The organism is Paracoccus zeaxanthinifaciens ATCC 21588, from assembly GCF_000420145.1.
GTDB lineage: Bacteria > Pseudomonadota > Alphaproteobacteria > Rhodobacterales > Rhodobacteraceae > Paracoccus > Paracoccus zeaxanthinifaciens.
Genome location: NZ_ATUJ01000009.1, coordinates 57248 through 112889, shown reverse-complemented (window position 1 = coordinate 112889; position 55642 = coordinate 57248). Strand labels below are relative to the sequence as shown.

Annotated in this window: 57 protein-coding genes and 2 tRNA genes (2 of these 59 cut by a window edge); 28 read left to right on the top strand and 31 right to left on the bottom strand. The window is 66.5% G+C overall.

The window, feature by feature from the left end; all coding sequences use genetic code 11:
- Positions 1–575: the 3' portion of an efflux RND transporter permease subunit gene (locus F804_RS0110310; RefSeq protein ID WP_022707671.1), read on the top strand. The gene continues 2548 nt to the left of window position 1, outside the view; only the last 575 of its 3123 coding nucleotides appear in the window; the start codon falls outside the window, past its left edge; its stop codon occupies positions 573–575.
- A 3-nt stretch (positions 576–578) separates the two neighbouring features.
- On the opposite strand, the gene F804_RS0110305 is transcribed toward F804_RS0110310, so the two are convergent.
- The 6 genes from F804_RS0110305 to aptA form a co-directional block, all read right to left on the bottom strand.
- Entirely contained in the window at positions 579–1562 is a 984-nt protein-coding gene (locus tag F804_RS0110305) for an ABC transporter substrate-binding protein (RefSeq protein ID WP_028725858.1), read from the bottom strand.
- Positions 1563–1590: 28 nt separating this feature from the next.
- Positions 1591–2433, bottom strand: a complete 843-nt coding sequence (locus F804_RS0110300) for an ABC transporter permease (RefSeq protein WP_022707669.1) — start codon at positions 2431–2433, stop codon at positions 1591–1593.
- Positions 2430–3323 carry an ABC transporter permease gene (locus F804_RS0110295; protein WP_051142359.1) on the bottom strand — a complete coding sequence of 298 codons (894 nt, stop codon included), beginning with the start codon at positions 3321–3323 and terminating at the stop codon, positions 2430–2432. Before F804_RS0110295 ends, F804_RS0110300 begins: the two co-directional genes overlap by 4 nt.
- A 13-nt stretch (positions 3324–3336) precedes the next feature.
- The gene (locus F804_RS0110290; RefSeq protein WP_022707667.1) at positions 3337–4110 is read right to left on the bottom strand and encodes an ATP-binding cassette domain-containing protein; all 774 of its coding nucleotides are present in this window, start codon (positions 4108–4110) and stop codon (positions 3337–3339) included.
- A gap of 93 nt (positions 4111–4203) precedes the next feature.
- Positions 4204–5469: a Zn-dependent hydrolase gene (locus tag F804_RS0110285; protein ID WP_022707666.1), complete on the bottom strand. Its 1266-nt coding sequence runs from the start codon at positions 5467–5469 to the stop codon at positions 4204–4206.
- A gap of 81 nt (positions 5470–5550) precedes the next feature.
- The gene (gene aptA / locus F804_RS0110280; protein WP_022707665.1) at positions 5551–6870 is read right to left on the bottom strand and encodes an omega-aminotransferase AptA; all 1320 of its coding nucleotides are present in this window, start codon (positions 6868–6870) and stop codon (positions 5551–5553) included.
- Between the two features lie 165 nt (positions 6871–7035).
- Between aptA and F804_RS0110275 the strand changes: the two genes are divergently transcribed.
- The gene (locus tag F804_RS0110275; RefSeq protein WP_022707664.1) at positions 7036–7629 is read left to right on the top strand and encodes a TetR family transcriptional regulator C-terminal domain-containing protein; all 594 of its coding nucleotides are present in this window, start codon (positions 7036–7038) and stop codon (positions 7627–7629) included.
- Here F804_RS0110275 and F804_RS16970 read toward each other — a convergent pair.
- Both F804_RS16970 and mepK read right to left on the bottom strand, forming a co-directional pair.
- Positions 7626–8219, bottom strand: coding sequence for a TetR/AcrR family transcriptional regulator (locus F804_RS16970; RefSeq protein ID WP_022707663.1), 594 nt, complete (start codon positions 8217–8219; stop codon positions 7626–7628). The genes F804_RS0110275 and F804_RS16970 overlap by 4 nt on opposite strands.
- Positions 8220–8366: 147 nt before the next feature.
- Complete coding sequence (mepK, locus tag F804_RS0110265) at positions 8367–8927, bottom strand: peptidoglycan L,D-endopeptidase MepK (protein WP_028725853.1); 561 nt, start codon at positions 8925–8927, stop codon at positions 8367–8369.
- 362 nt (positions 8928–9289) lie between these two features.
- Between mepK and F804_RS0110260 the strand changes: the two genes are divergently transcribed.
- The 4 genes from F804_RS0110260 to F804_RS0110245 all read left to right on the top strand — a co-directional run bounded on the left by F804_RS0110260 (position 9290) and on the right by F804_RS0110245 (position 13617).
- Positions 9290–10843, top strand: a complete 1554-nt coding sequence (locus tag F804_RS0110260; protein ID WP_245540345.1) for a L,D-transpeptidase family protein — start codon at positions 9290–9292, stop codon at positions 10841–10843.
- A 76-nt stretch (positions 10844–10919) separates the two neighbouring features.
- A complete protein-coding gene (locus F804_RS0110255; RefSeq protein ID WP_022707660.1) occupies positions 10920–12020 on the top strand; it encodes a UDP-3-O-(3-hydroxymyristoyl)glucosamine N-acyltransferase in 1101 nt (366 codons plus the stop codon).
- An 11-nt stretch (positions 12021–12031) separates the two neighbouring features.
- Positions 12032–12298, top strand: coding sequence for an acyl carrier protein (locus F804_RS0110250; protein WP_022707659.1), 267 nt, complete (start codon positions 12032–12034; stop codon positions 12296–12298).
- A gap of 110 nt (positions 12299–12408) precedes the next feature.
- Entirely contained in the window at positions 12409–13617 is a 1209-nt protein-coding gene (locus tag F804_RS0110245; RefSeq protein ID WP_028725851.1) for a beta-ketoacyl-[acyl-carrier-protein] synthase family protein, read from the top strand.
- 67 nt (positions 13618–13684) lie between these two features.
- Here the strand turns inward: F804_RS0110245 and F804_RS16230 are convergent, their stop codons facing one another.
- Complete coding sequence (locus tag F804_RS16230) at positions 13685–14455, bottom strand: invasion associated locus B family protein (RefSeq protein ID WP_051142354.1); 771 nt, start codon at positions 14453–14455, stop codon at positions 13685–13687.
- 413 nt (positions 14456–14868) lie between these two features.
- On the opposite strand from F804_RS16230, the gene F804_RS0110235 reads away from it, so the two are divergent.
- The 7 genes from F804_RS0110235 (at position 14869) to F804_RS0110205 (ending at position 20860) form a co-directional block, all read left to right on the top strand.
- On the top strand, positions 14869–16437 hold the full coding sequence (locus tag F804_RS0110235) for a helicase HerA-like domain-containing protein (protein WP_022707656.1): 1569 nt from the start codon (positions 14869–14871) through the stop codon (positions 16435–16437).
- Between the two features lie 379 nt (positions 16438–16816).
- Positions 16817–17527 (top strand): DUF6456 domain-containing protein, encoded by a 711-nt coding sequence (locus F804_RS16225; protein ID WP_051142353.1) that lies wholly within the window; start codon positions 16817–16819, stop codon positions 17525–17527.
- Positions 17528–17643: 116 nt separating this feature from the next.
- Positions 17644–18546 carry a LysR substrate-binding domain-containing protein gene (locus F804_RS0110225; RefSeq protein WP_022707654.1) on the top strand — a complete coding sequence of 301 codons (903 nt, stop codon included), beginning with the start codon at positions 17644–17646 and terminating at the stop codon, positions 18544–18546.
- A 39-nt stretch (positions 18547–18585) separates the two neighbouring features.
- Positions 18586–19566, top strand: coding sequence for a lipoyl synthase (gene lipA / locus F804_RS0110220; protein ID WP_425413871.1), 981 nt, complete (start codon positions 18586–18588; stop codon positions 19564–19566).
- A gap of 87 nt (positions 19567–19653) precedes the next feature.
- A tRNA-Leu gene (locus F804_RS0110215) sits at positions 19654–19737 on the top strand.
- 114 nt (positions 19738–19851) lie between these two features.
- Positions 19852–20283 (top strand): ElaB/YgaM/YqjD family protein, encoded by a 432-nt coding sequence (locus tag F804_RS0110210; protein WP_022707652.1) that lies wholly within the window; start codon positions 19852–19854, stop codon positions 20281–20283.
- 7 nt (positions 20284–20290) lie between these two features.
- Complete coding sequence (locus tag F804_RS0110205) at positions 20291–20860, top strand: phage holin family protein (RefSeq protein ID WP_022707651.1); 570 nt, start codon at positions 20291–20293, stop codon at positions 20858–20860.
- A gap of 33 nt (positions 20861–20893) precedes the next feature.
- Here the strand turns inward: F804_RS0110205 and grxD are convergent, their stop codons facing one another.
- The 3 genes from grxD to F804_RS17520 form a co-directional block, all read right to left on the bottom strand.
- The gene (gene grxD, locus F804_RS0110200; protein ID WP_022707650.1) at positions 20894–21256 is read right to left on the bottom strand and encodes a Grx4 family monothiol glutaredoxin; all 363 of its coding nucleotides are present in this window, start codon (positions 21254–21256) and stop codon (positions 20894–20896) included.
- Between the two features lie 70 nt (positions 21257–21326).
- Positions 21327–21569 (bottom strand): BolA/IbaG family iron-sulfur metabolism protein, encoded by a 243-nt coding sequence (locus tag F804_RS0110195; RefSeq protein WP_022707649.1) that lies wholly within the window; start codon positions 21567–21569, stop codon positions 21327–21329.
- Between the two features lie 99 nt (positions 21570–21668).
- Positions 21669–21839 carry a hypothetical protein gene (locus F804_RS17520; protein WP_169447690.1) on the bottom strand — a complete coding sequence of 57 codons (171 nt, stop codon included), beginning with the start codon at positions 21837–21839 and terminating at the stop codon, positions 21669–21671.
- A gap of 173 nt (positions 21840–22012) precedes the next feature.
- Between F804_RS17520 and gph the strand changes: the two genes are divergently transcribed.
- Together gph and F804_RS0110185 are read left to right on the top strand one after the other, a co-directional pair.
- The gene (gene gph, locus F804_RS0110190) at positions 22013–22711 is read left to right on the top strand and encodes a phosphoglycolate phosphatase (protein WP_245540344.1); all 699 of its coding nucleotides are present in this window, start codon (positions 22013–22015) and stop codon (positions 22709–22711) included.
- A 73-nt stretch (positions 22712–22784) separates the two neighbouring features.
- The gene (locus tag F804_RS0110185; RefSeq protein ID WP_022707647.1) at positions 22785–23213 is read left to right on the top strand and encodes a protein tyrosine phosphatase family protein; all 429 of its coding nucleotides are present in this window, start codon (positions 22785–22787) and stop codon (positions 23211–23213) included.
- A gap of 41 nt (positions 23214–23254) precedes the next feature.
- On the opposite strand, the gene F804_RS0110180 is transcribed toward F804_RS0110185, so the two are convergent.
- The 4 genes from F804_RS0110180 to F804_RS16220 form a co-directional block, all read right to left on the bottom strand.
- The gene (locus tag F804_RS0110180; RefSeq protein WP_425413870.1) at positions 23255–23581 is read right to left on the bottom strand and encodes an arsenate reductase family protein; all 327 of its coding nucleotides are present in this window, start codon (positions 23579–23581) and stop codon (positions 23255–23257) included.
- A 216-nt stretch (positions 23582–23797) separates the two neighbouring features.
- Complete coding sequence (locus tag F804_RS0110175) at positions 23798–25240, bottom strand: NAD(P)(+) transhydrogenase (Re/Si-specific) subunit beta (protein WP_022707645.1); 1443 nt, start codon at positions 25238–25240, stop codon at positions 23798–23800.
- 10 nt (positions 25241–25250) lie between these two features.
- Positions 25251–26825, bottom strand: coding sequence for a Re/Si-specific NAD(P)(+) transhydrogenase subunit alpha (locus F804_RS0110170; protein ID WP_022707644.1), 1575 nt, complete (start codon positions 26823–26825; stop codon positions 25251–25253).
- A gap of 190 nt (positions 26826–27015) precedes the next feature.
- Positions 27016–27792 (bottom strand): hypothetical protein, encoded by a 777-nt coding sequence (locus tag F804_RS16220; RefSeq protein WP_022707643.1) that lies wholly within the window; start codon positions 27790–27792, stop codon positions 27016–27018.
- Positions 27793–27974: 182 nt separating this feature from the next.
- On the opposite strand from F804_RS16220, the gene pepN reads away from it, so the two are divergent.
- Together pepN and F804_RS16215 are read left to right on the top strand one after the other, a co-directional pair.
- Positions 27975–30548 carry an aminopeptidase N gene (gene pepN, locus F804_RS0110160; protein WP_022707642.1) on the top strand — a complete coding sequence of 858 codons (2574 nt, stop codon included), beginning with the start codon at positions 27975–27977 and terminating at the stop codon, positions 30546–30548.
- 25 nt (positions 30549–30573) lie between these two features.
- On the top strand, positions 30574–31503 hold the full coding sequence (locus F804_RS16215) for a lysophospholipid acyltransferase family protein (protein ID WP_022707641.1): 930 nt from the start codon (positions 30574–30576) through the stop codon (positions 31501–31503).
- 45 nt (positions 31504–31548) lie between these two features.
- On the opposite strand, the gene proB is transcribed toward F804_RS16215, so the two are convergent.
- Positions 31549–32661 carry a glutamate 5-kinase gene (proB, locus tag F804_RS0110150; protein WP_022707640.1) on the bottom strand — a complete coding sequence of 371 codons (1113 nt, stop codon included), beginning with the start codon at positions 32659–32661 and terminating at the stop codon, positions 31549–31551.
- Positions 32649–33686: a GTPase ObgE gene (obgE, locus tag F804_RS0110145; protein WP_022707639.1), complete on the bottom strand. Its 1038-nt coding sequence runs from the start codon at positions 33684–33686 to the stop codon at positions 32649–32651. Before obgE ends, proB begins: the two co-directional genes overlap by 13 nt.
- 112 nt (positions 33687–33798) lie before the next feature.
- Here obgE and F804_RS0110140 point away from each other — a divergent pair, with 112 nt between their 5' ends.
- From F804_RS0110140 to eno, 3 genes are all read left to right on the top strand, one after another.
- Positions 33799–35196 carry a protein adenylyltransferase SelO gene (locus F804_RS0110140; RefSeq protein WP_084686586.1) on the top strand — a complete coding sequence of 466 codons (1398 nt, stop codon included), beginning with the start codon at positions 33799–33801 and terminating at the stop codon, positions 35194–35196.
- Positions 35197–35273: 77 nt separating this feature from the next.
- The gene (locus F804_RS0110135; RefSeq protein WP_022707637.1) at positions 35274–35954 is read left to right on the top strand and encodes an endonuclease/exonuclease/phosphatase family protein; all 681 of its coding nucleotides are present in this window, start codon (positions 35274–35276) and stop codon (positions 35952–35954) included.
- Between the two features lie 68 nt (positions 35955–36022).
- Positions 36023–37297, top strand: a complete 1275-nt coding sequence (gene eno / locus F804_RS0110130; protein WP_022707636.1) for a phosphopyruvate hydratase — start codon at positions 36023–36025, stop codon at positions 37295–37297.
- A gap of 30 nt (positions 37298–37327) precedes the next feature.
- On the opposite strand, the gene F804_RS0110125 is transcribed toward eno, so the two are convergent.
- Entirely contained in the window at positions 37328–38743 is a 1416-nt protein-coding gene (locus F804_RS0110125) for an aminotransferase-like domain-containing protein (RefSeq protein WP_022707635.1), read from the bottom strand.
- A gap of 245 nt (positions 38744–38988) precedes the next feature.
- Between F804_RS0110125 and F804_RS0110120 the strand changes: the two genes are divergently transcribed.
- A complete protein-coding gene (locus tag F804_RS0110120; RefSeq protein WP_028725847.1) occupies positions 38989–40107 on the top strand; it encodes a TRAP transporter substrate-binding protein in 1119 nt (372 codons plus the stop codon).
- A 60-nt stretch (positions 40108–40167) separates the two neighbouring features.
- Here F804_RS0110120 and F804_RS0110115 read toward each other — a convergent pair whose 3' ends face one another.
- The 5 genes from F804_RS0110115 to cobU form a co-directional block, all read right to left on the bottom strand.
- The gene (locus F804_RS0110115) at positions 40168–41964 is read right to left on the bottom strand and encodes a TRAP transporter large permease (protein ID WP_022707633.1); all 1797 of its coding nucleotides are present in this window, start codon (positions 41962–41964) and stop codon (positions 40168–40170) included.
- Positions 41961–42563, bottom strand: coding sequence for a TRAP transporter small permease subunit (locus F804_RS0110110; RefSeq protein ID WP_022707632.1), 603 nt, complete (start codon positions 42561–42563; stop codon positions 41961–41963). Before F804_RS0110110 ends, F804_RS0110115 begins: the two co-directional genes overlap by 4 nt.
- A gap of 117 nt (positions 42564–42680) precedes the next feature.
- On the bottom strand, positions 42681–43397 hold the full coding sequence (gene cobS, locus F804_RS0110105; RefSeq protein WP_022707631.1) for an adenosylcobinamide-GDP ribazoletransferase: 717 nt from the start codon (positions 43395–43397) through the stop codon (positions 42681–42683).
- The gene (gene cobT / locus F804_RS0110100; RefSeq protein ID WP_022707630.1) at positions 43390–44343 is read right to left on the bottom strand and encodes a nicotinate-nucleotide--dimethylbenzimidazole phosphoribosyltransferase; all 954 of its coding nucleotides are present in this window, start codon (positions 44341–44343) and stop codon (positions 43390–43392) included. Before cobT ends, cobS begins: the two co-directional genes overlap by 8 nt.
- Entirely contained in the window at positions 44330–44860 is a 531-nt protein-coding gene (gene cobU / locus F804_RS0110095; RefSeq protein ID WP_022707629.1) for a bifunctional adenosylcobinamide kinase/adenosylcobinamide-phosphate guanylyltransferase, read from the bottom strand. The genes cobT and cobU overlap by 14 nt, the downstream gene beginning before the upstream one ends.
- Before the next feature lie 128 nt (positions 44861–44988).
- Here cobU and F804_RS0110090 point away from each other — a divergent pair, with 128 nt between their 5' ends.
- From F804_RS0110090 to F804_RS0110070, 5 genes are all read left to right on the top strand, one after another.
- Positions 44989–46590, top strand: a complete 1602-nt coding sequence (locus tag F804_RS0110090; RefSeq protein ID WP_022707628.1) for a peptide ABC transporter substrate-binding protein — start codon at positions 44989–44991, stop codon at positions 46588–46590.
- Between the two features lie 90 nt (positions 46591–46680).
- Positions 46681–47604: an oligopeptide ABC transporter permease OppB gene (gene oppB / locus F804_RS0110085; protein ID WP_022707627.1), complete on the top strand. Its 924-nt coding sequence runs from the start codon at positions 46681–46683 to the stop codon at positions 47602–47604.
- Between the two features lie 4 nt (positions 47605–47608).
- Complete coding sequence (locus F804_RS0110080) at positions 47609–48535, top strand: ABC transporter permease subunit (RefSeq protein ID WP_022707626.1); 927 nt, start codon at positions 47609–47611, stop codon at positions 48533–48535.
- Between the two features lies 1 nt (position 48536).
- Positions 48537–49547 (top strand): oligopeptide/dipeptide ABC transporter ATP-binding protein, encoded by a 1011-nt coding sequence (locus F804_RS16210; protein ID WP_022707625.1) that lies wholly within the window; start codon positions 48537–48539, stop codon positions 49545–49547.
- Positions 49544–50563: an oligopeptide/dipeptide ABC transporter ATP-binding protein gene (locus F804_RS0110070; RefSeq protein WP_022707624.1), complete on the top strand. Its 1020-nt coding sequence runs from the start codon at positions 49544–49546 to the stop codon at positions 50561–50563. The genes F804_RS16210 and F804_RS0110070 overlap by 4 nt, the downstream gene beginning before the upstream one ends.
- Positions 50564–50641: 78 nt before the next feature.
- On the opposite strand, the gene F804_RS0110065 is transcribed toward F804_RS0110070, so the two are convergent.
- A tRNA-His gene (locus tag F804_RS0110065) sits at positions 50642–50718 on the bottom strand.
- 102 nt (positions 50719–50820) lie between these two features.
- On the opposite strand from F804_RS0110065, the gene F804_RS0110060 reads away from it, so the two are divergent.
- Complete coding sequence (locus F804_RS0110060) at positions 50821–51033, top strand: DUF6324 family protein (RefSeq protein ID WP_022707623.1); 213 nt, start codon at positions 50821–50823, stop codon at positions 51031–51033.
- Here the strand turns inward: F804_RS0110060 and F804_RS0110055 are convergent.
- A complete protein-coding gene (locus tag F804_RS0110055; protein WP_022707622.1) occupies positions 51014–51475 on the bottom strand; it encodes an MmcB family DNA repair protein in 462 nt (153 codons plus the stop codon). The genes F804_RS0110060 and F804_RS0110055 overlap by 20 nt on opposite strands.
- A 112-nt stretch (positions 51476–51587) precedes the next feature.
- Here F804_RS0110055 and F804_RS0110050 point away from each other — a divergent pair, with 112 nt between their 5' ends.
- Entirely contained in the window at positions 51588–51935 is a 348-nt protein-coding gene (locus F804_RS0110050; RefSeq protein ID WP_022707621.1) for a RidA family protein, read from the top strand.
- On the opposite strand, the gene lpxB is transcribed toward F804_RS0110050, so the two are convergent.
- The 5 genes from lpxB to F804_RS0110025 form a co-directional block, all read right to left on the bottom strand.
- A complete protein-coding gene (gene lpxB, locus F804_RS0110045) occupies positions 51919–53073 on the bottom strand; it encodes a lipid-A-disaccharide synthase (RefSeq protein ID WP_022707620.1) in 1155 nt (384 codons plus the stop codon). The two genes, F804_RS0110050 and lpxB, sit on opposite strands and share 17 nt — an antisense overlap.
- A gap of 63 nt (positions 53074–53136) precedes the next feature.
- Positions 53137–53958, bottom strand: coding sequence for an LpxI family protein (locus F804_RS0110040; RefSeq protein WP_022707619.1), 822 nt, complete (start codon positions 53956–53958; stop codon positions 53137–53139).
- The gene (gene lpxA / locus F804_RS0110035) at positions 53955–54743 is read right to left on the bottom strand and encodes an acyl-ACP--UDP-N-acetylglucosamine O-acyltransferase (protein ID WP_022707618.1); all 789 of its coding nucleotides are present in this window, start codon (positions 54741–54743) and stop codon (positions 53955–53957) included. The genes F804_RS0110040 and lpxA overlap by 4 nt, the downstream gene beginning before the upstream one ends.
- Positions 54736–55215, bottom strand: a complete 480-nt coding sequence (gene fabZ, locus F804_RS0110030; RefSeq protein WP_022707617.1) for a 3-hydroxyacyl-ACP dehydratase FabZ — start codon at positions 55213–55215, stop codon at positions 54736–54738. Before fabZ ends, lpxA begins: the two co-directional genes overlap by 8 nt.
- Before the next feature lie 58 nt (positions 55216–55273).
- A protein-coding gene (locus F804_RS0110025; RefSeq protein ID WP_022707616.1) for a membrane protein crosses the window boundary here: on the bottom strand, positions 55274–55642 show its 3' portion. It continues 1710 nt past the right edge of the window; only the last 369 of its 2079 coding nucleotides appear in the window; its start codon lies off the right edge, out of view; it ends in the stop codon at positions 55274–55276.

Here is a 55642-nt window from a genome sequence, read left to right as displayed (position 1 = left end):
TGTCGGGGGCCTTCGTCGCGGCGATCTTCCTGATGTTCCTGATCCTGCTGATCCAGATGAACAGCTTCTATCAGGCGGGGCTGGTCCTCTCGGCGATCATCTTCTCGATCGCGGGGGTCTTCCTCGGACTGATCGTCCGGCAAGAGGCGTTTTCCATCGTCATGAGCGGGATCGGCATCATGGCGCTGGCGGGTGTCGTGGTGAACAACAACATCATCCTGATCGACGCCTATAACGAGCATCGCGCCGCAGGGATCGACCCGGACCGCGCCGCGCGGCGGGCGGCGGCGGAACGCTTCCGCCCCGTTCTGCTGACGGCCACGACCACGGTGATCGGCCTCTTGCCGATGGTGATGGGGATGACGATCGATTTCGTCGGGCGCGATCTCTATTTCGGGGCGCCATCGGGGCAGTTCTGGATCCAGCTGTCCACGGGCATCGCGGGCGGGCTGGTGGTGGCGACGGCGGTCACGCTGTTCCTGACGCCGACGCTTCTGGCATGGGACGGGCGTCGTCGCGTCGCCCGCGAGGGCCGGAGGGCGGCGCGTCGCAGCGCCGCCGCCCCGGCGGAATAGGCGTTACTGCAGCGCCTTGTCGGTGACGACCGTGGTAAATGCACCCTCGGGCGCGGCCTCGATCACGGGGTCCGAACCGCCCGCCATCAGGATATCGACGGTGCGCTGGTAATCGGCCTGATCCAGCGTGCCGTCCGAGCCTTCGGTCAGCTTCGCGATCTCGGTCATCATGCGGGTCTGATGCTCCAGCGTCTGCGCGCCGGTCATGTCGTTGTCCAGCACGATCTCGGCAGCCTCTTCGGGGTTCGCGGCGGCATATTCCCAGCCCTTCATGCTGGCGCGCACGAATTTCGCCAGCGCCTCGACCTTGTCCTCGTCCTGCAGCGTGGTTTCCAGCGCATAGAGACCGTCCTCCAGCGTGGCGACGCCCTGGTCCTCGTACTTGAAGGTGATCAGGTCGTCGGGCGTCAGGCCCGCGTCGATCACCTGCCAGTATTCGTTATAGGTCATGGTGCTGATGCAGGCCGCCTGCTTCTGCAGCAGCGGATCGACGTTGAAGCCCTGCTTGAGCACCGTCACGCCATCCTCGCCGCCCTCGGTCGACAGGCCGAGCGTGCTCATCCAGCTGAGGAACGGGTATTCGTTCCCCGAGAACCAGACGCCGAGGGTCTTGCCCGCGAAATCGGTCTCGGGGGTCTCGATGCCGGATTCCTTGAGGCAGGTGAGCATCATGCCCGATGCCTTGAAGGGCTGCGCGATGTTGACCAAGGGCAGGCCCTTTTCGCGGGCTGCCAGCGCGGCGGGCATCCATTCGACGATGACATCGGCCCCGCCGCCTGCCAGCACCTGCGTCGGCGCGATGTCCGGCCCGCCCGCAAGGATCGTCAGGTCCAGCCCTTCCCGGTCGTAGAAGCCCTTGGCCTCGGCGACGTAATACCCGGCGAACTGCGCCTGCGTGACCCATTTCAGCTGCAGCGTCAGCTCTTCCGCGGCGGCGGCGCTGCCCATGATCGCACATGCGACGCTGCCCAGCATGATCCGTTTCATCATCCGTCTCTCCTGTCCGAATGGGGTCTCAGCCCCGGTTGTTGCGTTGCGAGGGGTGCCAGAAGGTCGCGCGACGCTCGATCAGCGCGACGATGGCGTAGAAGCACGTGCCGGCAAGCGCCGCCACCACGATCTCGGCCCAGACAAGCGGCAGATCCAGCCGTCCGACCGCGGTCGAGATGCGGAACCCCATGCCCTTGGTCGGGCTGCCGAAGAACTCGGCCACGATTGCGCCGATCAGGGCCAGCGTCGTGGTGATCTTCAGGCCGTTGAACAGGAAGGGCAGCGCGGCGGGCAGGCGCATCAGGATCAGCGACGCCCCATAGGGGGCGGCCCAGCTGGCCATCAGGTCGCGCTGCAGCGCATCGGTCGCCCGCAGTCCCGCGACCATGTTCACGAGGATGGGGAAGAAGACCATGACCACGACGACCGCCGCCTTGGAATGCCAGTCGAAGCCGAACCACATCACCAGGATGGGCGCGATGCCGACGATCGGCAGGGCCGCGACGAAATTGCCGATGGGCAGCAGGCCCTTCTGCAGGAAGGGGCTGCGGTCGATGGCGATGGCCGCAAGGATCGCGGCGGTCGCGCCGATCACCCAGCCCGTCAGCGCCCCGCGCAGGATGGTCTGGACGAAATCCGTCACCAGCAGGCTGCGGTTCTGGACGATGCTGGCCGCGATCTGGCTGGGGGCGGGCAGGATGACGGCGGGCACCTCGTGGATGCGGACGGTCATCTCCCACAACGCGATCAGGGTCAGGCCGAAGATCGCGGCCACCGCGGCGCGGCTGGCGCGCGTGTCGAAGCGCGCAAGCCAGAGGTTGATCGCCCAGCCGCCCAGCCAGACGCCGATGATGGGAAGCGTGCTCATGCGCGGTGCCCTATGCGTGCAAGGGTCCCGCGTTCGATGCGGGCGACGATGGCGACAAGGATCGCGGCAAGCGCGGCGGCGGTGAACAGCGCGGCCCAGATCTGGACGGTCTGCCCATAGTAGCTGCCTGACAGCAGGCGCGCGCCCAGGCCTGCGGTCGCGCCTGCGGGAAGCTCTCCGACGATGGTGCCGACAAGGGCGGCGGCGATGGCCACCTTCAGGCTGGCGAACAGGTAGGGCAGGGACGACGGCAAACGTAGGTGCCAGAATATCTGCGTGCGGCTGGCATTCCAGGACCGCATCTGGTCCATCTGCATCGCGTCGGGCGTACGCAGCCCCTTGACCATGCCGACCAGCACCGGAAAGAAGCTGAGCCACGCCGCGATGATGGCCTTGGGCAGCAGTCCCGTGATCCCCATCGAGGACAGGACCACGATCACCATCGGTGCGATTGCAAGGATCGGCACGGTCTGGCTGGCGACGGCCCAGGGCATCACGGACTGGTCCATGCTGCGGCTGTGCACGATGCCGATGGCAAGGGCGGTCCCCGCGACGGCGCCGATGCCGAAGCCCGCCAGCGTCGCGGACAGCGTCACCCAAGCATGCCAGACCAGGCTGCGCGGCGAGGTGATCTTCTGCCCCGCGAGCCCCTGATAGAGGCCTGCTGCGACCTGATGCGGCGCGGGCAGCACGGGGCGGTCCTGCGTCAGGGTCAGCCCGACCATCTGCATGGCCGAAACCTGCGTGCCTGCGCGCGCTGCCTGATCGCGTTCCCACCTGGCGTTCATGCCGATGGCCGCCGCGTACCACACCGCGACGATGACTAGCAGCACGGTTGAGACGGGCAAGATGCCCCCCAGATCCGGGCGTGGCAGGCGAAGGCGGGGCATGGGCATCGCTCCGTCAGTCATGGCCGTGCCCGTCGCGCAGGGCCTCGCGCACCTCGTGGGCAAGCGCGATGAATTCGGGCGTGTCGCGGATATCCAGCGGACGGTCGGCGGGCAGGGGGCTGTCGATGATCCGCGATATCCGCCCCGGACGCGGCGACATCACGACGATCCGGGTCGAGAGATAGACCGCCTCGGGGATCGAATGCGTGACGAAGCCGATGGTCTTGCCGGTCTTGCGCCACAATTGCAGCAGCGCCTCGTTCAGACGGTCGCGCACGATCTCGTCCAGCGCGCCGAAGGGTTCGTCCATCAGCAGGATGTCGGCATCGAAGGCCAGCGCCCGCGCAATCGAGGCGCGCTGCTGCATGCCCCCCGACAGCTGCCACGGGTATTTGTTGCCGAAACCGCCCAGCTCGACCAGGTCAAGGACGCGGGCGACCCTCTCGGCCCTTTCGGATTTCGAGAAACCCATGATCTGCAGCGGAAGCGCGATGTTCCCCGCGATGGTCCGCCACGGAAACAGCCCCGGCGCCTGGAAGACATAGCCATAGGCCCGCGCGCGCCGCGCCGCATCGGGATCGCGACCCGCGACGCTGAGACTGCCGCCGGTCGGCGTTTCCAGCGCGGCGATGCTGCGCAGCAGGGTCGTCTTGCCACAACCCGAAGGCCCGATGAAGCTGACGAAATCGCCGCGTTCGATGGACAGGTTCACCGCGCTCAGGGCGTGGACCGGGCCATCGGCGGTCGGAAAGGTCAGGCTGACATTCTGCGCGTCGATCACGCTCATCCGGCGCTCCTTCGTTCGGGCCCAACGGGCATCGGTCATCCGCCCGGCGGAACGCGTCCCGCCGGTGGTTCAGGTCATCGGTGGGCAGTGCCCTCAGGTCACGATTTCTGCGGCATCCAGAACCGCGTGCAGCAGCACGTCGCAACCTGCCTTCGCCCATTCGGGGCTGATCTCCTCGGCCTCGTTATGCGACAGGCCGTCGACGCAGGGGCAGAAGATCATCGCGGTCGGCGCGACCTGGTTGATCCAGCATGCGTCATGGCCGGCGCCCGACACGATATCCATATGCGACAGCCCCAGCCGCTTTGCGGCGTCGCGGACCTTGCCGACAAGGGTCGGGTCGAAGGCCACGGGTTCGAAATGACCGGTCACCTCGATCTTCAGGTCGAGGCCAAGTTCCTTTGCGATTTCAGCAGCCTCCGCCTCCAACATCGAACGCATCGAGGCCAACTTGGCCGCGTCCGGGGTTCGGAAGTCGATGGTGAAGACCGCCTTGCCCGGAATGACGTTTCGGCTGTTGGGATAGAGGTTCGCCTGCCCGATCGCACCGACGGCATCGGGTTGATGGGCCATCGCGATGCGCTGGACGGCCTCGGTGATGCGCGCCATGCCAAGCCCTGCATTCACCCGCATCGCCATCGGCGTCGAGCCGGTATGCGCGTCCTTGCCGGTCAGCGTCAGTTCCAGCCACCACAGGCCCTGCCCGTGGGTGACGACGCCGATCTGCTTGCCCGCGGCCTCGAGGATCGGGCCCTGTTCGATATGGTATTCGAACATCGCGTGGATGCGCCGATTGCCCGGAACCTCGTCCCCGCGCCAGCCGATGCGGTCCAGCTCGGCGCCGAAGGTCTTGCCTTCGGCATCGGTGCGGCTATTGGCGTAATCCTCGGAATGCATGCCCGCGAACACGCCGGAGGCCAGCATGGCGGGGGCGAAACGGGCGCCTTCCTCGTTCGTCCAGTTCACGACGACGATGGGGCGGCGGGTGCGGATGCCCATGTCGCGGATGGCGCGCACGACCTCCAGCCCGGCAAGAACACCCAGCACGCCGTCATACTTGCCACCGGTGGGCTGCGTGTCCAGGTGGCTGCCGACATAGATCGGGTCCAGCGCAGGCTCGGTCCCCTCGTGGCGCATGAACATGTTGCCCATCCGGTCCAGACCCATCGTCATGCCCGCATCGCGGCACCATTCGGCGAACAGCGCGCGACCGGCGGCATCCTCGTCGGTCAGCGTCTGGCGGTTGTTGCCGCCCGCGATCCCCGGCCCGACCTGGGCCATCCGTTCCAGGCTGTCCCACAGGCGGTCGCCGTCCACGGTCATGTTCGCAGCCGTCATCACGGCGCTGTCGTCTTGCATTCCGGTCCCTTCCAGTGACCCGCCGAAGTCGCGGCGCAGGGTCGTCGTGAGGGCGGGCGGGATCGACCCGCCCGCCGGCGTTCAGGTCTTGAGAACCTCGGCCAGCGTGCCGATCAGCTGGTCGATCTGCTGTTCCGAGATGATGAGCGGGGGCGACATGGCGATGATGTCGCCGGTGACGCGGATCAGGATGCCGGCCTCGTAGGCGCGGAGGAAGGCGTCGAAGGCGCGCTTGCCCGGCTGCCCTTCGATGGGGGCCAGTTCGACCGCGCCGATCAGGCCCATGTTGCGGATATCGACCACGTTGGGCAGGTCGCGCAGGCCGTGCAGCGCCTCCTGCCAATAGGTCTCGAGCGTCGCGGCACGGGTCAGCAGCCCTTCCTCGGCATAGGTGTCCAGCGTGGCGATGCCCGCCGCACAGGCGATGGGGTTGCCGCTGTAGGTATAGCCGTGGAACAGCTCGATCATGTGATCGGGGCCCTGCATGAAGGCGTCGTGGATCTGGGGCGTGGTCAGCACCGCGCCCATCGGAATGACGCCGTTCGTCAGGCCCTTGGCGCAGGTGATCATGTCCGGGGTGACGCCGAAATGCTGCGCGGCAAAGGGGCTGCCCAGGCGACCGAAGCCGGTGATCACCTCGTCGAAGATCAGCAGGATGCCGTGCTCGCGGGTGATGTCGCGCAGGCGTTGCAGGTATCCCTTGGGCGGCATCAGCACGCCGGTCGATCCGGCCATCGGCTCGACGATGACAGCGGCGATGGTTTCGGCGCCGTGCAGCGCGACGATGCGTTCCAGCTCGTCGGCAAGATGCGCGCCGTGGTCGGGCTGACCCTTGGTGAAGCTGTTCTCGGGCAGATGCGTGTGGGGCAGGTGATCGACGCCCGCCAGAAGCGACCCGAAATGCCTGCGGTTGTTGACGATCCCGCCGACCGAGATGCCGCCGAACCCGACGCCGTGATAGCCACGCTCTCGTCCGATCAGGCGCGTCCGCGAGGCATCGCCCCGTGCGCGGTGATAGGCCAGCGCGATCTTCAGCGCCGTATCGACCGCCTCGCTGCCCGAATTGCAATAGAAGACGTGCTCCATCCCTTCGGGGGCCACGTCGACGATGCGGTTCGCCAGCTCGAACGCCAGCGGGTGGCCCATCTGGAATGCCGGGGCATAGTCCATCTCGGCGACCTGTTTCTGGACCGCCTCGGTGATCTTCGGGCGGCAATGACCGGCATTGCAGCACCACAGGCCCGCCGTCCCGTCCAGGATCTGTCGCCCGTCCGCCGAGGTGTAGTGCATGTCCTGCGCCGAGACCAACATCCGCGGATCGGACTTGAACTGACGGTTGGAAGTGAAGGGCATCCAGAACGCATTCAGGTCGTTCGGTGCGGGCTTGCGGTCAAGCGGCATGAATTCAAACCTCGGAAATTATTGACCAATTGGTCAGGGTCACGCTAGCACGGGGCAAAGGTCAGTCAAGAAACCCCGACCTTGCGGTGACGGTGGTTTCCAAACTGCCCGTTTCGCAATCATGCCAGAGCAGGAGCGGCAATGACAAACGGCAAAAAGTCCCCGATGACGCGCATTCAGCAGAAGAATCGGCAGCTGATCCTGGATGGCGCGCTTGGGGTGTTTGCCGGCAACGGCTTTCGCGGGGCGACGATCGACCAGATCGCGCAGGCCGCCGGTCTGTCGAAGCCGAACGTGCTGTATTATTTCCGGTCTAAGGACGAGATCCACAAGACGCTGCTGACGCGGCTTCTGGACATGTGGCTTGCGCCGCTGTCGCGCTTCGACCCGGACGGCGATCCGTTGGAGGAGGTGCTGACCTATGTCCGCGCAAAGCTGCACATGTCGCGCGACTATCCGCGCGAAAGCAGGCTGTTCGCGAACGAGATCCTGCAGGGCGCGCCGCATCTGACCGAGGTGCTGGAAGAGGATCTGAAGACCATCGTCGATCGCGCCGTGGTGGTCATCGCCGCGTGGATGGACCAGGGAAGGCTGGCGCAAGTGGCGCCGCATCACCTGATCTTCTCGATCTGGTCGATGACGCAGCACTATGCGGATTTCGACGTGCAGGTGCGGGCGGTGCTCGGCCCCGGGCATGATCCGTTCGACGAGGCCGAGCAGTTCCTCGATCAGCTGTATCGCAAGATGCTGGCGGTCTAGGCCGCTGTGGGGCTGGTCTCCAGAAGCAGGCCCGCCTGCTCGATCAGCACGAGGTTTTCCTTGGCCGAGGCGATCAGGTCCATGCGTTCGCCCGAGGCCCAATCCTTGGCGGCGGCATTCGTCGCCGCGATGACGGCTGCGGCCAGGATCTCGATGATGCGGGGATCGGAACCGGGCGCGCGGCGGTGCAGCAGGCCCCGCATCTGCGCGCGGCGTGCCAGCATCGCACTGTTGCGCAGGGCATTCAGCTTGGGGTCGCTGTCGCTGAGTTCAAGGATATGGGCGAAGATCTCGCGCTCTTCCAGGAAGCGCTTCAGATGCGCCTCGATCAGGCGGGACAGATCGTCGATCAGCTTGCCGGTGCCCTGCACGAAGATCTCGGACGCGTCGGACGGATAATCCGGCGGCGGACCCATCAGCGCCGCTTCCTTGTAGGCATAGTAGTTGAAGAAACTGCGGGTGCTGATGCCAGCTTCCTTGGCGATCGCCTCGGTCGTGACATTGCTCAGCCCATCGCGGACCGCAAGCTCCACGGCAGCGAACTGGATCTTCTTCGCGGTGCGAAAGCGACGGGTGGTCTGGGGGCTCATTCTTAACCCTTCACATTTGTTATGTCTTCAGGGTGACTTGAGCGGGGCGCTAACGCAAGCAGGATTATCGTTTACGCTTGTTAACACGAAGGAAAACGCCGCCCGCATCGGCGGATGGCGTTTTGGCGGTCACGCCTGTCCGTGCGATCAGCGGCCCCAGGTACGGACCGGCCCGCAATCCATGTGCACGAAGTTCGAGCCGCTGTAGCGGCCGACGCCACCCGCGCGGCATGCGACCGCCGCCTGGTACATCTGCGCGACCGAGCGCGACTTCAGCCGAAGGTCGGCGGCCTTGCCGGTCATGTGCAAAGAGTTGCGCGCGACGCCGCTGGATTGCCGACGCAGCATCGCGTTGGTCCGGGGCGAGCGGTAGCCCGACAGCATCATGTAGGGTTCGTTCGTCTGCATCAGCCGCGAGGATGCCGCCGCCACGTCGATCATGCGGGGATCCATGCCGATCGCCTCGCCCGTGCGCCAGTCGCGCATGAAGACGTTGATCTCGTTCAGGGCTTCGCGGATGTACTTGCCATCCACCCAGTACACGGTGTCGATGCTTTCGCCGGTGCGGCCGGAATACATCCGGACGCGGCGCATGTCGCCGGCACCGCGAAGGAAACCGAAGGCATTGGCCATCACCGGTGCCGCAGCCACGCTGGTCGCCGCGAAAGCACCCAGAAGGCCGCGACGGGAGATAAGGTCCATTGTCATGTCAGATCGCCTGTCCTGCTTCGTTCTTCGGCGCGCGGATTGCCGCGGCCCGTCGGGTTTAGCCCCGACTTCCTAACAATATGTCAAAATTCGGTGCGTCAGGAAACTGTTTCTGCGCAATCTGCACGAGTTCCGCCGATGGGTCGGCGGGATTTCGCCGAAGGGTTGTGCAGCCACAGTTCGCGGGTCTTTTGTGACATTTGCGCAACGGCATGAGCTTGCTGAATTTTCCGCTCGGTACCCATGCTGGTTGCCGGAACGTTCACATGAGAGAATGGCGATGTATCAAGGGGCATTCTGGTATGCGGTTCGCGACGAAACTGGTTCTCTCGGCATTTCTTGGCGCGGTCGCGGCCGTCCCGATGCCTGCTTTTGCTCAGAAGAACGTGATCTCGGTCACGGCTGCGGTGGCGCCGCGGCTGAACTTTTCGGCCGACCAGATGGCGCTTGCGACCGAGGTTGCGGGCGATCCGGACCTTGCGGCCTTCTATGGCGCGAACGGCCTCGAGCGCGTCTTCACGGGGCAGGGCGGTGCGCCCCTGCGCGCGGCGCTGAGCCAGGCTGTTGCGGCGATGCCCGCCCATGGCATCCCCTCGGGCCGCTATGACGACGGCCTGATCGGCCCGCCGCGCGATGCGATCAGCGCCGAGCTGATCCATGCCCGCCGTGCCGCGATGCTGCTGCGCGACCTGTCGGGGGGCGTGCTGGACGCGAACCGCGTCGACCCCGAGATCAAGCGCAGCCGCGCCGACATCTCGGTGGCCGAGGACATGCAGCGCGTTGCCGCCAGCAGCGATCCCTTTGCCGCGATCATGCAGACCGCGCCGCGTCACCCGGCCTATGCCCAGTTGCAGCAGGCGCTGACCGGCCCCGAGAACCTGAAGGTTTCCGCCGATCTTGCGCCCGTTCCCGAAGGCATCTGGCGCGAGGGTGACGCAGGCCCCGCGGTGACCGCGCTGCGCCGCAGGCTGGGTGCGATCGGGTTCGGGTCGGGCGATTCCGAAACCTTCGACGCGTCTTTGGCTCAGGCGGTCGCCGAATACCAGCGTGCGATGGGCCTTGGCGCGGACGGCATCGCGGGGCCGCGCACCATCCGCGCGATCAATGGCGGCGGTGCCGTCGCCCCCGAACGCCGCCGCGCGATCCTGATCGCGATGGAGCGCCTGCGCTGGATGGGCGACGCGTCCTTCGACGGCCGCTATGTCTGGGTCAACATTCCCGAATTCAGCACCACCGTCATCGAGAACGGGCAAGAGATCTTCCGCACCCGCAGCGTCGTCGGCAAGGATCGCGAGAATTGGCGCACGCCCGAATTCTCGGACATGATGGCGAACGTGGTGGTCAATCCCAGCTGGAACGTGCCGCGCTCGATCACGGTGCGGGATTACCTGCCGCGGCTTCAGGCCAATCGCCATGCGCTGTCGCACCTGGACGTGATCGACCGCCGGGGCCGCGTCGTGGATCGCGACAGCGTCGATTTCGCGGCCTATGACGAACGCAGCTTCCCCTTCCGGCTGCGCCAGAACCCGAGCGACGACAATGCCTTGGGCACGGTCAAGTTCATCTTCCCGAACAAGTGGAACATCTATCTGCACGACACGCCCTCGAAGCACCTGTTCGGCAACCGCGTCCGGGCCGAGTCGAACGGCTGCATCCGCTTGGGCGACCCGCAGGATTTCGCGCGCCTGCTGCTGGAACCGCAGGTCCGCGACGCGGCGGCGACCTTCCAGAACGCGCGCGACAGCGGGCAGGAACGCTGGCTGCGGCTGAAGCCCGCCGTGCCGGTGCACCTCGTTTATTTCACCGCCTGGCCTGACGGTCGGGGCGGGATCGACACGCATCGCGACATCTATGGCCGCGATGCGCGGATCTGGCAGGCGATGGTCCGCGAGGGCTTCGACGACGGGACTACGTGACGGCGGGGCTGCCGCTTTCGCTGGCACGGGGCGCCCAAACGCGGTAATCCCCGGACCAGAAGGAAAGGGGGCCCGAATGGCTGTCACGATCGAGGAACTTGCCCGCGCTCTGGATGCACGGATGTGGGGCGACGGCACCATCCGCGTCACCGGCGCAGGAGAGCCCGCCTCAACCGCGCCGGTAACCGAGGAGGGCGGCCAGATCGCCTTGGCGATGGCCCCGAAATACGCCGACAGCCTGGCACCCGGCAGCGTCGCGCTGCTGGCCGAGGGGATGGACCCCGAGGCCCTGGGCCTGCGTGCCGCCATCTTTGCGCCCCGCCCCCGGCTGGTGATGGCGGGCCTGACCCGCGCCTTCGATCCCGGCCCCGACATCCCGGACGGCATCCACCCGAGCGCGGTGATCGACCCGAGCGCGACCATCGGCGAAGGCGCGGCCATCGCGCCTTTCGTGGTGATCGGCGCGGGCGTCACCATCGGCGCGCGCGTGCGCATCGGCGCGCATGCCAGCATCGGTCGCGGCGCGCGGATCGGTGACGACGCGTTGCTGCATGCGGGTGTTCGGATCGGTCACGGGGTCGTCGCGGGCGACCGGCTGATCGTCCAGTCCAACGCGGTGATCGGCGGGGACGGCTTCTCGTTCGTCACCCCCGAGGAATCCGGCATCGAGGAGATCCGCCGCACGCTCGGGGCGCGGGCCGCGATCAACCAGCAGCACTGGACGCGGATCCACTCGCTCGGGGCGGTCGAGATCGGCGACGACGTCGAGATCGGCGCCAATGCCACGATCGACCGCGGCACCATCCGCGCGACCCGCATCGGCAACGGCACCAAGATCGACAACCTGGTGATGCTGGGCCACAACGTCGTCATCGGCGATGACTGTCTTCTGTGCAGCCAGGTCGGCATCGCGGGATCGTCCAGGGTCGGCGACCGCGTCGTCCTTGCGGGCAAGGTCGGCGTCAACGACAATATCGAGATCGGCGACGACGTGATCGCGGGCGGCGCCAGCAAGATCTTCACGCGCGTTCCCTCGGGGCGCGTCGTCCTGGGCAACCCCGCCGTCAAGATGGAGACGCAGCTGGAGATCCAGAAAGCCGTCCGCCGTCTGCCACGTTTTTCGCAACAGCTGTCCAAGCTTCAGGAAATCGTTACACGCCTGTCGGAAAAGGACTGATAGGAGGCCACATGACTGACGACATCAAATCCCGCATCCGCGCCATCATCGCCGAACAGGCCATGCTGGAACCCGATCAGGTGACGGATGACGCCACGCCGGAAGAACTGGGCATCGACAGCCTGGGCCTGGTGGAATCGATCTTCGCCATCGAGGAGGAGTTCGACATCTCGATCCCCTTCAACGCGAACGAGCCCGAGAAATCGGAATTCGACATCTCGAACATGGGCACCATCATCGCCGCGGTCGAGCGGCTGGTGGCGCAGAAGGCGGCATGAGCGGCAAGAAATCCGAGAAGGCCGCGCGGGCCAGCAAGGAAGCGCGGATCGATGCGGGGGTCGCGGCCCCCAAGGTCGCGACCAGCGCGGGCGAGCTGCGCCGCGACGGCCTGCGCCGCGTCGTGATCACCGGCGCGGGCACGATCAACGCGCTTGGCCATGACGTGAAGACCACGATGGAGGCCTATCGCGAGGGGCGCTGCGGGATCACCCAGCTGGAGTTTCGCGACGTCGAACGCCTGTCCATCCAGATCGGCGCGCAGGTCCACAACTGGTCGCCCGAGACCTATTTCAACCGCCAGCAGATCCTGCTCTATGACAAGTTCACGCAGTTCACGCTGCTTGCCGCCAAGCAGGCCGTGGAACAGTCGGGGCTGCATTTCGAAGGCGCGCTCGGCCTGCGGTCGGGGGTGATCCTGGGCACGGCAGGCGGCGGCCTGAACACCTGGGACGAGAATTATCGCGCCGTCTACGAAGAGGGCAAGAACCGCGTCCATCCCTTCGTCGTGCCCAAGCTGATGAACAACGCGGCCGCCAGCCATGTCAGCATGGAGTTCGGCCTGCGCGGCCCGGCGTTCACGGTCGCGACGGCCTGCGCCAGTTCGAACCACGCGATGGGGCTGGCGTTCCAGATGGTGCGGTCGGGCGCGGCCGAGGTGATGCTGTCGGGCGGGTCCGAGGCCATGCTGTGCTTTGGCGGCGTCAAGGCGTGGGAAGGGCTGCGCGTGATGTCCAAGGACGCCTGCCGCCCCTTCAGCGCCAACCGCAACGGCATGGTGCAGGGCGAGGGTGCGGGCGTCTTCGTCTTCGAAAGCTATGAACACGCCAAGGCCCGCGGCGCCGAGATCCTGGCCGAGGTCGTGGGCTTTGCCATGTCGTCGGATGCGCAGGACATCGTCATGCCGTCGGCCCAGGGGGCGGAACGCGCGATCAGCGGTGCGATCGCCGATGCGGGTCTGAACCCCGAGCAGGTCGGCTATATCAACGCGCACGGGACCGGAACGGCGGCGAATGACAAGACCGAATGCGCGGCGGTCGCGCGGGCCTTCGGGCATCATGCGGATCGGCTGATGATCAGCTCGACCAAGTCGATGCATGGGCACCTGATCGGCGGGACCGGCGCGGTCGAATTGCTGGCCTGCATCATGGCGCTGCGCGACGGCGTGATCGCGCCGACGATCAATTACCAGGAGCCGGACCCGGAATGCGCGCTGGACGTCGTCCCGAACGAGGCCCGCGAGGCCACGGTCGATGCCGTGCTGTCCAACGCCTTCGCCTTTGGCGGGCTGAACGCGGTCATCGCGCTGCGTCGCGTCTGACAACGCCCGTCCACAATTGAAAAGGCCGCGCTGGATGGCGCGGCCTTTTGCATGTCCTGTCCGGCGATTACTCGGCCGGAGCCTCTTCGGTCTCTTCCTCGGCCTCGGCCTCGGGCGCCTGGGCATAGGCCGAAAGCTCGTCGAAGGCGGCCGTGAAGCCGGTCAGAGAGACGGGCAGGCGCACGGGCTTCTCGGGGTCGCCACCGAAGGGCAGCAGTTGCAGCGTCGCCTCGCGGCCGCCCTTCAGACCGGCCAGTTCGGCCTTGGTGAAGCCCAGGCGCGAAACGCAGCCGACCGGTGCGCAGAACGCGAAGGGATAGCCGCGAACCTCGCCGCCGTCGATCTGCATGCCGACGCCCTCGATCAGGTCCGTCTCGAGCGGCGCGACCAACGTGGCACCGGCAGCGACATCACCGTTCGTCAGCGGCACCAGCGAGAATTCGGCAACGGCGTTGTCGTTCTGATCGCTCAGCAGCTTGTACATCTCGCAGGGGTCCTTGCCCTGGTCTGCGCGGATGCAGCGGATCATCCAGTCGCCATGCTCGGACTTGGCATAGTAGCTTCCGGGCGCTTCGCCTTCCTCGGTAGCGGCGCTTTGGGCGACGGCTGCCTCATCTGCGGGCGCCTCGTCTGCGGGCGTATCGGCGGCGTCGTCCGCGGTCTCTGCCGTGGCATCGGCCTCGGACGTGTCTTCGGGCGCATCCGTGCTGGTCTCTGCCGCGGCTTCGGGCTGCTCCTCGGACGGGGTCGCGTCCTGCGCCAGCGCGCTGTGGGTGAAGGCCGGAACGGCGATCAGGGCCAGCGCCGCGGCAAGTGCCTGCGAGGTGGTCTTGAGCATGTGTTTTCTTCCCTTTGCTCGATCCATTGCCGCGACCTAGCATGAGCCGCGCGGCTTGTCAGCGATTTACGGATCGAAGCTGGCATCACCATGCCTTGAGCACAAGCACCTGATGCATGGACGAAAATGCGAAAGGCCGCAGCTTTTGCTGCGGCCCATGCTTTCGCATTTCTCCCTGCCGGACTGGCCGGTCATCATTGCCTGCACGCTAGTCGCGATGGCGTGATCAGTCAACCATGCAGACATATCCTGAAGGTTACAAAAAGGGCCGCACCCGAAGGTGCGGCCAGTCTGGAAGGGAGGAACATCCGGCCCGACAGGCCACCGCGACCCGTGATCCGAACAATGGAAACTTGCCAAACGAACGTTAAGAATGTCTTTTCTATGCGAGTGTTGCGCCCCGAGGAGGAAAGATGGCCGGGATTCTGGATCTTGAGAACGGCACCGCCTTCGTCGGCGGTGCAGGTGCCGATTACGCCACCCCCGAGACGATCCTGCTGCAATATGCCAACCGTCACGGCCTGATCGCGGGGGCGACGGGCACCGGCAAGACGGTGACGCTGCAGACCCTGGCCGAGAGCCTGTCGCTGGCCGGCGTTCCGGTGTTCCTGGCCGATGTGAAGGGCGATCTTTCGGGGCTTGCGCGCAGCGGGTCTGAAACGGCCAAGCTGCACGATGCCTTCGTATCACGCGCCGACCGCATCGGCCTGACGCTGGATTACCAGGATTTCCCGGTGACCTTCTGGGATGTCTGGGGCGAACAGGGCCATCCCGTCCGCACCACCCCGGCCGAGATGGGCCCGCTGCTGCTGTCGCGCCTGATGGGCCTGACCCCGGCGCAGGAGGGGGTGATGAACATCGCCTTCCGCGTGGCCGACGAAGAGGCTCTGCCCCTGCTGGATCTGAAGGATCTGCAATCTATGCTGATCTGGGTCGGCCAGAACGCCTCGGACCTGTCGCTGCGCTATGGCAATGTCAGCACGGCCAGCGTCGGCGCGATCCAGCGCGCGTTGCTGGTGCTCGAGAACGAGGGCGGCGACCGCCTGTTCGGCGAGCCTGCGCTGGAACTGTCCGACCTGCTGCGTCGTGACGCGTCCGGCAAGGGCGTGATCAACGTGCTGGCCGCGGACAAGCTGATGAACGCGCCGCGGCTCTATGCGACGTTCCTGCTGTGGCTGCTGTCGGAACTGTTCGAGCAGCTGCCCGAGGTGGGCGATCCCGACCGCCCGAAGGCCGCGTTCTTCTTCGACGAGGCGCATCTGCTGTTCGACGACGCCCCCAAGGCGCTGGTCGAGAAGGTCGAACGCGTCGCACGCCTGATCCGGTCCAAGGGTGTCAGCGTCTGGTTCGTCAGCCAGAACCCCGCCGATATCCCCGATGGCGTGCTGGGTCAGCTGGGCAACCGCGTTCAGCACGCGCTTCGCGCCTTTACCGCGAAGGATCAGAAGGCGCTTCGCGATGCAGCTGAAAACTATCGCCCGAACCCCGATTTCGACATCGCGGATGCGATCCAGCAGGTCGGCACCGGCGAGGCCGTGACCTCGTTCCTGATGCGCAAGGGCCAGCCCGGCATCGCGCAACGAACGCTGATCAGGCCGCCCTTCAGCCAGCTGGGTCCGATCACGGCGGCCGAGCGCGCCGAAGTTCTGGCGAATTCCGCGATGGGTGTGAAATACGACAAGACGCTGGACCGCGAATCCGCCCACGAGATCCTGGCCCGACGCACCGCCGAAGCCGCGGCCAAGGCGGCCGAGGAGGAGCGCGCCGACGACGACCTGTTCGACATGCCCGAGGGGCAGTCGGGCTATAACCGCGGTCGCAGGTACGAGCCGCATGCCCGACCGACCAAGACGAAACGTTCGAGCCGGTCGGACAGCATCGCCGAGACCTTCGGCAAGAGCCTGGCGCGGCAGTTGGGCACCCGCACCGGACAGGCGCTTGTCCGGGGCGTGCTCGGGTCGCTGCTGGGCAAGCGGCGTTAACAGGCGGCGCTTGCGGAGGGGATCGCGGCGATCGCGGCGCGCGGACCAGGGTGCCGGGGCGGCGAAGCGCATCGTTCTGCGGGCGGGGACGGAACTGGATGACATTGGCGGCATTGTGCATGGGTGCGGTCCTTTCTGGTGCATGAAGGGACGCTGTCACAACCTATGCGGGTTTTGCCGCATGTTCTGACGCCGCCCGCGCCAAGGCAAGATTTCTTTAGGCGTTTGACCCCACGGTTTGATGGTGCGATCCGTCCTCAACATCCGAAGGATACCCTATAAGACAAGTTCGTCATGGAAGCGCCTTGCTCGTCCTGCGCCGCATCCGCCGCTTCACGGCCAAGCGCGACGACATGCGGACTGCGGCCTGGCCGAGCGGATGGCGCTGAACGGCTGGGTCGTGCAGACGGGGCAGGGCGGGCGGCTGCTGCGCTATGCCATCGCGCCTGCGGGCCGCGATGCGCTGCGCAGGATGCTGCGTTCGGCGCGGCAGAAGGGTGCGGTGCCGGGCCATACCTCGTTCGATCAGGCCGAACCCGTGATGCAGGGCATGGCCGAGGCGCAGGCCGGTTTCGACCATGCCGACCGCCACCGCATCTGGGAAGAACGCACCGTCGAGGACCCCGAGGACGGCCAGCGGCGCCGGACCCGCGTCAATATCGCCGAAAGCCCGCTGCTGGTCATGGCGCGGCGGCGCGATCACCTGGGCCAACCCTTCCTGACCGGCGATCAGGTCGCCGCGGGCGAACGCCTGCGCGAGGATTTCGAGCTTGCGCAGATGGGCCCGCGCGTCACCCAGAACTGGGACGGCTTCATGACGGCGGGCATCGACGTGTCGCATAATGGCGGTGGCTATCGCGGAGGCTCGGAATCGGCGCGCGACCGCGTTGCGATGGCCCTGCGAGAGCTTGGCCCCGGATTGGGCGACGTGGTGCTGCGCGTCTGTTGCTTCCTCGAAGGGATCGAGCAGACTGAGCGCAGGCTGGGTTGGTCGGCGCGTTCCGGCAAGATCGTCCTGCGCCTCGCGCTGATGCGGCTGGAGCGTCACTATTCCGAGACCTATGGCAAGGGCGCCCGCCTGATCGGCTGAGGGATGCGGCGAAACCGGGGCCTTTGCGGCCCCGGTTTCGTGCCGCCTTGTCGTTTCCCCCGCATAGGGACTAGGGTCGCAGTCGCCCTTATACCCATTCCCGATCGCGGAACCCGATGAACATCACCCTCCGCCAATTGCGCTATTTCCTTTCCCTTTGCGATCATGCGCATTTCACCCGCGCCGCCGAAGCGATCAACGTCACGCAGCCCGCGCTGTCAATGCAGATCCGCGCGCTGGAGGAGGAGATCGGCGCGAAGCTGGTCGAACGGACCAGCGGCGGCGTCGTCTTGACGCCGCAGGGACGCACGCTCGAGGAGCAGGCGCGGCGCGTGCTGGCCTCGATGGCGGGGTTGGAGCTGGCGGTCAGGAAACCGGGGCAGGGCGGTCGCCTGATGCTGGGCATGATCCCCACCGTCGCGCCCTATCTTCTGCCCGCGGCGCTGCCGCTGCTGCGCGCGCGGGACATCGGCCGCGACCTCCACCTCCGCGAGGCGCAGACCGAGAAGCTGATGGAGGAACTGTCGACCGGTCAGCTGGACGCCATCGTGGTTGCGACCCCGCCGACCGATGCGTCCTTCCAGGCGGTTCCCCTGTTCACCGACCGCTTCCTGCTGGCGGGCAGCACGACGCGCATCGCCGAAATGCAGGGCCAGATGATCGAGCCGCGCGCCCTCGACCCCGGCCAGCTACTGTTGCTGGACGAAGGGCATTGCCTTGGCGACCAGGCGCTGGAGGTCTGCGGCCTGGGCCGTGGGCGCGGTCGGCTGGACCTTGGCGCGGCGTCGCTGGCCACGCTGTGCAGGCTGGCCGCGCAGGGCATGGGCCTGACCTTCCTGCCCGAGATCGCGCGCGCCCAGGAACTGGCCGCGGCCCCCGGCCTGACAGCCATGCGCTTTCCCGAGCCGCAGCCCCTGCGCGAGGTTCTGCTGCTGCGCCGGGCCTCGACTTCCGGGGATGGCTGGATCGACGATCTTGCGGGAATTCTGCGACAGGCGGCGGAACCCTTGCTGACCTGACGCGTGGCGCGTTGCCATTCCGGAGCGAAAGCCCTATTTCTGTGGCAACCGCGACCGAAAGGAATTGCTTTGCGCGACCTACGACTTCCGGATCAGCGCCACCCGGAAAAGGCGCACCGCCCCGATCAGGCACAGCCCCGCAAACCCGACTGGATCCGCGTCAAGGCGCCGACCTCGGAAGGGTACAAGCAGACGCGCGACCTTCTGCGCGAGAACCGCCTGTCCACCGTCTGCGAGGAAGCAGGCTGCCCGAATGTCGGCGAATGCTGGAGTCAGGGCCACGCCACCATGATGATCATGGGCGAGATCTGCACCCGTGGTTGTACCTTCTGCAACGTGGCCACGGGCCGTCCGAACGATCTGGACGTGTTCGAGCCGGGCCGCGTGGCCCATGCCGTGCAGAAGCTGGGCCTGAACCACGTCGTCATCACCAGCGTCGATCGCGACGATCTGGACGATGGCGGGGCCGAACATTTCGCGCAGACGATCCGAGCGATCCGTCACCGCTCGCCCGATTCCACGATCGAGGTGCTGACGCCCGACTTCCTCAAGTCGAAGCCCGGCGCGCTGGAAACCGTGGTCGAGGCGAGGCCCGACGTGTTCAACCACAACCTGGAAACGGTGCCGGGGCTTTACACCTCGGTGCGTCCGGGCGCGCGGTATTTCCACTCGCTACGCCTGCTGCAGCGGGTCAAGGAACTGGACCCGACGATGTTCACCAAATCGGGCATCATGGTCGGCCTGGGCGAGGATCGCCCGAGCGTCCTGCAGGTCATGGACGACATGCGCGCCGCCGATATCGATTTCATCACCATCGGCCAGTATCTGCAGCCGACGCCGAAGCACCATCGCGTCGACCGCTTCGTCACCCCCGAGGAATTCGCGGGCTATGAAAAGGCGGCCTATGGCAAGGGCTTCCTGATGGTTTCGGCGACGCCGCTGACGCGTTCCTCCTATCACGCGGGCGACGATTTCGCGCGTCTTCGGCAGGCACGTCTGGAAAAGCTCGGCCGCGCCTGAGCGGTCTTGCATTTCCCCCGGACGCCGATTACGGATTTCCGGCGGGCGCATGACGCCCGTTCCGGGAAGGCACCGGGGGAAACCCTTGGGGGCGTGGCGGAATGGTAGACGCGACGGATTCAAAATCCGTTTCAGCAATGAGTGTCGGTTCGAGTCCGACCGCCCCTACCATGCCTTTCCGATCCGATACCCTCCGCGCATTTTGTCGCAGATGATTGGAACGATTGCCGCAACTGCATTGTTGTCCATCCGAAGGTGATGAGCACCGAAGGAAAGGACGAAGCAATGGCAAATCCGAACCAGGTCAACGATCTGCAACGCGACGCGGCTGCTGCCGCCGACGAGGCCCGCAGCGATCTGCGCGAAGGCGCGAGCAAGATCCGCGACGACATCCGCGAGACGGCGCAGAACATCCGAGAGAATGCCAGCGCCGAACGCCTGATGGAAAAAGGGGCAGGGCTGGTCAACGAGGCCGCCGAAGCCGGTCGCGAATATGCCGACCGCGCACGTGCGACGGGTCGTGAATATACCGACCGTGCCCGTGCCGAGGCCGACCGCCTCTATGCCAAGGGCCAGCACATCGCGGAAGATGCAGGCGCCTATGCCGAGCTGCAGTATGACGAGGTGTCGAACATGGTGCGTCGCAACCCGGCGCAGGCGCTCGGCATCGCTGCGGGTGTCGGCTTCCTCGTCGGCCTGCTGATCTCGCGTCGCTGAGGTTCCGATGATCGAGTTCGCGCAGAACCTCAAGCGCGGCATCTCGGACAGCTTTCGTCGGACGGGAATGAAGATCGGTGGCGGCATCGTGGCCGCCATCGCCTTCGGTTTCCTGACAGCGGCGCTGTGGTCGTTCCTTGCGGTCGAGCTGGACTGGGGTTCTACCTTGGCGTCGCTGGCGGTCGGTGGCGGTTTCCTTGTGATCGCGCTCGCGCTTTTCATCGCGGCGCGCAAACCACGCCACCGCATGCCGACCGGTGACGATCTCAAGCGAGAAGTTCAGGCCCGTGTCTCGCTTGCGAAGGATGCGGCCGTCGGTCAGGTCCGTTCGAAATTCGACGAGGCTGTCCAGCCGCTGAAGGAAAAGGCCGAGCGGGCAGGGGCGACGCCCGAACGTGCAGCAGCAGTGCGGGACGGCGCCATCCACGGTGCCGGTCAGGTCGATCAGGCTGCGAGCACCAACCTGGGCAGCATGGGCAAGCTGATCGGTGCATTTGCCGTCGGGCTGAGCATCGCATCGGCGATCCGAGGCCGCGACGACGACGATGACGATGACGACTTCGACGACATCATCTGAAAAGGGCGCCCCGTTAGGGCGCCCTTGTTCGTATCAGCCGTTCGCCTCGCGGATGCGATCGGCCGCTTCCTTGTCAAAGGCGATGCCTTTCTGCTCGAACATCTGGTCAAGCTCGCCCGACAGCGTCATCTCGGTGATGATGTCGCAGCCGCCCACGAACTCGCCCTTGATGTAAAGCTGCGGGATCGTCGGCCAGTCCGAGAAGTCCTTGATACCCTGACGAATATCCTGATCGGCCAGAACGTTGATGTCCTGGTAGCCGACATTCATGTAGTTCAGGACCCCGGCAACGCGGCTGGAGAAACCGCATTGCGGCATTTCCTTGGTGCCCTTCATGAACAGAACGACTTCGTTCGTGTCGATGGTTTCCTGGATCCGGGTGGTCACGTCGCTCATCGCGTGTATCCTTCCATTCGAAAGCCCGCCGATCGGGCGGGCCGATGCAAATTCGGTCGGGCAGGGGCCGTCAATCGGGGGCCTTGGTCGTCAGCGCCAGTGCGTGAAGTTCGCCGTTGCTGCCGTCCATCTTGCCCTTCAGCGCGGCATAGACCGCACGCTGCTGCTGGACCCTGTTCATTCCGCGAAAGGATGCGTCGATGACCTCGGCGGCATAGTGGTTGCCGTCGCCGGCCAGGTCGGTGATCGTGATCTGGGCGTCGGGAAAAGCCTCTCGGATCAGGGCTTCGATCTCATGCGCTTCAATCGCCATTCTACATCCTCGTATCGGTATTCCAAAGATGTAGGGGAAGCCAGAAGTGGCTGCAAGTGCGGGAGCGTTCCTGCGATGGGAACGCTCCTGTCAGGGCGTTCAGTTGACGGTGCTGACGGCACCCACGGTTCCGCCGACGACGGCGCCGGCCGGACCTGCGACAGCTGCGCCGCTGACGCCGCCAGTGGCCGCGCGTTCCGTGACGGTATCGCCGCATGCTGCAAGGCCAAGCGTCGCTGCAAGGATCAGGATTGGTTTGAGACTGGACATCGAATGCTCCGATTTTCTGTTCCTGCAACACGACGCGCAAAGCCTTGCCGGGTTCCCCGCAGGGGACCATCCAAATATTTGGTAATCCGTATTATGCAACATTAAGACTTGTTGCTTGCGGTCGGCTGCATGCCGCGACACTCTCCGCCCGACATCTCGCGCCATGGGCGTTCATGAACCTGGCGACGATTTACCACGAACTGAAAGGATCAGCCATGACGCCGGTCGTCTTCGATCTGGATGGCACGCTGGTGGACAGCGTCCCCGACATCCACGCATGTGCCACGCTCACGCTGCAGGAATTCGACGCCGAGCCGCTTGGCGTGGACAGGATCCGCAGCTTTGTCGGTGGCGGCGTCGGCATGCTGTGGGACCGCATCATTGCGGCGACGACGCTGGACCCCGCGCGTCACGATGACTTCGTCGCGGCCTTCATGCGGCACTATCAGCAAGCGACCGCGCATTCGACGCTTTATCCCGGCGTGCTGGAGTGTTTGCGCGATCTTCAGGCGGCTGGCCATCCGATCGGACTGTGCACGAACAAGCCGCTTGTTCCGACGCGCAAGGTTCTGGACCATTTCGGCATTGCGCCATTCATGGGCGTCGTGATCGCTGGCGACACGCAGCCGGAGCGCAAACCGCATCCTGCGCCCCTGACCGCGGCCTTCGCGGCGCTTGGCGGCCAGGGCATCTTCGTCGGCGACAGTGAATTCGACGCCGATTGCGCCGCTGCCTTGTCGGTGCCGTTCCTTCTGTTCACCGAGGGCTATCGCAACACGCCGCTGGACCAGATGCGTCATGCCGCAAGCTTTGGCGATCATGCCGATCTGCCGGGCCTGGTTCGGCAGGCCGACGCGATGGTGCGCGCCTGATGGGCTGTTTTCTTGACACCGGGCGGCAACCGCGTCACTTCGATTGCGCAACCGTCCCAACCAGAGGTGCCACATGGACCTTCGCCAGCTGAATCCGAACCTTGCCGTGTCGCCGCAGATCATGCCGGAAGACGTGCCTGCGCTGGCCGAGGCCGGTTTCAGGGTCCTTGTGAACAACCGTCCCGACGACGAGGTCGGTCCCGATATCGACCATGACGTCATGGCCCAGGCCGCCGCCGATGCGGGGATGAGCTATCACTATCTGCCGTTTCATCCGGGGCAGATCACGCCCGATCTGATCTCGGATTTCGGGACGGCAGTCGAGGCGGGCGGCCCGGTCATCGCCTATTGCCGTTCGGGCAATCGGTGCACGGTCCTGTGGGCGCTGACCCAGGCCGGTCGCGTCCCCGCGTCCGAGATCGTCGAGACTGCCGCCGGCGCAGGCTACGACATCAGTGGCATCCAGCCCCTGATCGAGTCGCTGGCCAGCCGCAAGGGCTGATACGGGCAGGGCGATCCCCCTGCCCTGCCCTTTTCAGGCGATCAGGCGGGCACCCCGAGTGCCCTCTTGACATTCGCCGTCCAGCCAAGAAGCCGCAGCTCCCCTGCCCGAATCGCGGGACGCTTCATCAGCGCGGGCTTGGCGCCGATCATGGCGACAGGTTCGCCCGCCCTCTCGTCCTCGGACATGCCGCGCCAGGTCAGGCTGGCCCGGTTGACGATCTTGTCGCCGAATTCCTCGTGCACCGACTGGCGCTCGTCCTCGGACAGCGGGTCCTTCTGGACATCCCTGAATTCGACCGTCCAGCCGTGCTCTTCCAGCGCCTTCTGCGCCTTCACACAGGTCGAGCAGTGGCCAAGCCCAAGCATTTGCAGCGTTTTTTCCGTCATCGGACCCTCGTTCACATCAGATCAGCGGAACGAAAGGTACGCCGCAGCCTGCAAGGGCCGCAAGTGAAAGGAAACCGACAAGAAGACGCATGAGAACCTCCGTAAGCGTTCGTTTCCTTCCTTCCATGGCGGGAACGCGGGCTGCAACGGAAAACGGGCCCCGAAGGGCCCGTTCCGCATCACCTTGTCGATGGATCAGTCGACCATCGGAAGCAGCTTGTTCAGCGAATCCTTGGCATCGCCATAGAACATGCGCGTATTCTCCTTGAAGAACAGCGGGTTCTCGATCCCGGAATAGCCGGTGCCCTGCCCGCGCTTGCTGACGAAGACGTTCTTGGCCTTCCAGACCTCCAGCACGGGCATGCCTGCGATGGGGCTGTTCGGATCGTCCTGCGCCGCGGGGTTCACGATGTCGTTCGACCCGATGACGATGACCACGTCGGTCTGGGGGAAGTCGTCGTTGATCTCCTCCATCTCAAGCACGATGTCATAGGGGACCTTCGCCTCGGCCAGCAGCACGTTCATGTGACCGGGCAGTCGGCCCGCGACCGGGTGGATCGCGAAGCGGACTTCCTTGCCGGCCGCGCGCAGCTTGCGGGTCAGTTCGCTGACCGCCCCCTGCGCCTGCGCGACGGCCATGCCGTAACCCGGCACGATGACCACGCTGTCCGCGTCGTTCAGCGCGGCGGCCACGCCATCCGCGTCGATGGCGATCTGCTCGCCCTCGATTTCCGCTGCGGGACCGGTTTCGCCGCCGAAGCCGCCCAGGATCACGCTGACGAAGTGGCGGTTCATCGCCTTGCACATGATATAGGACAGGATCGCACCCGAGGAGCCGACCAGCGCGCCGGTCACGATCAGCAGATCGTTCGACAGCGTGAAGCCGATCATCGCGGCGGCCCAACCCGAATAGCTGTTCAGCATCGAGACGACGACGGGCATGTCCGCGCCGCCGATCCCCATGATCAGGTGATAGCCGATGAAGAAGGCCAGCAGCGTCACCAGAACCAGCCAGAACAGCGCAGGTCCGACACCGGTGAAGTACAGCAGCCCGAAGACCAGCGACAGCGCGACGGCGCCCGCGTTCAGCATGTGACCGCCCGGCAGCTTCTTCGGCTTGCCGTCGACGCGACCTGCCAGCTTGCCGAAGGCCACGACCGAGCCGGTGAAGGTCACCGCGCCGATGAAGATCCCGAGGAAGACCTCGATCTTCAGCATCGCGATTTCCGCCGGGGTCTTGTGCGCCAGGATCGCGGCAAAGCCCGCGAATTCATGGGCGGCACCCTCGGCCTTCATGCGCATGACGCGGCCAAGCTCGATCTGGGCGTTGAAGCCGACGAAGACCGCCGCAAGGCCGACGAGGCTGTGCATCGCGGCTACCAGCTGCGGCATCTCGGTCATCTGGACGCGTTTGGCGACGACCCAGCCGATCGCGCCGCCGATGGCGATCATGACCAGCGACAGGAACCAGTTGCCCGCGCCCGGTCCGAAAAGCGTGGCAATGACGGCCAGCGCCATGCCCGCGATGCCGTACCAGATGGCGCGCTTCGCGCTTTCCTGTCCCGACAACCCGCCGAGCGACAGGATGAACAGGACCGATGCGACCACATAGGCCGCGGTGGTGAATCCGTATTCCATTCCTGCCCCCTTACGACTTCTGGAACATGGCGAGCATGCGCCGGGTGACCATGAAGCCACCGAAGATGTTGACGCCCGCCATCAGCACGGCCAGCGCGCCCAGGATGACGACAAGCCACGACCCCGAGCCGATCTGCATGAGCGCGCCCAGGATGATGATCGAGCTGATCGCGTTGGTGATCGCCATCAGCGGCGTGTGCAGCGAATGGGCGACATTCCAGATCACGCGGAAGCCGACGAAGCAGGCCAGCACGAAGACGATGAAATGCGACATGAAGCTTGCGGGCGCGACAAGGCCAACCAGCAGCACCAGCAGACCGCCGCCCAGCAGCAGGCCGACCTGGCTGCGCGTCTCGGCCTTGAAGGCCGCGGCCTCGGCGGCCTTGCGTTCCTCGGGCGTCAGCTCCTTCTTCTTCTCCTTGGGCTTCTGGGCCGCGATGGCCGCGACCTTGGGCGGAGGGGGCGGCCAGGTCACGTCGTGATCATGGGCGACGGTCGCCCCGCGGATCACGTCATCCTCCATGTTGTGATCGAAGACGCCGTCCTTGCCGGGGGTCAGATCGGTCACGAAGTGGCGGATGTTGTTGCCATACAGCTCGGATGCCTGCGCGCCCATGCGCGACGGGAAATCGGTATAGCCGATGACGACGACGCCGTTGTCGGTCACGATCCGCTCGTCCTGGACGGTCAGCTCGCAATTGCCGCCCTTCTCGGCGGCCAGATCGACGATCACGCTGCCGGGCTTCATCGCCGCGACCATGTCGGCGGTCCACAGGACCGGCGCATCGCGGCCCGGGATCAGCGCGGTCGTGATGACCACGTCCATCTGCGGCGCCAGCTCGCGGAACTTCTCAAGCTGCTTCTCGCGGAATTCGGGGCTGGAGGGCGCGGCATAGCCGCCCGTCGCCGCACCGTCGCTGACACCCTCGTCGAATTCGAGGAAGACGAACTCGGCGCCCATGCTCTCGATCTGCTCGGCCACTTCGGGACGCACGTCGAAGGCATGGACCTGCGCGCCCAGGCTGACCGAGGTGCCGATGGCCGCAAGACCCGCGACCCCTGCACCCACGACCAGCACCTTGGCGGGCGGAACCTTGCCCGCGGCGGTCACCTGGCCGGTGAAGAAGCGCCCGAAATTGTTCGCGGCCTCGATCACCGAACGGTAGCCCGCGATATTCGCCATCGAGGACAGCGCGTCCATCTTCTGCGCGCGGCTGATGCGCGGGACCATGTCCATCGCGATCGCGGTGATGCCCTGATCCTTGGCCTTCGCCAGCAGTTCCTGGTTCTGCGCCGGATAGAAGAACGAGATCAGCGTCTGTCCTTCGCGCATCTCGCCGATCTCGGCCTCGGTCGGCTGGCGGACCTTGGCCACCATGTCCACCGTGGCGATCAGCTCTGCCGCGGTCTGGCAGACGGTCACGCCCCCCGCGCGGTAATCGTCGTCGGAAAATCCGGCGCGGTCGCCCGCCCCGCTCTCGACGAAGACCTCGTGCCCCAGCTTGGCCATATGGCCCGCCGAGGACGGAGTAATCGCGACACGCGCCTCTCCGTCGAAGCCCTCGCGCAATGCGCCAATCTTCATGATCCGAACGTCCCCCATCGTTTTTGTCACTGTCGCGGCGACTTGTAGCACCGCGCAACATTCTTTCACAAGTCGATGGGGCTGTGCACTGCCGGAAACAGTGTCGTGGCGTCACGATTTTCGAATGTGACGCGCATGAAAAAGGCCCGGCGCGATGCCGGGCCTTCCTTGTCCTTGGTGCGTCCGCGGATCAGTTCGCGGGTGCGGTCGTCTCGGCTTCCTCGGCGGGAACGGCGGGTTCGGTGCTCAGCGCGTCGTCGACGGCCTGAGCGGCCTCGTCGGCTGCCTCGCGTGCAGCGTCGGCGGCGTTGGATGCAGCCTCGGCGGCGCTGTCCAGCGCGCTGTCGATCGCGCTGCCAGCCTCGCCAGCGGCCTCGTCGGCCGCTGCTGCGGCATCGTCGGCGGCAGCCTCGGCTTCGTCGGCTGCGTTGTCGGCGGCGGCGGCTGCATCGTCGGTCGCCTCGTCAGCGGTCGCTGCGGCGTCGTCAGTCGCCTCATCAGCTGCGGCTGCCGCATCCTCGGCGGCTGCTTCGGTGGCGGCGGCAGCGTCCTCGGCAGCCTGCTCGGCCTCGACGGCGGCGTCGTCAGCGGCTTCTGCTGCACCCTCGGCACCGGCTTCCAGCTGGTCCTCGGCCTCGGCGGTGGCTTCGGCGGCCTCGTCCGCGGGCTGCTCGGGCTCGACTTGCTCGGCGCCGGTGGTGGCCTCGGCCTCGGCTGCGGCGTTGTCGGCCTCCGCCTCGGGCTCGGCGACCGGCTCGGGCGCTTCCTCGGTCGTGGTCACGGTGGTGGTGTCACCTTCGACGACGGTATCGTCGGTCGTGAAGCGCTGCAGGACGAAATAGGCCAGCGCCAGCGCCAGCAGCACGCCGATGATCAGCGGCAGCGCCGAGGAACGGCGCTCGACCGGCTCCACATAGGTTTCCTGGTGACGATCGGTGTTCTTCGGATCGTTGGGATCATGGCTCATGCGGATCTCCAGTTCTGTTTTCTCGTTATGCCCCTCTGGCGCAAGCCTTTTTGATACCGGGCGGCATCGCGCTGTCAATCGCCGACGGGCGCAGTCCGACTTGCGGGCAGACCATCTGCCCATTAACACGATGGCAAGGCAGGGGTTCCCTCCTGCAGGACAAATGGAAGCAAAGGCCCGACATGCCCTCGCCGATTTCACAGCCCGTCCAACTTCTGGCGGATTACCGTCCCTACCCCTTCATCCTGTCGGAAACGCGTCTGGACGTGACGCTGGACCCGCAGGCGACGCTGGTCGCCGCGGCGATCGACATGGCACCGCGCGACGGCCTCGAGGATCTGGTCCTCGATGGCGGATCGGGGGTGCAGCTTCTGTCGCTGGCCATCGACGGCACCGCGCCCGACGACGCGCATGTGACGCGCGACGACGAAAGGCTGGTGATCGCGGCGGCGGCCCTCCCCGACGGCCCCTTCACGCTGGAGACGCAGGTCCGCATCGACCCCGCCGCGAATACCGCGTTCGAGGGGCTGTACCTGTCCGGCGGCATCTTCTGCACCCAGTGCGAGGCCGAGGGCTTCCGCCACATCACCTTCTATCCCGACCGCCCCGACGTGATGACGACCTTCCGCGTCACGATCCGCAGCGACAAGCCGGTGCTGCTGTCGAACGGCAACCCCGTGCGGCAGGAACCGGGTCTGGCCGAATGGCACGACCCCTGGCCGAAGCCCGCCTATCTGTTCGCGCTGGTCGCGGGCGATCTGACGGCTGTCAGCGACAGCTTCGTCACGGAATCGGGCCGCGACGTGGCGCTGAACGTCTGGGTGCGCCCCGGCGATCAGGACCGCGCAGGCTTTGCCATGGAATCGCTGATCAAGTCGATGCGGTGGGACGAGGATGTCTATGGCCGCGAATACGATCTGGACGTGTTCAACATCGTCGCCGTCGATGATTTCAACATGGGCGCGATGGAGAACAAGGGCCTCAACATCTTCAACTCGAAGCTGGTGCTGGCAAGCCCGGAAACCGCGACCGATACCGATTACGAACGGATCGAGGCGGTGATCGCGCATGAATATTTCCACAACTGGACCGGCAACCGGATCACCTGCCGCGACTGGTTCCAGCTGTGCCTCAAGGAAGGTCTGACCGTCTTCCGCGACCAGCAGTTCACCAGCGACATGCGCAGCGCCCCGGTCAAGCGGATCGAGGATGTCCGAACCCTGCGTGCCCGCCAGTTCCGCGAGGATCAGGGCCCGCTGGCGCATCCCCCGCGCCCCGACCGCTACGAAGAGATCAACAATTTCTACACTGCGACCGTCTACGAGAAGGGCGCCGAGGTGATCGGCATGCTGAAGCGTCTCGTGGGCGAGGACGGTTATGCCAAGGCGCTGGACCTGTATTTCGACCGCCATGACGGGGATGCCGCCACGATCGAGGATTGGCTGAAGGTCTTCGAGGACGCGACGGGTCGCGACTTGGGCCAGTTCAAGCTCTGGTACACCGATGCGGGCACGCCGCGCCTGACCATGACCGAGCATTGGTCCGACGGCACCCTCACGCTGGATTTCGCGCAATCGACCGCGCCGACGCCCGGACAGCCCGACAAGCCCGCCCGCGTCATCCCCATCGCCGTGGGCCTGATCGGCCCGAATGGCGACGAGGTCCTGCCGACGCGCATCCTCGAGATGACCGAGGACCGCCAGAGCTTCTCCTTCGAGGGGCTGGGCGCGCGTCCGGTCGTGTCGGTCCTGCGCGGCTTCTCGGCGCCGGTGATGCTGGAACGCCAGATCGACGACGAGACCCGCGCCTTCCTGCTGGCGCATGACACCGACCCCTTCGCCCGGTGGGAAGCCGGCCGAGAGCTTGCGCTGTCCGCGCTGACGCGGCTGGCGCGGGGTCAGGATGCGGGCGGCGAATATGTCGATGCGATCGGCGCGCTGGCGGCCGACGACGCGGCGGATCCGGCCTTCCGGGCGCTGTGCCTTGCGCTGCCCTCGGACGAGGAAATCGCGACGCGCCTGACCGCGCAGGGCCACGTCCCCGACCCGGATGCGATCCACGACGCCCGCGACGGCCTTGCGCGCCGCATCGCCACGACGCATCGCGACCTGCTGGAACGGCTCTATGACGCGATGGAGGTCACGGGCCCCTACAGCCCCGATGCCGATGGCGCTGCCCGCCGTGCGCTGCGGCTGGCGGCACTTGGCCTGCTGGGCCGGATCGACGGCGGTGAACGCGCGCAGGTCCTGTTCGGCGCGGCGGGCAACATGACCGAGCGCATGGGCGCGCTGTCGGTGCTGATCCGCCAGGGCGCCGCGCAGGGTGCGCTGGATGCGATGCTGGCCGAATTTGGCGACAACCGCCTGGTCATGGACAAGTGGTTCGCCGTCCAGCCGATGGCCGCATCCCCACGCGATGCAGCGGACGTGGCCGCGACGCTGGCCGCTCGCGACGATTTCGACTGGAAGAACCCCAACCGGTTCCGCTCGTTGATCGGAGGGCTGGCCGCGAACCATGCGGGCTTCCATGCCGCGGACGGTTCGGGCTATGATTTCACGGCGGATTGGCTGATCCGGATGGACGAGGTCAACCCGCAGATCGCCGCGCGCATGTCCACCGCGTTCGAGACGTGGCCGCGCTATGATGACGGTCGCCGGGCGAATGCCTTGGCCGCCTTGGAACGGATTGCCGCCCGAAAGGGTTTGAGCCGCAATACGCGCGAAATGGTGTCGCGCATGATTGCGGCCGGTGCCTGAGGTCGCGATGGTGGGGGGAAGGGACATGATCCGAACCGGCAAAGCCACGGCAGAGGCCAAGCGCGAGATGCGCGCGCGACTGGACCCGTTGATCGCGGAACGCGCGCCATGGCTCTATTCCGGCAGACCGCATCACCGGCTGGTCAAATGGGCGATGATGCTGCTGCTGCGCTATCCCCGCACGGTCGAGCTGGGCGCGCAGTTCCGCGACCTGCCCTCGGACGAGATCATGCGCCGGATGGGCGACATGATCGTCCACGACCTGACCGTCGAGGGGATGGAGAACCTGCCCGCATCCGGCCCGGCCCTGATCGTGGCCAACCACCCGACGGGCATCGCCGACGGCATCTTCCTGCACGCGCTGATTTCCCAGCTGCGGGACGACCTGTTCATCTATGCCAACCACGACATGATCCGCGTGCTGCCCCAGACCGAGGACATGATCGCGGGCGTCGAATGGCGGCACGAGAAGCGCAGCCATGCCAAGACCAAGGCCACGATGGACTATACCCGCGCGGCACTGGAAAGCGGTCGTATCGGGCTGATCTTCCCCTCGGGTCGGCTTGCCAAGCGCGAGGGCACGCAGCTGAACGAACGGCCCTGGATGGCCAGCGCCGCGATGATCGCGCGCAAGTTCGACGTGCCGGTCATTCCGCTGCGCATCCGTGCGCGCAACTCGTTGCTGTTCTACCTGTTCGACAAGATCCACCCGACGCTGCGCGACGTGACCCTGTTCAACGAGGTGCTGAACAAGACCCGTCAGCCCTATCGCGTGACGATCGGTGCGCCGATCCGGCCATCCGATCTGCCGCGCAGCGGTGACGAGGCGATCCAGCTTCTGCGCGACCGCACCCTGTCGCTGCCCGAGCCGGGCGCGACTTCGCCCCAGTGGCAGCCGGGGCGCGGGATCGGGCGCGTGGTCGGTCAGCGCCGCAGGTTGGGTCAGAAGGTCTGAGGGAATGACGGCGCGGGGTTCGACCCGCGCCCGTCACAACACCATTCACAACGCCATGTCGTCGCGATGGATCAGCGCCGCACGACCGGCATAGCCGAGGATAGTCTCGATTTCCGCCGATTGATGGCCCGCGATCATCGCGGCCTCGGAGGCGGTGTAACGCGTCAGTCCCAGCCCGATGGTCTGGCCGGCGGGACCGGTGATCGCCACGGGCTCGCCACGACCGAAATCACCCTCGATCCGGGTGACGCCCGCCGGCAGCAGCGACTTGCCGCGCCCCAGTGCTGCAACCGCGCCCTGATCGACATGCAGCGCACCGCGCGGCTTCATCGCACCGATCCAGCGCTTGCGCGCGACCTGAGGATCGCTCTCGGCCAGGAACCAGCTGGCGCGGGCGCCATTCGCCACCGCCGACAGCGGGCGCATCACCGAGCCTTCGGCAATGGCCATCGCGCAACCGCCCGCGACGGCGGTCCGCGCGGCCATCAGCTTGGTCTTCATCCCGCCCTTGGAAAGGCCGGACACCGGATCGCCGCCCATGGCCTCGATCTCGGGGGTGATGGCCTCGATCACCGAAAGGTGGCGCGCATCGGGATCCGTCTTGGGGTTCGCGGTATAGAGCCCGTCCACATCCGACAGCAGCAGAAGCTGGTCCGCGCCGCAGGTCACGGCGATCTGCGCGGCCAGTCGGTCGTTGTCGCCAAAGCGGATCTCGTCGGTGGCGACGGTGTCGTTCTCGTTCACGATGGGAACCGCGCCAAGCGACAGCAGCGTCTGCATCGTCGCACGGCTGTTCAGGTAACGGCGTCGATCCGCGCTGTCCTCCAGCGTCAGCAGGACCTGCGCGGTCTTGACGCCATGCGGTGCCAGGGCTTCCTCGTAGGCGCGGGCAAGGCGGATCTGGCCGACAGCGGCGGCGGCCTGCGCCTGTTCCAGCGGCAGCGCACCCTGCGGCAGGTCCAGCACCCGCCGCCCAAGCGCGATCGAGCCCGAACTGACCAGCACCACGTCCACGCCCTGACGCCGCCATTCGGCCACGTCGTCGCACAGTCCGCGAAGCCAGTCCGCGCGAAGCCCGTCGGGACCGACCAGCAGGGCCGACCCGACCTTGACGACCAGCCGACGCGCCCCGCGCAGGGAAGGCGTCACGGCTGCCACGGGGCGTCGTCGCCCTCGATCTCGGAGGCGCTGCGGCGGGTCGGCTCGACCTGCGCCCACAAGGCGCGCAGAACCTCCTGCACGCCCTGCTTGGCGACGCTGGACATCAGGCGCACCTGTCCGCCGATCTCGGCTTCCAGCGCGGCGTGGCGTTCCTCCAGCGTTTCGGCATCCAGCGCGTCGATCTTGTTCAGCACCGTCACGCGCGGCTTCTGCATCAGGATCGGGCTGTAGGCTTCCAGCTCGTTCAGGATGGTGCGCGCGTCGCCCGCGACATCCTCGGATGTGCCATCGACCAGATGCAGCAGCACGTTGCTGCGCTCGACATGGCCGAGGAACTGGTCGCCCAGGCCCCTGCCCTCGCTTGCGCCCTCGATCAGGCCGGGAATGTCGGCCATCACGAATTCATGACCGTCCACGCCCACGACGCCAAGGTTCGGGTGCAGCGTGGTGAAGGGATAATCGGCGATCTTGGGACGCGCGTTCGACACGGTCGCAAGGAAGGTCGACTTGCCCGCGTTCGGCAGGCCGACAAGACCGCCATCCGCGATCAGCTTCAGGCGCAGCCAGATGGTCCGCTCGACCCCCGGCTGGCCGGGGTTCGCGTTGCGCGGCGCACGGTTGGTCGAGGTCTTGAAATGCAGGTTGCCCCAGCCGCCATTGCCGCCGCGCGCCAGCAGCACGCGCTGGCCCACCTCGGTCAGGTCCGCGATGACGGTGTCCTCGTCCTCTTCCAGGATCTGGGTGCCGACGGGGACGCGCAGGACGATCTCGTCGCCGGACTTGCCGGTCATCTGGCTGCCCATGCCGTGCTGGCCGGACTTGGCAAAGAAATGCTGCTGATAGCGGAAGTCGATCAGCGTGTTCAGCCCGTCCACGGCCTCGGCCCAGACGTCGCCGCCCTTGCCGCCGTCACCGCCATCGGGGCCGCCATATTCCACGAATTTCTCGCGACGGAAGGACACGCAGCCGGCGCCACCCCCGCCCGAGCGGATATAGACTTTTGCGAGGTCCAGAAATTTCATCGCGAGGCTCCTTGGTTCGGCCCTGCGGATACGCCTTCGGGCGATATGGCGCAAGCCCGCCCTACTGGCAAAGCGCGGCGCCGCACCTATGTTTGTTGCGAAGGAGTGCATGATGATCCATTTCGACAACAGCTATGCCCGTCTGCCGCAGGGCTTCTTCGCCCGCACCCGGCCGACGCCGGTCAGCAGCCCGCGGCTTCTGGTGCTGAACGAGACCCTGGCCGAGCGGTTGGGCCTGGATCCCGCGCACCTGGCGTCCGATGGCGTCGAGATGCTGGCCGGGAACGCCGTTCCCGATGGCGCCGAACCCATCGCGCAGGCCTATGCCGGGCACCAGTTCGGGGGCTTCTCGCCGCAGCTGGGCGACGGGCGCGCGGTGCTGCTGGGCGAGGTGATCGCCCCCGACGGGCAGCGCTTCGACCTGCAGCTGAAAGGCTCGGGCAAGACGCCGTTCTCACGGCGCGGCGACGGTCGGGCATGGATGGGGCCGGTGCTGCGCGAATACCTCGTCAGTGAATACATGGCGGCGATGGGCGTGCCGACGACCCGGGCGCTTGCCGCCATCGCGACGGGCGATCTCGTGTTCCGCGAACAGGGCGGGCTTCCGGGCGCCGTGCTGACCCGCGTCGCGGCCAGCCATATCCGCGTGGGCACGTTCCAGTATTTCGCCGTCCGCGACGATATCGAGCGTCTGCGCCAGCTGACCGATCACGTCATCGACCGCCACTATCCTCAGTGCAAGGATCCGCTGGAGTTGCTGGACGCCGTCGTCGCGCGGCAGGCCCGCACCATTGCCGACTGGATGGCGCTCGGGTTCATCCACGGGGTGATGAACACCGACAACATGGCGATCTCGGGCGAGACGATCGATTACGGCCCCTGTGCATTCATGGATGCATATCATCCGGATACGGTCTTTTCCTCGATCGACACGCAGGGCCGCTATGCCTGGGCGCAGCAGCCGCAGATGGCGGTCTGGAACCTTGCGCAATTCGCGACCTGCCTGATCCCCCTGATGGGCGAGGAAGAGGCCGCGGTCGAGGCCGCGACCAAGGCCGTCCATCGCTTCGGTCCGCTGTATCAGGCGGCATGGCTGGAACGCTTCGGCGCGAAGCTGAGCATCGACGGCGCGCAGCACCAGGCCCTGATCGAGCGTCTGCTGACGCTGATGGCGCAGCAACGCGCGGACTTCACCCGCGTCTTCGCGGGTCTGGCGCATGGCGGCGCACGGGACGAGTTCATCGACCGCGACGCCTTCGACGCTTGGCACGCCGACTGGCAGGCACTGTCGCCGGACATGGCCCTGATGGCCCGCGTGAACCCGCTGCGCATCCCGCGCAATCACCGGATCGAGGGTGCGATCGAATCCGCCGTCGCGGGCGACATGCAGCCCTTCCGCAAGCTGCTGGACGCCTGCACCCGGCCCTTCGAGGCGCGGGCCGACTGGAGCGACCTGTCGACCGCCCCCACCAGTTCCGAGGCCGTGCGCCGGACCTTCTGCGGAACGTGACCCCCGTATCGGCGCGCGCCCCTTGCAGTCGGGCGCGCGCCGCGCATGATCGGTCCCGGAACGGGAACGAGGACCGCATGCTCACTCTGGCCAGTTACAACCTGCACAAGTGCCGCGGCCTGACCGGCCCCCACGCCCCCGAACGCAACCTTGCCGTCATCCGCGAACTGGCCCCCGACATCATCGCCCTGCAAGAGGTGGACTTTCGCTTCGGCGTCCGCCCCGAGGCCCTTCCGCGGAAGCTGATCCTGTCCGAGACGGGCCTCGTGCCCGCGCGCATGTCCGGCACGACCGAAAGCAGCCTCGGCTGGCACGGCCAGACCATCCTGATGCGCCCCCACCTGGCCGAGATCGCGGTCGTCCGCCGCCTGCCCCTGCCGGGGCTGGAGCCGCGCGGCGCCGTCGCCCTGCGCCTGCCGGGGCTGACCGTGATCGGCGTGCATCTGGGGCTGGCGCGCAGGTCGCGCAGGCAGCAGCTGGCGCGGATCACGGCGCAGGCGGCCCGCATCGCCGAAGATCACATCGTGCTGATGGGCGATTTCAACGAATGGTCGGACGATCGCGGGCTGGAATCCCTTGCGGGCTTCCGCGTGCTGGCACCGGGACCGTCCTGGCCCGCGCCCCTGCCCCGGCTGCGGCTGGACCGCATGGCGATGTCGCGCAACCTCGAACTTCTGGACAGCGGGGTCTTCCACGAGGCGCGTGCGCGCGACGCGTCCGATCACCTGCCGATCTGGGCGCGGATCGCGGTGCCTTGAAATTGTCGCTTTTCGCTGCGGCAACGCGCCGCTATGAAGGCGCTAACATAGTTCTGAAGGAGGGGCACATGACCATCATCGTTGACATCTTCGCACGAGAGATCCTGGACAGCCGCGGCAACCCGACCGTCGAAGTCGACGTGACGCTGGAAGACGGCACCATGGGCCGCGCCGCCGTCCCCTCGGGTGCATCGACCGGAGCACATGAGGCGGTCGAGAAGCGCGATGGCGACAAGTCGCGCTACATGGGCAAGGGCGTTCTGGAAGCCGTCGCCGCCGTCAACGGCGAGATCGCCGAAGCCCTGATCGGCGAGGACGCGACCGAACAGCGTGCCATCGACGCGATGATGATCGAACTGGACGGCACCCCCAACAAGGGCCGCCTTGGCGCGAACGCGATCTTGGGCGTCTCGATGGCGGTGGCCAAGGCCGCGGCCGAGGCGACGTCGCAGCCGCTGTTCCGCTATATCGGCGGCACCTCGGCGCATGTGCTGCCCGTTCCGATGATGAACATCATCAACGGCGGCGAACATGCCGACAACCCGATCGACATCCAGGAATTCATGATCATGCCGGTCAGCGCGGAAAACATCCGCGAAGCCGTCCGCATGGGTTCGGAAATCTTCCACACGCTGAAAAAGGAACTCTCGGCGGCGGGCCTTTCCACCGGCATCGGCGACGAGGGCGGCTTCGCGCCGAACCTGTCGTCCACCCGTGACGCGCTGGACTTCATCCTGAAGGCTATCGAGAAGGCCGGCTACAAGCCCGGCGACGACATCATGCTGGCGCTGGACTGTGCCTCGACCGAGTATTTCAAGGACGGCAAGTACGAGATGAAGGGCGAGGGCCTGTCCCTGACCCCGGCCGAAAATGTCGACTATTTGGCCTCGCTCTGCGCCGATTATCCGATCCTGTCGATCGAGGACGGCTGCTCGGAAGATGACTGGGAAGGCTGGAAGCTGCTGACCGACCGCCTTGGCGACAAGGTCCAGTTGGTCGGCGACGACCTGTTCGTCACCAACCCGACCCGTCTGGCCGACGGCATCGAGCAGGGCTGCGCCAACAGCCTGCTGGTCAAGGTCAACCAGATCGGCACCCTGTCGGAAACGCTGGACGCCGTGCGCATGGCCGACCGTGCGGGCTTCACCAGCGTCATGTCCCACCGTTCCGGTGAGACCGAGGACGCGACCATCGCCGATCTGGCCGTCGCCACGAACTGCGGTCAGATCAAGACCGGCTCGCTGGCGCGTTCGGACCGGCTGGCGAAATACAACCAGCTGATCCGCATCGAGGAAATGCTGGGTGCGACCGCGAAATACGCGGGTCGTTCGATCCTTCGCTGAGATGACGGGCGGCCCCTCCGGGGGCCGTCCTCATTCCGGGCCGATATCGGGCCCTCCGATCGCCAGCTGCGCGATCGTCGCCAGCGCCTCGGCCAGGCGCGCACGTTCCTGACGACAATTGAGCGAGATCCGCACCGCTTCGGGGGCGTCGCCGCGACCGACGCGGAAATCGGATGCCGGGCGAACGATCACGCCCGATGCGGCCGCACGCGCGACGAAATCGTCCGCCTTCCAGCGTTCCGGCAGCGGCAGCCACAGGATGGGCACGCCCGGCTGCGACACCGCGCCCAGGGCGCCCAGCATGTCCAGTGCCAGCCAGCGCCGATCCTCGACCTCGACCAGCACCTGATGGGCCATGCGCGCGGCCTCTCCGCCCTCGATCAGGCGATGGACCAGCGACATGATCGGCAGGGCGATCCCCATATGGCTGTGCTGGGCGGCGATGCGGCTGGTCGCGCCCATGCCCTCGGGGCAGATCATCATGCCGAAACGCAGGCCGGCGGCGATCACCTTGGACAGGCTTGCGACGTGCCAGACGCGTTCCGGGGCCAGCATCCGCAGCGTCGGCAGCGCGTCGTTCGGGCTGCTGGGGGCGTAGCACTCGTCCTCGACGATCTGCAGGTCGTGACGGCGGGCGATGGCGACGATCTGCGCGCGCCGTTCATGGCCCATCGCGGCCAGCGTCGGGTTCTGGGCCGAGGGTGTCAGGCAGACCAGCCGCGCACCTGTTTCACGCGCGACCCGTTCAAGGTCCGCGGGGATCATGCCCTGATCGTCCATCGCGACGGGCAGCGTCTCGGTCCGCATCAGGCGCGCGGCGTGGACGATCCCCGGATAGGTCAGGGATTCCACCATCACCTTGGCGGGGCGGTCGGTCAGCGCGATCGACATCACCAGCGTGATCGCGTGCTGCCCGCCATTCGTCAGCACCAGGTCGTCTGCCGTGATGCTGCCCACCGGGCGCTGCGCCAGCCAGTCGACCAGAACCTCGCGGCAGGCCAGATCGCGCGTCAGCTGGGTATAGTCCAGGATATCCTCGTCCAGCCCGGCGACAGCCTCGCACATGATGCGGCTGATGACCTCGGGCTGGCCCATGTCGGGCAGCCGGGGCACACGCAGATCCGCGATCTCGGCCCCGCGTTCGCCCTGATCGACGGCCTCGTACAGCAGCGGCTGCGGCGCGGGCCGGTCGGAAGGCGGCGCCGCGATGAAGCTGCCACGGCCGACATGGCTTTCGACCACGCCCTCGGTCGCGGCCAGCTGATAGGCGCGCGCGACGGTTCCGGTGGTGACCTTCAGCCGCCAAGCGAGGTCGCGCATGGGCGGCAGCCGCGTTCCGGGGGCCAGCTCGCCCGAGCGTGCGGCCTCGCGCAGCGCATTCGCAAGGGCCCTGAACTTGGGGCCCGGATGACGCGAAAGGTCGGGGTCCCAGTCCTCGATGCGCATGCCCTTGCCTATCCTTTGATCAGTGCCCGAACGACAGTAATGCGACAGCCTGACCGGCACAATCGAAACCGCCACGCAATATGCGACAAACCCATGCGATAACGGCGGAATATTCGTACGCCGCTGCGTCATTCACCCTCGACAGGGCGGCAAGGCGGACTAAACTGCGGGCACGGAGGGGCGGAAAACAGGCCGCGAAGGGCCACGCCCGCAGAGGAGGAAAACACATGAAAGATCAGAAGAAGCTGGACCGCCGGTCCTTCCTGACGACCGCATCGGTCGGCGGTGCCACCGCGGCGGCGGGCAGCGTGCTTGCAGCGCCCGCCATCGCGCAGGAGGCACCTCAGGTGACCTGGCGCCTGGCATCGTCCTTCCCCAAGTCGCTGGACACGATCTATGGCGGGGCCGAGGATCTGTCGACGCGCCTGAACGAGGCGACTGACGGCAAGTTCAACATCCAGGTCTTCTCGGCCGGCGAGATCGTTCCGGGGCTGGACGCGATCAACGCGACGACCGACGGCACGGTCGAATGCTCTCATTCGGTGGGCTACTACAACTGGGGCAAGGACCCGGCATTCGCCTGCGGTGCCGACCTGCCCTTCACGCTGTCGGCACGCGCCAAGGCGGCCTACAACTATCACGGCGGCGGGATCGAGCAGTACAACACCTTCCTCGAACAGCACAACCTCGTGGCCTATCCGGGCGGGAACACCGGCGCGCAGATGGGTGGCTGGTACCGCAAGGAAATCAACGGGCTGGCAGACATGCAGGGCCTGAAGATGCGCATCTCGGGCCTTGCGGGCCGTGTGATGGAGAAGATGGGCGTCGTGCCGCAGCAGATCGCGGGCGGCGACATCTATCCCTCGCTCGAACGCGGGACGATCGACGCGGCGGAATGGGTCGGCCCCTATGACGACAGCAAGCTGGGCTTCCAGAAGGTCGCGCCCTACTACTACTATCCCGGTTTCTGGGAAGGTGGCCCGACGGTCAGCTTCTTCGTCAACAAGGGCAAGTGGGACGAGCTTCCCGACAGCTACAAGTCGCTGTTCCGCACGGCCTGCCAGGCGACGGACCAGAACATGCTGGCGAAGTACGACATGAAGAACCCCGCCGCCCTGAAGGAGCTGGTCGCCACCGGCGCGCAGCTGCGTTCCTTCAACGAAGAGGTTCTGACCGCCGCGTTCAACGCCGCACAAGAGGTCTATGCCGAGATCTCGGCCGAGAACGAGTCCTTCAAGACCCAGTACGAGGCGATGCTCGGCTATCGCGACGAATGGTACCTGTACCAGCAGACGACCGAATACACCTTCGACACCTTCATGATGATCCAGCAGCGCAACGGCGCACTGGCCAGCGAAGGCTGATCGAAGCCATATCGGTGGAAATGCGAAGGGCCGGCGGATCGCCGGCCCTTCTTCTTTTGCTCAGTTCCCCGAAAGGCCCGGGGGCGGACCCCCGAACCCGAGGCCAATGCCGCCCGACTGGGGCTGCGCGGGTTCCGGCGTCTCGGCGGGCGCGCTGTCGAAGGGCGAACCGCCCCCCAACCCGCCAAGCGAACCGAAGCCGCCCGACTGCCCATCGCCAAGTCCGCCACCAAGACCGCCGCCGAAGCCACCGCCCATCGGGATCTCGATCTTGACATCGGACACGTCCACGACCGGCCCCTTGTAGTGCATGACCATCGCCGGGAAGGCGATCACCGCGGCGATCATCAGGATCTGCAGCAGCACGAAGGGCACCGCCCCGCGATAGATGTCCAGCGTCGTCACCGCCGACATGGTCCGCCCCGTGACGTGATCCTGATAGGGCTCGCGCGGCGCGACCGATCGCAGATAGAACAGCGCGAAGCCCACCGGCGGCGTCAGGAACGAGGTCTGCATCGTCACCGCAAGGATGACGCCAAACCACACCAGGTCGATCTCCAGCGCGTTGGCGGCGGGGATCAGCAGGGGCACGATCACGAAGGCCAGTTCGAAGAAGTCGAGGAAGAAGGCCAGGAAGAAGATGATCGCGCAGACGGCGATGAGGAAGCCGTATTCGCCCCCCGGCAGCGCCGTCAGCAGGTCGCGCACCCAGATATGGCCGTTGATCGAATAGTAGGTCAGCGAGAAGACCGTTGCCCCGATCAGGATGAACATGACGAAGGCCGACAGCTTGACCGTCGACATCAGCGCCTGATCGACCACCTTGAAGGACAGCCGCCCCTTCAGCGCCGCCAGGATCAGCGCGCCGGTCGCACCCATCGCGCCGCCCTCGGTCGGGGTGGCGATGCCCAGGAAGATCGTGCCGAGCACCAGGAAGACCAGCGCCAGCGGCGGGATCATCACGATGATGACCTGCCGCGTCATGGGCGACAGCAGCCCCGTGCGCAGGCGTTCGTCGGCCAGCGCGATCAGCAGCATCACGACGACGGTCAGCGCCGCGGCCCAGATCTGGCTGTCATCGCCAAGGCCGGGGCCCATGAACCGCTGCGTCACCCAGTAGATCCCGACCGAGGCAAGGATCGCGCCAAGCAGCGACCAGCCGCCGGAGCCAAGCTGGCGTGCCTCGGGGGGCAGCGCGGGCATGGCCTTCGGACGCAGGATGGTCAGCACCAGGACGTAGATCATGTAGATCGCGACCAGCGCCAGCGCGGGCAGCATGGCCGCGCGATACATGTCGCCGACCGAGCGGCCCAGCTGGTCGGCCAGCACGATCAGCACCAGGCTGGGCGGGATGATCTGCGCCAGCGTCCCGGATGCCGTGATGACACCCGTCGCCACGCGCTTGTCATAGCCATAGCGCATCATGATCGGCAGAGAGATCAGCCCCATCGAGATGACCGATGCCGCGACCACGCCGGTCGTGGCGGCCAGAAGCGCGCCGACCAGGATCACCGCATAGGCAAGGCCACCGCGGACCGGCCCGAACAGCTGGCCGATCGTGTCCAGAAGCTCCTCGGCCATGCGAGAGCGTTCGAGCACGATCCCCATGAAGGTGAAGAACGGAATGGCCAGCAGCGTGTCGTTCCGCATGACGCCGAAGACCCGGTCGCCTAGCGCGCCCAGCAGGTTCCAGCCCAGGTTCACCTGGTCCGACAGCGGCGTCAGGAACACCCCGAAGAAGAAGAACAGCAGGCCGTTCGCCGCCAGCGCGAAGGCGATGGGGTATCCGAACAGCAGGAACACGACCATCGAGAAGAACATGATGGGCGCAAGATTATGCGCGATGAGGTCGATCACTTGCGGTCCTCCGGCAGGTCGTCGAAGCCCTTGGCCATCAGCTCGGCCTCGTGCAGCGCGCTGTCATGGGGCGAGGTGTGGGGATGGGGGTCGTCGATCAGGCCGCGCATGACGGCGACCTTCTTCACGATCTCGGACAGGCCCTGGATGAACAGCAGCACGAAGCCCGCCAGCAGGATCGCCCGCGCGGGCCAGATCAGCAGGCCGCCCGCGTTCATCGAGATCTCGTTCTCGACGATGTTCTCGATCAGCTTGGGGGTGACGACCCAGATCATCAGCGCCGTGAAGGGCAGCAGGAACAGCAGCGTCCCGATCAGGTCGATCCAGTGCTGCGCCCGCCGCGACCAGCGGCCATAGATCACGTCGATGCGGATATGTTCGTTCTGCAGCAGCGTATAGGCCGAGGCCAGCATGAAGGCCGCCCCGAACAGGTACCACTGAAGCTCTAGCCAGGCGTTGGACGAGATGCTGAAGATCTTGCGCACGATCGCGTTGATCGCGCTGACGAGGATCGCCAGCAGGATCAACCACGCCACGCTGCGCCCGATCGCGGTCGTCATGCGGTCGATGCCGCGCGAAATGGCCAGTAGGCCGCCCATGATTTTACCCTCCCTCACGGCGGGGCATCAGGCGCCCCTCCCCGGTTCCCGCCGGGTTTTGTCTCCGTGGGGTTCGGTATGCTGCAAGCGATATGTCGCGGTCAAGATTCCCCTGCGTCAGGGAAGTGAAATCAGTGCCATCGCGCAAATTGCTGCAGTTTCCGCAAGAATCGCGGCGGCGCCCAGCACGTCGCCCGTGTGTCCGCCGACCATGCGGATGGCGCGGCGCGCGACGACCAGGGTGGCGATCAGCGCCGCGGCACCGGCCATCAGCGGCGCGGGCGCGACCAGCAGCGCGACACAGCCCAGCAGGATCGCCGCCAGCAGGTCGGGCACCTGCGGCCGGTCGGTGCCGTGCCCCAGGCCGTCGGCCCGCGCGGGGTGCATCAGGCGCAGCATCAGGACCGGCATCAGCCGCGCGACCCCGGCCGCGCCGACCAGCGCCGCGAAGGGCAGATGGGCCAGCGCCGCGATGCGGATCGCGGTCACGCAGATCAGCGCCATCGTCCCGAAGCTGCCGATCCGGCTGTCGCGCATGATCGCAAGGCGGGTTTCGCGGTCGCGGCCACCGGCGGCATCGGCGAAATCGGCCAGCGCGTCCTCGTGCAGCGCGCCGGTCAGCCATGCGGCCAGCCCGACCGCCAGCGCCGCCTGCAGCATCCCCGACCCGAAGATCAGGATCGGCAGCCCCGCGATCGCGCCGATCAGCATCCCCACCAGCGGAAAGGCCCACAGCGCGCTGCCAAGCGGCAGGACCTGCGCAGGCAGCAGCCAACCGACCGGCAGGCGGGTCAGGAACGCCACCGCCAGCAGCAATTGCCGCAGCCTAGCCAATGCCGGCCTCGGCAAAGGTCGCCATGCCGTCATGGCAGGCCAGCGCCGCGCGCAGGATGTTCAGCGCCAGCGCCGCCCCCGAGCCTTCGCCGAGACGCATGTCCAGCGACAGGATCGGCGGCATGCCAAGCGCCGCGATCAGGCGGCGGTGGCCGGGCTCGGCGCTCTCGTGTCCGATCAGGCAATGGGCCAGCGCATCGGGGTCGTCGCGCAGCAGGACCGAGGCTGCGGCGCAGCAGATGAACCCGTCGAGGATCACCGGGATGCGCAGGTCGCGCGCCCGCCGGATCGCCCCGCAGATGGCGGCCTGTTCACGCCCGCCGAATGCCGCAAGCGTGCCCGCCGTGTCGGTGGGCGCGTGGAGGGCAAGCCCCTCGGTCACGACGCGCATCTTCGCAGCCAGCTGATCGCCGACCGATCCGGTGCCCGGTCCGACCCAATCCTCGGCCCGGCCCCCGAAGCAGGTGGCGGCCAGCGCGGCGGCTATGGTCGAGTTGCCGATCCCCATCTCGCCCAGGATCAGGATGTCGGCATCCGCATCGACCGCATCCACGCCGCGGGCCATCGCGTCCGAAACCTCGGGGGCGGTCATGGCGGGACCTTGGGTGAAATCCGCCGTCGGCCGGTCCAGATCCAGCGCGACGACCGACAGATCGGCCCCCGCCGCGCGGCAAAGCTGATTGACCGCCGCGCCGCCCGCCTCGAAATTCGCGACCATCGCGGCCGTCACCTCGGGCGGGAAGGGCGTGATCCCCTGAGCCACCACGCCGTGGTTGCCCGCGAAGACCAGCGCCTGCGCCCTGTCGATCCGGGGTCGCCCGCGGCCCTGCCAGCCCGCCATGAACACGGCCAGATCCTCCAGCCGGCCAAGCGATCCCTGCGGCTTGGTCAGCTGATCCTGCCGGTCGCGGGCGGCCTTCGCGGCGCTGTCGTCAAAGAGGTTCATCCGGCAGATCCCTTCCCGGTTTCAGTCGCAGAGGCTGGCCGCTGACGGACATCCAGACCTCGTCCGCGATCTCGGCGACAAGCTGGTTCATCCGCCCGTGATCGTCGCGGAAACGACGCGCCAACGCGTTCCCGGGCACGATGCCCTGCCCCAGTTCGTTGGTCACGATGACGACAGGACAGCATTGCTGACGTAACGTCGCCAGCAGCGCGCTGAAATCCGCCGATCCTTCGCAGTTGGCCAGCCACAGGGTCAGGCAATCGATCAGACGCGGCCCCTGCCCGTCCGTCGCCCGCAGCGCGCCCGCAAGGTCGCGCGGTTCCTCGTGCAGCGACCAGCCGTCACCGCGACGTGATTGATGTTGAACTATTCTTTCGGTCATCTCGCCGTCGCGGGCCTCGGCCGTGGCGATATAGACGGGCGGCCCCGCATGGCGTGCGACCAGCCGTTCGGCCAGTGCCGATTTCCCCGACCGCGCGCCGCCGGTGACCAGCGTGATGAATCCGTTTCCGCTCATGACAGGCATCCATTCCACAGCCGCGCCCGCTTGGGAAGCGTCAAAGCCGCTTGCCAGTTTTTGCACTATCGGTAACTTCGCGCCATTCCGGCGCATCAGACGCCGAACTTCAACTTGGAGGAGATGGGATGACCAAGCTTTTCACGACGACCGCCCTGCTGGCGGCGCTGTCGCTTCCCGCCTATGCCGTCGAGGTCGCCGAGGGCGACACCCTGGCCGAGAACCAGACCTATACCTACTGGCTGCTGGACGCGATCAAGTCGCTGGACCCGGCCAAGAACACCGATGTCGAGGGCTCGGACGTGCTGCGTTCGCTGTTCGAGGGGCTGATGAACGAGGATGCCGCGGGCAACATGATCCCCGGCGTCGCCGAAAGCCACGAGATCAGCGAGGATCAGCTGACCTACACCTTCACGCTGCGCGACGCGAACTGGTCGAACGGCGATCCGGTGACGGCGGGCGATTTCGTCTATGCCTGGCAGCGCGTGGTGAACCCGGAGACGGCCTCGGAATACGCCTGGTATATCGAGCTGATGAACATCGAGAACGCGACGCAGATCATCGCGGGTGATGCCACCCCCGACCAGCTGGGCGTCCGCGCGATCGACGACAAGACGCTGGAAGTGAAGCTGACCACGCCGACCCCCTATTTCCTGAACACGCTGTCGCATGCCACCACCTATCCGGTGCCGCAGGCCGTGGTCGAGGAACATGGCGACGCCTGGACCCAGCCCGCGAACCTGGTAGGCAACGGCGCCTTCACGCTGGCCAGCCACAACCTGGGCGTCGATATCGTCCTGAACAAGAACCCCGAATACTGGGATGCCGACAACGTCGTGATGGAGACCGTCCGCGGCGTCACCGTCAACGACAACAACGTCGCGCTGACCCGTTACCAGGCGGGCGAGCTGGACCGCGTCCAGATCCCCGCAGGCCAGTTCCCGCGCCTGAAGGAAGAGTTCCCCGAACAGGCGGTCTCGGTCCCCTATGGCTGCTCCTATGCCTATGTGATGAACGTGTCCGACAAGGGCCCCGAGGCGCTGAAGGACGTCCGCGTGCGCCAGGCGCTGGCACTGGGCCTGAACCGCGAGGTCATCGTGGACCAGGTGCTGCAGGGCGGCCAGGAACCCAGCTACAGCTGGACGCACTGGGCGATCAACGGCTTCGCGGCACCCGAGGGCGGCATGAAGGACATGCCCATGCCCGAACGCCAGGAGAAGGCCAAGGAGCTGCTGGCCGAGGCCGGTTACGGTCCCGACAACCCGCTGAAGCTGTCGCTGCAGTACAATACCGATGACAGCCACCGCCTGCTGGCCATCGCCGCCCAGCAGTTCTGGCGCCCCCTGGGCATCGAGATCGAGCTGAACAACGTCGAGTGGAAGGTCCACACCGACCGCCTGCAGAGCCAGGACTTCGAACTCGCCCGCTATGCGTGGTGTGCCGACTACAACGAGGCGTCGACCTTCCTCGACTGGTTCCGCACCGACGGCTACAACAGCGGCAAGTGGTCGAACGAGGAATACGACCAGCTTCTGGCCGAGGCCCGCACCGCCGAGGACACCACGCCGCTGTACCAGCGCGCCGAGGAGATCCTGGCCGAGGAGGCGCCCGCCGTCTTCGTCTATCACTATGCCAAGGTCGACATGATCAACCCGGCGATCAAGGGTCTCCCGCGCGAGAACCTTCTGAACACCTGGTATGCCAAGGATCTGTATCGCGCGGCCGAATAAGCCACGCCTGACCCTTGTTGCGGGGCCGGGGCGGGTAATGACCTGCCCCGGCCCCTTCGGATTTAATGCCGCAGGAAAGGCCCCCTTGCGATGATCGCATTCGTCTTGCGACGCCTGGCGGTGGCAATACCCACGTTGCTTCTGCTTATCGTCTTCTCCTTCGCCCTGATGCACCTGGCACCGGGCGGCCCCTTCACCGCCGAACGCGCGCTGCCGCCGCAGGTGCTTGCAAATCTCGAGGCCAAGTACGGTCTGAACGATCCGCTGTGGAAGCAGATCTGGAACTATCTCTATGGCATCGTGGTCCATTTCGACTTCGGACCCAGCTTCGTCTATCCCGACCGCACGGTGAACCAGCTGATCGCCGCGGGCTTTCCCGTGACGCTGACCTATGGCGCGCTGTCCTTCGTGGCCGCCGTCGTCGTGGGCGTATCCTTGGGCGCGGTCGCGGCCATCCGCCAGAACAGCTGGGTGGACTATCTTGCGGTCGGCATCTCGATCGGGGCGCAGGTGCTGCCGAACTTCGTCATGGCGCCGCTTCTGGTGCTGGTCCTGACGCTCTGGTACGGGCTGCTGCCGGGCGGGGGCTGGTCCTTCAGCGATCCCAGCTTCTGGATCATGCCGGTGATCGCGCTGGCGACCAGCTACATGGCGTCCATCGCGCGGATCACGCGATCCGCCATGCTGGAGGTGCTGGGCTCGAACCACATCCGCACCGCACGCGCCAAGGGGATGCCCGAACACCGCGTCATCCTGCGCCACGCGCTGAAGCCCGCGCTGCTGCCCGTCATCAGCTACCTGGGGCCGGTCTTCGTGTCGATGATCACCGGGTCGGTCGTGATCGACATCTATTTCTCGACCGGGGGGATCGGGAAGGCCTTCGTGGATTCCGCGCTGAACCGCGACTATGCGGTCATGATGGGCGTGACGATCCTGGTGGGCTCGCTGACCATTCTCTTCAATCTCATCGTCGACGTGCTTTATGCATGGATCGACCCGAAGATCAGGTACTGACGCCATGGTCATCGATCAACACAAGATGCAATCCCTGTCCGACCGCATGGTCGAGCACGAGGTGAAGGGCCGCAGCCCCTGGGCCGATGCCCGCAAGCGGTTCCTGCGCAACAAGGCCGCGATGCTGGGCCTGACGATCCTGGTACTGGTGGCGATCTTCGCGGCCATCGGCGGCCAGTTCGCCCAATGGTCGAACGAAGAGCTGGACTTTGCCGTCATGGGCCAGGTGGCGCAGGCGGGGCAGCCCTCGATCGCCAGCGGGCATTACTTCGGCACGGACAACCTGGGGCGCGATCTCTATGCCCGCGTCGTGCAGGGCACGCAGGTCAGCCTGATGGTGGGCGTCGTGGGCGCGGCCATCGCGGTGATCGTCGGCACGCTCTATGGTGCGACGGCGGGCTATGTGGGCGGACGCACCGACCAGCTGATGATGCGGACGGTCGATATCCTGATGTCGATCCCCTACATGTTCGTGCTGATCCTGCTGCTGGTGATGTTCGGGCGGTCGATGTCGATGCTGTTCCTGGGCATCGGCCTGATTTCCTGGCTGGACATGAGCCGCATCGTCCGCGGCCAGACGCTGAGCCTGAAGAACCGAGAGTTCATCGAGGCCGCCCGCGCCACCGGCGTGCCGGGCTGGAAGATCATCATCCGCCATATCGTGCCGAACCTGCTGGGCGTCGTCGCGGTCTATGCGACGCTGCTGGTGCCGCTGATGATCCTGACCGAAAGCTTCATCAGCTTCCTCGGGCTGGGCGTGCAGGAGCCGCTGACCAGCTGGGGCGCGCTGATTTCCGAAGGCGCAGGGACGATGAACTACGGGACGCTGTGGCAGCTTGCCTTCCCGCTGTTCTTCTTCGTCGTCACGCTGTTCGGCTTCTTCTTCGTGGGCGACGGCCTGCGCGACGCACTCGATCCGAAGGACCGCTGAGATGAGCCTTCTGAAAATCCGTGACCTTTCGGTCCGCTTCCAGACCAACGACGCCGAGGTGCGCGCGGTCAACGACGTCAACCTGGATGTCGCCCCGGGCGAGACCCTGGGCATCGTCGGGGAATCCGGCAGCGGCAAGTCGCAGCTGTCCTTCGCGCTGATGGGGCTGCTGGCCAAGAACGGTCGCGCGACCGGCAGCGTGACCTTCGACGGGCAGGAAATCCTGAATGCCCCGCCCAAGGTGCTGAACCGCATCCGGGCCGAGAAGATCGCCATGATCTTCCAGGATCCGATGACCTCGCTGAACCCCTATATGCGGGTGTCCGACCAGATGGCCGAGGTGCTGACCCTGCACAAGGGCATGTCCAAGCGTCAGGCCGTGGCCGAGGCCGTGGCGATGCTGGACGCGGTCAAGATCCCCGATGCGAAGGGGCGCGTGCGGCTCTATCCGCACGAGTTCAGCGGGGGGATGCGCCAGCGGGTGATGATCGCCATGGCGCTGCTGTGCAGGCCCAGCCTGCTGATCGCGGACGAGCCGACGACCGCGCTGGACGTGACGGTGCAGGCGCAGATCATGACGCTGCTGGCCGATCTGCAGCGCGAATTCGGCATGGCGATGATCCTGATCACCCATGACCTGGGCGTCGTGGCGGGATCGTGCGAGCGTGTCGCCGTCATGTATGGCGGCCGCATCCGCGAGACGGGGCCCGTGGGCCCGCTGTTCGCCGAGGCGGCGCATCCCTATACCCAGGGGCTGCTGGACGCGATCCCCCGCGTCGATCAGGACGAGGACGAGCTGCGCGCCATCCCCGGCCAGCCCCCCAACATGAGCCGCCCGCCCAAGGGCTGCGCCTTCGCGCCGCGCTGCCCCTATCGGCGGCCCGATTGCGATGTCGTCGACCCGCCGCTGGAAGGGTTCGCCCCCGACCGCATGCGGGCCTGCCTTGCGCCCGTCCCCGAGGTTCTGGACCGCCGCATCGCCACCACCCAACAGAAGGAGACCCTCGCATGAGCGATCTTCTGAACGTGCGCGATCTGCGCGTCACCTTCCAGATCCGCCGCGAAGGCGACATGCCCTGGGCCAAGCCGCGCGAACTGCACGCCGTGTCGGGCGTCGATTTCACCCTGAAACCCGGTGAGACGCTTGGTGTAGTGGGCGAATCGGGTTGCGGCAAGTCCACGCTGGCGCGCGCGCTGATCGGGCTTGCGCCCGCGACGGGACGGGCCGAATGGATCGACGGCAAGGACCTGCTGGCCATGACGCCGCGCCAGATGATGCGCTATCGCAGCGACATCCAGATGGTGTTCCAGGACCCGCTGGCCAGCCTCAACCCGCGCATGACCGTGGGCCAGATCATCGCGGAACCCCTGCGCACGCATCGCCCCGGCCTGCGCGCCTTCGAGGTCAAGGAACGCGTCAAGGCGATGATGGAGAAGGTCGGCCTGCTGCCGAACCAGATCAACCGCTATCCCCACGAATTCAGCGGCGGGCAGTGCCAGCGCATCGGCATCGCCCGCGCCCTGATCGTGGAGCCGAAGCTGATCATCTGCGACGAGCCGGTCAGCGCGCTGGACGTGTCGATCCAGGCGCAGGTCATCAACCTGCTGATCCGCCTGCAGAAGGAACTGGGTCTGGCGCTGGTCTTCATCGCCCACGACCTGTCGGTGGTCAAACATATCAGCGACCGGGTGATGGTCCTGTATCTTGGCAAGGTGATGGAGACGGGCCCCGTCGCCGCGCTCTATGACGATCCGCAGCACCCCTATACGCAGGCGCTGCTGTCGGCGGTGCCGGTTCCCGATCCGAAGGTCCAGACCGCAAGGACGATCGTGCCGCTGACGGGCGACCTGCCCTCGCCCATGGCGCCGCCCTCGGGCTGCGTCTTCCGCACGCGCTGCCCGCGCGCCACGGATCGCTGCGCCGCCGAGGTGCCCGCGCTGATGGGCAACGACCACGCGACCGCCTGCCACTTCCCCGGCCCCCTGACCGAGGCCGAGATCGCGCGCGCCCGCGGAGAGGCCGCCTGACGCGAGAACGCCCGCCATGCGACAAGCGTGGCGGGTGATCCATCGGCGATGGACATGAACCGGGCATCTGGGGGAAGATGGTACCGCCTCCCCGGCTCGAACGGGGGACCTCTAGATCCACAATCTAGCGCTCTAACCAACTGAGCTAAGGCGGCACTGCGCGGGTCTTTAGCCCTGTCACGAGATGGTTGCAAGCCCTCCTTGCCCGGAAAATGACGTTCGGATACAGAAAGTTCTTCCAAGCGAAAGGACAGGCCATGGGTATCAACAGCGAAAGCGAAGTTTCGACCAATCTGCAGGTCGGCCCGACGGATCAGGGGATGGTCCGCATCTACATCCAGGGCGACGGAATCGACCTTCCGATGGATTTCGACCCCGAGGAAGCGACCGAGATCGCCGAGGAACTGATGGCCGCCGTCGAGGCCGCCCAGCTGATGAGCGGCAAGGGCGCTAAGAAACCGAAGCGCTGATCCCCTCGGGATCGGTCAGCCCCTGAAGGCGCAGCGCCGCGGCGCGTGCGAAATCGCGCTGCACCTTGGTGCGGCGCGCGGGCGCCAGCTTCGCCTCGGGCGCCATGCGGATGATCTCGGCGCCGAATCCGTCGGCCATGATCAGGCCGGTATCCTCGGGCAGCAGCTCGGTCGGGAAATCGCGATCCACCGCCCAGAAATAGCGGTCGCACCAGTCGAGATAGCCCTGCCACTTGCGGTCGGACCGGAAATCGGCGCGTCCGCTCTTGCATTCGACGATCCACAATTCGCCCTTGGGGCCGAGGCTGATCACGTCGACGCGCAGCCCGCGAACGGGCGCGAACTCGGTCAGGACGGCGTGGTCCAGGCTGCGCAGCAGGCGGCCCGTCCCGCGGGCAAGCCGCTGCCCCGGCATCGCGGGCATCGTCTGGTCAATCTGCATGCAGAAACCCTAGAACAAACCGGCAACGCCCGCAACCCGCCTTGCGGCGATCCCCCGCCACGGCTAGCGTCCGCCCGCCGGGACGTGCCCGGCCTACTATCAGGAGAACAGGATGACCGACATCCAGCGTTTCGAGACCGGCCAGCGCATGAGCCAGGCGGTCGTGGCCAACGGCTTCGTCTTTCTTGCGGGCCAGGTCGGCGAACCCGGCACCTCGGTGACCGATCAGACCAAGGCGATCCTGTCGCAGATCGACGAGCTGCTGGCGAATGCAGGCACCGACAAGACCAAGATCGTCTCGGCCCAGATCTGGGTGGCCGACATGTCCGATTTCGCGGAAATGAACGCCGTCTGGGACGCGTGGGTCCCGCAGGGTCACGCACCCGCGCGCGCGACCGGCGAATCGGCGCTGGCGACCCCCGACTACAAGGTCGAGATCATCGTCACCGCGGTCCTGTGATCGCCTGAATGACCGAGTGCGCCGCGCGAAGGCCCGGCGCCTCACCCCCCTTGCCCAAACGGTCCATGGTCAGATCCATCGCGTCCAGCTGGGCATTGCGGGCCTTCGGATCCTCGAGCGCGGCCTGAAGCGCCTCGGCCAGAGGTCCGGGCTGACACCGCCCCCCAAGGAATTCCGGCACCACGCGGGTTTCGCTGACTAGGTTCACCAGGGTCACCGTATCCGTGCGCAGCAGCATCCCCACGATCAGGCGCGACAGCGGCGCCATGTCATAGCCGATCACCATCGGCACCCGGTGCGCGGCCAGCTCCAGGCTGACCGTTCCCGACGCCGCAAGCGCCAGGTCGGCCGCCGCGAAGGCCGCGCGCTTCTCCTGCCGCTCCTCGATGACGATGGGGGCGGTCGGCCAGCGGCGGGTCATGTCGCGCACCATGCCGGCGACACCGGGCACGGTCGGCAGCACCACGCGGATCTCGGGGACACGGTCGCGGAGGCGCATCAGCGCCTCGTCAAAGCGGGCGCCCAGGCGCGTGACCTCGGACCTGCGAGAGCCTGGCAGGCACAGCACCACCGGCGCGTCGGGTGCGATCCCGTGGCGGCTGCGGAACAGCTGCGCATCGTCGGGGCCAGCGACATTCCAGGTGGCGACCGGATGGCCCACGAAATCGCAGGTCATGCCGGCAGCCTGCATCAGCGGGGGTTCGAACGGCAGGATGGCCAGAACGTGGTCCACGACCTTGGCCATCTTGGCCGCGCGGCCCGCGCGCCATGCCCAGACCGAGGGCGCGACGTAATGGACGACGCGCATGTCCGGACGCGCCTCCTTGACCAGCCGCGCCACGCGCAGACAGAAATCGGGGCTGTCGATGGTGATCAGCACATCCGCGCCGCTGTCCAGAACGGCCTGCGCCGTCTCCGAGATCCGCCGCCGGAGGTGACGGTATTTCGGCAGGACCTCCCAGATGCCCATCAGGCTCAGCTCGTCCATGGGGAAGATGCTGTCGATGCCGCGGGCGGTCATGCCCTGCCCGCCGATGCCGATGAACTGCGCGTCCGGGTCCAGCTGTGCCAGCCCCTCCATCAGCGCCTCGCCCAGCTGGTCGCCCGAGGCCTCGCCCGCGATCAGAAAGTAACGCATCTCGTCCGCCCTGCTGCCTTCGCCTTCATGAATGGACCAGCCCGGCGGACCCGGGCCAGCCCCTCAGCCCTGATGGCCGTCAAAGGGACCGGCCGACCACAGGAAGATGCCTGCGGCTTCGGCACGGCGCACGGATTCGTCGCGATCCAGAAGGATCACCTTGCCCGCCTGCCACGCGATCCCGCCAAGACCGGCATCCGCCGCCTGGTCCACGGTGTCGGGACCGATGGTCGGCATGTCGATGCGCAGGTCCTGCCCGGGCTTGGGTGCCTTCCACAGCACGCCCCTTGCTCCGTCGGCGCGGGGGCGCAGATGCGCGTGCTGCCCTGCGAATTCCAGCATCGCCCGCGTTCCCGGAAGGCTCTCGATCGCAAGGCAAAGGCCCTGCGCGACGACCGCGCCCTGGCCTACATCCAGCGGCCCGAGGGTCTCGACGATCCGGGCGGCAAGCGACGCGTCGCGGCGGTCGAAGGTGCCGACCTCGCCCACGATCACACCCTCGGCAGGCGTCAGATCGGGCGCAATATCACTTGCAGAAGAGATGCTTAGATCATTTTCCTCGAAGATGTCAAGGACCGCGCGCAAGGCTGCATCATCGCCAGATTGCATCGCCGTCAGGATGCGCGGCACCAGCATCGCCGTGCGCTGATCGAAGCTTTCGGGATCGAGGCGCGGACGCTGGATCGCGCCTGCAAAGACCACGCGCTCGATCCGTTCCTGATGCAGGTGATCCAGGAAGGGGACCAGCCGTTCCAGCCGGAACGGCGTCGCCTGGATGCCATCGGGCTCGAACCCCTCCAGTGCATAGACCTGCGGATCGTCGATCGCGCGGGCAAGGATCGCCGGAAGCGCCCCCCGGCCCGCGATGATGGCCGTCCTGCTCATGCGGGGCGTGCCGGTGTCAGGAAGCTGCGATCCGAGGGGCCGAGGATGAAGTCGAGGACCTCACGCTCCATCGCGCCCATGTCCTGATCAGCACGGGCACGCGCGGTTTCGCGGAACGAACCCTGCGACAGCGTGGACAGCATGTCCCGCAATGCCGAGATATCCGCCCGCGTCGCGCCGCGGCGCTTGAGCCCGACCAGGTTCAAGCCGTCCAGGTGGCCGCGCGGCCCCTGCACCAGGCCGAAGGGGATCACGTCGGCGGTCACCATCGTCACCGCCCCGATCATCGCGCCCCGACCGATGCGCACCCATTGGTGGACACCCGACAGCCCGCCGACGATCACGTCGTCGCCCAGCACGCAATGCCCCGCGACCGATGCGTGGTTCACAAGGATCACGCGGTCGCCGATATGGCAGTCATGGGCGACATGGCTGCCCGCCATGAACAGCCCGTCATCGCCGATCACGGTGACGCCGCCACCGCCTTCGGTGCCGGGGTTCATGGTCACATGCTCGCGGATGCGGTTGCGCTTGCCGATCTCCAGCCGCGTGCGCTCGCCCTTGAACTTGAGGTCCTGCGGCACCTCCCCGATCGAGGCGAAGGGAAAGACGATGGTCTCCTCGTCGATCGAGGTGTTGCCGGTGACGACGACATGCGATTTCAGCACGACGCCGTCTGCCAGGCTGACCTCGGGGCCGACCACGCAGAACGGGCCGATCTCGACCCCCTGCCCGATGCGGGCGGCCGGATCGACCACCGCGCTTGGATGGATCAGATCAGCCATCGGCCTTCAACGCCATCATGGCCGTGAATTCCGCCGAGGCGCAGAGCTGGCCGTCGACCATCGCCTTGCCCTCGAACTTCCAGATCTTGCCGCCACCGCGCAGCGCGCGGCAATGCAGTTCCAGCACGTCGCCCGGAACCACCATGCGGCGGAACTTGCACTTGTCGATGCCCATGAAATAGGTCGCCAGCGGCTTGTCGATGATGTTCATGCTGACGCCGACGATCACCGCCGAGGTCTGGGCCATCGCCTCGATGATGGTGACGCCCGGCATGATCGGCTCGTCCGGGAAGTGGCCCTGGAAGTGCGGCTCGTTGTTGGTGACCATCTTGATGCCCACGCCGCTTTCATGGGCGACGATGTCGCGGACCTTGTCGATGAACAGGAAAGGATAGCGGTGCGGAATGATCCGCTTGATCAGCGACAGGTCCGCATGGGTCGTCGGGGCGGGATTGGGCGTGTCGTCAGCCATTTGCATTCCTTCGGGCGGTTTCGATCCGGTTACCAATCGGGGGGGCGGATGGCAAGCTTTACGCCATTCGCCCGCGTCGTCCTTCGGCCAGCCAACCCGTCAGGATCAGGCCGGAAATCAGCAGAAGCCACGCCCAGCCCGGCAGAAGCGGACGCCGTTCGAGGCCGGTCACGGTTGCGGCATCGCGCGGGGTGATCCCGATCCACGGCCCCCCAAGCGACTGCCCCGAGGCATTGCGACCGGGTCGCACCTGCCGCAGGTCAGGGATGCCGTCCGACAGGCGCGTGACGCTGCCGCCGGACGCCTCGATCAGCGGGGCCATCAGGGGCGCGTCGGCGACCGTTTCCTCGAATTCCTTCGGCGCGGCGGGACCAAGCGCCACGACGCGGCGCAGATCGCCCTCTTGCAGCAGATAGAGGCCGGGTTC

Coding starts and splice junctions, on each gene's coding strand:
- F804_RS16970 (WP_022707663.1), bottom strand. CDS start 8,219: ATGAGCCCCCAGACCACCCGTCGCTTTCGCACCGCGAAGAAGATCCAG.
- F804_RS16230 (WP_051142354.1), bottom strand. CDS start 14,455: ATGCTCAAGACCACCTCGCAGGCACTTGCCGCGGCGCTGGCCCTGATC.
- mepK (WP_028725853.1), bottom strand. CDS start 8,927: ATGACAATGGACCTTATCTCCCGTCGCGGCCTTCTGGGTGCTTTCGCG.
- F804_RS0110175 (WP_022707645.1), bottom strand. CDS start 25,240: ATGGAATACGGATTCACCACCGCGGCCTATGTGGTCGCATCGGTCCTG.
- F804_RS0110210 (WP_022707652.1), top strand. CDS start 19,852: ATGGCAAATCCGAACCAGGTCAACGATCTGCAACGCGACGCGGCTGCT.
- lpxA (WP_022707618.1), bottom strand. CDS start 54,743: ATGGCTGATCTGATCCATCCAAGCGCGGTGGTCGATCCGGCCGCCCGC.
- F804_RS17520 (WP_169447690.1), bottom strand. CDS start 21,839: ATGTCCAGTCTCAAACCAATCCTGATCCTTGCAGCGACGCTTGGCCTT.
- F804_RS0110300 (WP_022707669.1), bottom strand. CDS start 2,433: ATGAGCACGCTTCCCATCATCGGCGTCTGGCTGGGCGGCTGGGCGATC.
- F804_RS0110295 (WP_051142359.1), bottom strand. CDS start 3,323: ATGCCCCGCCTTCGCCTGCCACGCCCGGATCTGGGGGGCATCTTGCCC.
- F804_RS0110285 (WP_022707666.1), bottom strand. CDS start 5,469: ATGCAAGACGACAGCGCCGTGATGACGGCTGCGAACATGACCGTGGAC.
- F804_RS0110225 (WP_022707654.1), top strand. CDS start 17,644: ATGAACATCACCCTCCGCCAATTGCGCTATTTCCTTTCCCTTTGCGAT.
- oppB (WP_022707627.1), top strand. CDS start 46,681: ATGATCGCATTCGTCTTGCGACGCCTGGCGGTGGCAATACCCACGTTG.
- F804_RS16220 (WP_022707643.1), bottom strand. CDS start 27,792: ATGAGCCATGATCCCAACGATCCGAAGAACACCGATCGTCACCAGGAA.
- fabZ (WP_022707617.1), bottom strand. CDS start 55,215: ATGGCTGACGACACGCCCAATCCCGCCCCGACGACCCATGCGGACCTG.
- grxD (WP_022707650.1), bottom strand. CDS start 21,256: ATGAGCGACGTGACCACCCGGATCCAGGAAACCATCGACACGAACGAA.
- F804_RS16210 (WP_022707625.1), top strand. CDS start 48,537: ATGAGCCTTCTGAAAATCCGTGACCTTTCGGTCCGCTTCCAGACCAAC.
- F804_RS0110235 (WP_022707656.1), top strand. CDS start 14,869: ATGGCCGGGATTCTGGATCTTGAGAACGGCACCGCCTTCGTCGGCGGT.
- F804_RS0110205 (WP_022707651.1), top strand. CDS start 20,291: ATGATCGAGTTCGCGCAGAACCTCAAGCGCGGCATCTCGGACAGCTTT.
- F804_RS0110170 (WP_022707644.1), bottom strand. CDS start 26,825: ATGAAGATTGGCGCATTGCGCGAGGGCTTCGACGGAGAGGCGCGTGTC.
- eno (WP_022707636.1), top strand. CDS start 36,023: ATGACCATCATCGTTGACATCTTCGCACGAGAGATCCTGGACAGCCGC.
- F804_RS0110255 (WP_022707660.1), top strand. CDS start 10,920: ATGGCTGTCACGATCGAGGAACTTGCCCGCGCTCTGGATGCACGGATG.
- F804_RS0110090 (WP_022707628.1), top strand. CDS start 44,989: ATGACCAAGCTTTTCACGACGACCGCCCTGCTGGCGGCGCTGTCGCTT.
- F804_RS16225 (WP_051142353.1), top strand. CDS start 16,817: ATGGCGCTGAACGGCTGGGTCGTGCAGACGGGGCAGGGCGGGCGGCTG.
- F804_RS0110195 (WP_022707649.1), bottom strand. CDS start 21,569: ATGGCGATTGAAGCGCATGAGATCGAAGCCCTGATCCGAGAGGCTTTT.
- gph (WP_245540344.1), top strand. CDS start 22,013: ATGAACCTGGCGACGATTTACCACGAACTGAAAGGATCAGCCATGACG.
- F804_RS0110070 (WP_022707624.1), top strand. CDS start 49,544: ATGAGCGATCTTCTGAACGTGCGCGATCTGCGCGTCACCTTCCAGATC.
- F804_RS0110180 (WP_425413870.1), bottom strand. CDS start 23,581: ATGCTTGGGCTTGGCCACTGCTCGACCTGTGTGAAGGCGCAGAAGGCG.
- F804_RS0110080 (WP_022707626.1), top strand. CDS start 47,609: ATGGTCATCGATCAACACAAGATGCAATCCCTGTCCGACCGCATGGTC.
- aptA (WP_022707665.1), bottom strand. CDS start 6,870: ATGCCGCTTGACCGCAAGCCCGCACCGAACGACCTGAATGCGTTCTGG.
- F804_RS0110275 (WP_022707664.1), top strand. CDS start 7,036: ATGACGCGCATTCAGCAGAAGAATCGGCAGCTGATCCTGGATGGCGCG.
- F804_RS0110050 (WP_022707621.1), top strand. CDS start 51,588: ATGACCGACATCCAGCGTTTCGAGACCGGCCAGCGCATGAGCCAGGCG.
- F804_RS0110140 (WP_084686586.1), top strand. CDS start 33,799: ATGATCCATTTCGACAACAGCTATGCCCGTCTGCCGCAGGGCTTCTTC.
- F804_RS0110055 (WP_022707622.1), bottom strand. CDS start 51,475: ATGCAGATTGACCAGACGATGCCCGCGATGCCGGGGCAGCGGCTTGCC.
- lpxB (WP_022707620.1), bottom strand. CDS start 53,073: ATGCGTTACTTTCTGATCGCGGGCGAGGCCTCGGGCGACCAGCTGGGC.
- F804_RS0110040 (WP_022707619.1), bottom strand. CDS start 53,958: ATGAGCAGGACGGCCATCATCGCGGGCCGGGGGGCGCTTCCGGCGATC.
- cobT (WP_022707630.1), bottom strand. CDS start 44,343: ATGAACCTCTTTGACGACAGCGCCGCGAAGGCCGCCCGCGACCGGCAG.
- F804_RS0110290 (WP_022707667.1), bottom strand. CDS start 4,110: ATGAGCGTGATCGACGCGCAGAATGTCAGCCTGACCTTTCCGACCGCC.
- obgE (WP_022707639.1), bottom strand. CDS start 33,686: ATGAAATTTCTGGACCTCGCAAAAGTCTATATCCGCTCGGGCGGGGGT.
- F804_RS16215 (WP_022707641.1), top strand. CDS start 30,574: ATGATCCGAACCGGCAAAGCCACGGCAGAGGCCAAGCGCGAGATGCGC.
- F804_RS0110305 (WP_028725858.1), bottom strand. CDS start 1,562: ATGAAACGGATCATGCTGGGCAGCGTCGCATGTGCGATCATGGGCAGC.
- F804_RS0110250 (WP_022707659.1), top strand. CDS start 12,032: ATGACTGACGACATCAAATCCCGCATCCGCGCCATCATCGCCGAACAG.
- F804_RS0110060 (WP_022707623.1), top strand. CDS start 50,821: ATGGGTATCAACAGCGAAAGCGAAGTTTCGACCAATCTGCAGGTCGGC.
- F804_RS0110135 (WP_022707637.1), top strand. CDS start 35,274: ATGCTCACTCTGGCCAGTTACAACCTGCACAAGTGCCGCGGCCTGACC.
- cobU (WP_022707629.1), bottom strand. CDS start 44,860: ATGAGCGGAAACGGATTCATCACGCTGGTCACCGGCGGCGCGCGGTCG.
- F804_RS0110125 (WP_022707635.1), bottom strand. CDS start 38,743: ATGCGCATCGAGGACTGGGACCCCGACCTTTCGCGTCATCCGGGCCCC.
- pepN (WP_022707642.1), top strand. CDS start 27,975: ATGCCCTCGCCGATTTCACAGCCCGTCCAACTTCTGGCGGATTACCGT.
- F804_RS0110260 (WP_245540345.1), top strand. CDS start 9,290: ATGCCTGCTTTTGCTCAGAAGAACGTGATCTCGGTCACGGCTGCGGTG.
- F804_RS0110110 (WP_022707632.1), bottom strand. CDS start 42,563: ATGGGCGGCCTACTGGCCATTTCGCGCGGCATCGACCGCATGACGACC.
- F804_RS0110185 (WP_022707647.1), top strand. CDS start 22,785: ATGGACCTTCGCCAGCTGAATCCGAACCTTGCCGTGTCGCCGCAGATC.